Origin of the sequence: Curtobacterium sp. P97 (genome assembly GCF_023712445.1) — a bacterium.
GTDB lineage: Bacteria > Actinomycetota > Actinomycetes > Actinomycetales > Microbacteriaceae > Curtobacterium.
On sequence record NZ_JAMAYF010000002.1, the window covers coordinates 229,384 to 287,054 of the forward strand.

The following is a 57,671-nucleotide window of genomic DNA, read 5'->3' on the forward strand; positions in this document are numbered from 1 at the left end:
TGGTCACGGAGGAGGACCGCACGGCCCGCCAGATCGCCGAGAAGCGTGAAGCGGCCGAGCGCAACGCCCAGCTGGCCAAGGCCCGCAAGCGCATCTCGCTCGAGGACTTCACCCGTGCGCTCGAGGAGGGCAAGGTCGACTCGCTCAACCTCATCATCAAGGGTGACGTCTCCGGTGCCGTCGAGGCACTCGAGCAGTCGCTCCTGGACATCGAGGTCGACGACAGCGTCCAGCTCCGCATCCTGCACCGCGGTGTGGGTGCGATCACGGAGTCGGACATCGACCTGGCCACGATCGACAACGCGATCGTCGTCGGCTTCAACGTCCGCCCGGACGTCAAGGCCCGCGAGCGTGCGGCGCGCGAAGGCATCGACGTGCGCTTCTACTCGGTCATCTACAACGCACTCGAGGACATCGAGCAGTCCCTCAAGGGCATGCTCAAGCCCGAGTACGAAGAGGTCCAGTCGGGTGTCGCCGAGATCCGCGAGGTGTTCCGCTCCTCGAAGTTCGGCAACATCGCCGGTGTCATCGTCCGCTCCGGCACGATCACGCGCAACGCCAAGGCGCGCGTCATCCGTGACGGTGTGGTGCTCGCCGACGGCCTGGCCATCGAGTCGCTGCGTCGCTTCAAGGACGACGTCACCGAGGTCCGCACGGACTTCGAGGCCGGTATCGGTCTGGGCAAGTACAACGACATCCAGATCGGCGACGAGATCGAGACCACCGAGCTCGTCGAGAAGCCGCGCGACTGACGCCTGGCTATCCTGGACCCCGCTCCTCCCTCGGGAGGGGCGGGGTCCGTCCCGTTCCACCAGTAGATTCCCTGCCCCAGGAGGCACCCATGGCCGATCCGCAGCGCGCTCGCAAGATGGCGGACCGCATCAAGGAAGTCGTCGCACGGCGGCTCGACAGGGGGCTGCGCGACCCGCGCCTCGGATTCGTCACGATCACCGACGTCCGCGTGACGGGCGACCTGCAGCACGCGTCGGTGTTCTACACGGTCTACGGCACCGACGAGGAGCGTGCCGACTCGGCCGCCGCGCTCAAGGCCGCGACCGGGATGCTCCGCAGCGAGGTCGGCAAGAACATCACGGCGCGGCTCACCCCGTCGCTGGAGTTCATCGCGGACGCCCTGCCCGAGACGTCGGCGCACATGGAGGACCTGCTCGTCCAGGCGCAGCAGCGGGACGCGCAGGTGCGCGCCGCGTCGGCCGGCGCACAGTACGCCGGTGATGCCGACCCGTACAAGCACGACGAGGACGAGGACGAGGACGAGGAGCGCGACGAGCGCGCCTGACCTGCCGCAGCACCACGACGGCCGCCGGACACCCCGTCCGGCGGCCGTCGTCGTGCGACGGGCGGCCGATCGGCCACGGGGCAGGCGGGGGCGTCAGACGGCGGGCCCGACGGCCGTCAAGCGTCGGGCAGTCGGTACCCGGACGCGTCGTCGCCGGTCACGAGTCCGTCGCGCAGCAGGGACGCGAGCGCCCGGGCTCGCTGCTCGGCGTCCGGCCACACCAGGTCGACCTCGTCGCGCGTGACGGGCACGTCGCTGGCCCGCAGCTCGGCCATCACCAGACCGCGCACCTGGCGGTCGCTGCCGGCGAAGCGCGCCTGCTTCGGCGCCCGTGGCCCGTCGTGCTCCGGGTACCCGGCAGCCCGCCAGGCACACCGGTCGGCGATCGGGCACGCGTCGCACGCGGGGGAACGGGCGGTGCAGACGAGCGCGCCGAGCTCCATCACCGCGGCGTTCGTGGCCGCTGCGGTGTCGCGGTCCTCGGGGAGCACCGAGTCCATGAGCGGCAGGTCCCGCTTCGCGTTCGCCGGTCCGGGCTCGCCCTCACCGAGGACCGCACGGGCGAGCACACGGCGGACGTTCACGTCGACCACGGGGTGCCGGTCGCCGTACGCGAACACCGCCACGGCGCGGGCGGTGTAGTCACCGATGCCGGGCAGGGCGAGGAGCGCGTCGACGTCGCGCGGGACCACGTTGTCGTGCTGCTCGGCGATCACGGTCGCCGCCGCGTGCAGTGCGAGCGCCCGTCTCGGGTAGCCGAGCCGGTCCCACGCGCGGACCGCGTCGCCGGGGGGTGACGCCGCGAGGTCCGCAGGCGTCGGCCACCGGGTGAGCCACGCCTCCAGACGGGGGACGACCCGCGCGACCTGCGTCTGCTGCAGCATGATCTCGCTGACCAGCGTGCCCCAGGCGGGGAACCCCGGCCGCCGCCACGGCAGGTCGCGGGCCTCGGTGCGGAACCAGGCCACCAGCGGGGACGCCATGTCGGGACGGCTCCGGTCCGTCGGGTTCTCCACAGCCGGTCGGGAGGCTCCGCTCGCGTTCACCACGACAGCCTACGGTGGGTGCATGGCACGCTGGGCACCGCAGGAGACCGACACGATGGCCGCGATCGCGAGCGAGGTGATCGCGCAGGTCGGGACGAACCGGACCGTCGTCGGCATCGACGGGCAGGACGGCACCGACCTCGAACGGGTCGCCGCGGCGCTCGTCGGGGCCTTCCAGCAGCAGGGGGTGTCCGCGATGGCTGCCGCTGCGCCGTCCGCCGACCTCGACGTCCTCCGCGCCGACGTCGTGACGCCGTTCCGCACGACCGGGGCGGGGGAGGGCGTGCTCGTCGTGCACGGGCAGGGACTGCTCGCACCGGGTCCGCGGGGGCTCTGGCGCTGGTCGCTGTGGGTGGAGCAGGAGGACGGCCGCCTCGAGCGTCGCGCGGACGTCAAGATCGCCGCCTCGGCCGTGCTCGACGTGACGGACCCGGACCACCCCCGTCGCGAGTGGAACGACGCCTGCTGACCACACCGGGCCGGTCGGGCTGACGCACGTCGCTGGTACCCTCGTCCGGTGCTCGCTACCCCGCCTGACGGCATCCTCCTCGTCGACAAGCCGCAGGGCATCTCCAGTCACCGGGTGGTATCGATCGCACGTCGGCGCCTCGGCCTGAAGAAGATCGGCCACGCGGGCACCCTCGACCCGATGGCGACCGGTCTGCTGCTGCTCGGCGCCGGACCGTCCACCCGGCTCCTCACGCACCTGGTCGGACTCGGGAAGACCTACACGGCGACGATCCGACTGGGCGTCGGGACGGACTCGGACGACGCGGACGGCACGCCGACGTCAGCCGTCGGGGTCGCGGACGCCGACGTGTCCGACGACGCCATCGAGCGTGCGGTCGCCGCGCAGCGCGGGGTGATCGACCAGGTGCCCTCGACGGTCAGTGCGATCAAGGTCGACGGGCGACGGGCCTACGACCTCGCCCGGAAGGGCGAGGAGGTCGTGCTGCGCTCCCGCACCGTCACGGTGTCCCGCTTCGAGGTCACCGGCCGCGACGACCACACCGTCACCGTCGACGGTGCAGCGGTCCCCGTCGTGGACCTCGACGTCGTGGTCGAATGCTCCTCGGGCACCTACGTCCGGGCGCTCGCGCGTGACGTCGGGGCGGTCCTCGGCACCGGCGCCCACCTCACGGCGCTCCGCCGCACCGCCGTCGGCCCCTTCGCCGTCGCGGACGCGGTGGACCTCGAGGACGAATCGGTCGACGTCGCGGCGGCCCTGGCACGCCCGGCGGACGTCGCGCGTCGACTGTTCGACGTCGTCACGCTCGACGCGGTCGCGGCGAAGGACCTCACGGACGGCAAGCGGGTCGCGGTCGAGCACCCCGACCACGACGGCCCGGTCGCTGCGGTCGCGCAGGACGACGACCGGCTGGTCGGCCTCGTCTCGGTGCGGCGCGGTCGGTTGCGGGTCATCACCAACTTCCCGGCCCCGGCGACCGTCGGGACGACGACGGACGGAGCGCGCGCGTGATCGAGTGGTTCATGTGGGTGCAGCTGGCGGTGGCCGTGGTCGCCGGGCTGTTCGCCGTGGTCGTCGGGTTCCTCGGCTGGAAGCCCAACGACTACACCGTCGGCTCCCTCGCCCTCATCGAGCTGCTGCTCCTGGCGCAGGGCGTGGTCTCGCTCGTCCTCCCCGCCGTCGGCAGTCCGCCGCAGGGCAACGCGCTCGAGTTCGGGGTGTACGCCGTGTCGGTGCTGCTCGTACCGCCGGCAGCGATCCTGTGGGCCCTGATCGACCGGACGAAGTGGAGCACGGTCGTGCTCGGCGCCGGGGCGTTCACCGTCGCGGTGATGATCTACCGCATGTACCAGATCTGGTTCGCGCTGAACTGAGCCCGCCGTCGTCGCCGGTGCCCGCTCGTCCGCGCGCGTCACCCGTCGTCGGTAGACTCGTCGCCGTGGCGAACAGATCCTCCCTCGCGACCGGCATCGGCCGCGTCCTCATCGCCGTGTACGGCATCCTCGCCCTCGCGGCGACCGGGCGCAGCGTCGTCCAGATCATCGAGAAGTTCTCCTTCGCACCGTTCGCCTACACGCTGAGCGCCGTCGCCGCCGTCGTCTACATCGTGGCGATGATCGCGCTCATCGCCCCCGGCCGTGCCTGGTACCGCGTCGCCTGCGTGACCATCGGGTTCGAGATGGCCGGCGTGCTGGTCGTCGGCACCCTGTCGCTCCTCGACCGTCAGCTCTTCCCGGACGACACCGTGTGGTCGTACTACGGCCTCGGCTACCTCTTCGCACCGCTCGTGCTCCCGATCGCCGGGCTCTGGTGGCTCCGCAAGCACCACCGCACCGCCGTCGCCGGACCCGCTGCCGCGTCGGCGACGGTCGGCGAGTAGGGATCGACGTGCAGTACTACGACGACGTCGCCGACGTGGCGCAGGGCTTCGGACCGAGTGCGGTCACCATCGGCAAGTTCGACGGCGTCCACGTCGGACACCGGGCGGTGATCGCGCACCTCGAACGCGCCGCCCGTGAGCGCGGGCTGGTGTCCACCGTGGTGACCTTCGACCGCCACCCGCTCAGCGTCATCGACCCCGAACGGGTTCCGCCGGCGCTGACGAGCACCCCGCAGCGACGCGAGCTCCTCGAGGGCATCGGGGTCGACGCCATGCTCCTGCTGCGCTTCGACCAGGACCTGCAGTCGCAGGCCCCCGAGGCGTTCGTCTCCGAGATCCTCGTCGGCACCCTGCACGCCGAGCTCGTGTTCGTCGGCAGCGACTTCCGGTTCGGCGCCCGCGGTGCCGGCGACGTCGCGCTCCTGCGTCGACTGGGGGAGCAGCACGGCTTCCGCGTCGAGCTCATCGACGACGTCGACCTGCGCGACGACGTGCGCCCCGCTGACGAGCGACGCGTCTCGTCCACCTGGATCCGCGAGCTGCTCGGTGACGGACGTGTGGCCGAGGCTGCCCGTCTGCTCGGGCGCGAGCACGCGGTCCGGAGCACGGTGGTGCACGGGAACCAGCGTGGTCGGGCCATGGGGTACCCGACGGCGAACCTCGACCCTGCGTGCGAGGGCTTCGTCCCGGCCGACGGCGTCTACGCGGCTCGCGTGCTGCACGAGGGCACGGTGTACCCGGCGGCGGTGTCCGTCGGCAACAACCCGACGTTCGAGGGCGTCCCGGCGAAGCAGATCGAGGCGCACCTGCTCGACGTCGACATCGACCTGTACGGGGACACCATCTCGGTGCTGTTCGTGTCGTTCGTCCGCGGCATGGTCGCGTTCTCGTCGATGGACGAGCTCGCGGCCCAGATGCGGCAGGACGACCTCGACATCCGGCTGTTGCTCGGACTGCCCGCGCCGGTCTGACGCCGGGCCGGGCCCGCCCTGCGCGAGTCTCGGCCAGCCCCGCGCGAGTCTCGGCCGGCCAGGGGCGAGTCTCGGCCAACCGAGGGCGAGTCTCGGCCTGAGCGACACGTCTCGCGCGTCCGAGCACGAGCACCGTCGCTCAGCCCGAGACTCGGCTCGCAGCTCGCAGCTCGCAGCTCGCAGCTCGCAGGTCGCAGCTCGCTGCTCGCTGCTCGCTGCTCGCAGCGACGCAGGACGCCCCGCGACCGATCAACGGTCACGGGGCGTCCTGCGCGGTGCTGATCAGCTCCCGAGGGCGTCGAGCCAGATCTTGCGGGCGTCGAGGGCCTCTTGCGCCGCCGTGATCTTGCGGGCGTCCCCGGAGGCCTGTGCGGCCTCGAGCTCGGCCTGGAGCTTGCCGATGGCGTCCTCGAGCTGACTGGCGAGGCCGGACTGTCGCGCCTTGCGCTCCGGGTCCGAGGCCTTCCAGTGCTCGTCCTCGAGGCTCCGGACGTGGTCCTCGACCGCGCGCAGGCGGTCCTCGATCCGGCGGACGTCGCCGCGGGGGACCTTGCCGATCTCGTCCCACCGGCGCTGGATGTCCGTCAGGGTCCGGCGTGCGGCGACGCGGTCGGTCTGCTGCAGCAGCGGCTCGGCCTCGGTCAGCAGGGCCTGCTTCGCGACGAGGTTCGCGCTGAACTCCTCGTTCTCGACGGCGGCCTCGGCGTGGCGCTGCTCGAACAGCACGTCGCCGGCTGCCTTGAACCGTGCCCAGAGTGCGTCGTCGTGGCGCTTGCCGGCGCGCCCGGCCCGCTTCCAGTCGTCGAGCAGCTCGCGGTAGGCCGGGATGCCGTCCGTCCCGCGGGTCGCGAGCGCCTCGGCCTGCTGCACGAGCTCCTGCTTGCGGTTCCGCGCGTCGCGGTGCTGCGCGTCGAGCTCCGAGTAGAAGGCACGGCGGTGCTGGTCGACCGTCGAGCGGGCGGCACGGAAGCGCTTCCAGAGGTCGTTCGCGTCGTTCTTCGGCAGGCGCGGACCGTCGTGCTGGTGCTGCTGCCAGCGGGCGAACACGTCGTCGAGCTGCGCGGTGATCTGCTTCCACTGCGCGCGGGCCGGGTCGACGGCGGCGAGCGACTCGGCCTCCTCGACCAGGGACGCGCGGTACGCGAGCGCGTCCGTGAGCGCCTGCTGCGCCTGTGCCTGCTGCTCCTTGGTGAGCGACCCCACCTGCTCCGACAGGCTCGCGACACGGTTCTCGAGCGACTTCAGGTCGCCGACGACCCTGGCCTCGGCGACCTGCGTGCGCAGGTGCTCGACGGTCCGGGCGACGTCGTTCGCCGAGGCGCCACGCTGGACGCGCTGCTCGGCGATCTTCACCTGCCCCTCGAGGTCGGCGTACTTGCGCGCGAAGTACGCGAGGGCCTCGTCCGGGGTGGCGTCCGGGTACTCGCCGACAGCCTTCTCGCTGTCGTCGTACCGGACGTACACCGTCCCGTTCTCGTCGACCCGGCCCCAGGTCGTTGCTTCGTCAGGTCCCACAGGTCTCGCCTCGATCGTGGTCGTGCATCACCGACGTCCCCGTCGGCACGGTCAGGTCGTCAGCCTATTGCACCGGAGGGGCGCGGGGGCCAGCGGGACGTGCGGGCTGTGGACGACCGCGGACCCGGGTCCGTGGCGACCCGGTCCGGTCAGCCGTCCTTCCGGATGGTCGCGCCGGTGATCGTCGTGGCGACCTCCGGCTCGCCGGTGCCGTCGGACCCCGTCGACGCGATGCCCTTCGAGGTGATCTCGCGCTCCAGGTCGCCGAGCCCGCTCGTGACCTTGCCGACCACGGTGTAGCCGCCCGTCGAGCCGTCGAGCGTCGTGTCGCCGTAGACGATGAAGAACTGCGTGGACTGCGAGTACGGCGACGCGCCGCGCGCGATCGCCAGCGTGCCCTCGGCGTAGCGGCCGTCGCTCGGGACGTTCTCGAGCGGGCCGTACTGGAACCCGGCGTCACCCGTGCCGTCGCCGTTCGCCGAGCCGCACTGCAGGAACCGGAAGTCGGCGCTGTCGGCCAACCGGTGGCAGGTGGTGCCCTCGTAGAACTGCTTCCGGATGAGGTCGATCTCCACGCTCGCCGCCTGCGGAGCGGCCGCGCCGTCGAGCTCGATGCCGAGCTCGACGTCCTTGTTCAGCGTCAGCGTGCCGGTCCAGGTCGCCCCGTCCGCGATGCCCTTGCTCGGCACCTTCCCGGTGTTGCCGGCCGTCGCACTCGCCGACGGGGTCGGGGTGGACGTGGCACTCGCGCTCGCGTCCGGTGCATCGCCGGCCCGCGATCCTGCGAAGGCGAGCTGCGACCCGGTGGCGAGCGCCGCCACGAGCACGAGCACACCCGCGCCGACGACGTTGTCCCGCACCCTCCGGCGTCGCTGCCGGTCGTGCAGGCCCTGTCGGGCCTGGTACAGACGGAGCCGCTCACGCGCCTCGCGGTTGTCGCGCGCCTGGTTCTTCGGTGCCACGGTGCTGATCGGACCTCTCGTCGACTGTGCCGACGAGCGTAGCGGACCGAGGGGGACGCCCGGCCTGGAGGCACGCAGCACGTCGGCGGTCCGGCCTACCATCGGAGCATGGCAGCGGATCGATCGGGCATGCGCGCGCCCACGACGGGTGGTCGCGCCGGGTTGGCTCAGGGGTCCGTCCCGCTGGCGGTGCGGATGCGTCCGACGAGCCTGGACGAGGTCGCGGGGCAGCAGCACCTGCTCGGGCGGGGCAGTCCGCTGGTGCAGCTCGCCACCGGGACGCGTGAGAACCCCGGCGGGGTGTCGGTGATCCTCTGGGGTCCGCCCGGCACCGGCAAGACGACCCTGGCACAGGCGATCGCGCGGCAGTCCGGTCGCGAGTTCGTGGAGCTCTCGGCCGTGACGGCCGGCGTGAAGGACGTGCGCGAGGTCATGGAGAAGGCCCTCACGCACCGCGACCTGTACGGCTCGACCACCGTGCTGTTCCTCGACGAGATCCACCGCTTCAGCAAGGCCCAGCAGGACGCGCTGCTGCCCGGTGTCGAGAACGGGTGGGTCATCCTCATCGCCGCGACGACCGAGAACCCCTCGTTCTCCGTGATCTCCCCGCTGCTCTCCCGTTCCCTGTTGCTCACCCTCAAGCCGCTCACGGACGAGGACCTCGGCATGCTCGTGGACCGGGCGGTCGAGGACCCGAGGGGCCTGGGCGGCTCGGTCGTCCTCGGGGACGACGCTCGTTCGGCGATCGTCCGGCTGTCATCCGGCGACGCGCGTCGGGCCCTCACCGCGCTCGAGGCCGCCGCGTCCTCCGCGATCGCGGCGCGCACCGGCGATGCGGACGACGACGAGGACGAACCGCGCGACGACGTCGCCCTCGACGACGTCGAGAGGGTGCCGCTGGTCGACGCCGACACGGTGGCCGCCGCGGTGGACCGTGCCCTGCTGCGGTACGACCGACAGGGCGACGAGCACTACGACGTCATCAGCGCATTCATCAAGTCGGTCCGGGGGAGCGACGTCGACGCCGCGCTGCACTACCTCGCACGGATGATCGAGGCCGGCGAGGATCCGCGGTTCATCGCACGGCGCATCATCATCTCGGCGTCCGAGGACATCGGCATGGCGGACCCGCAGGCCCTGCCGATCGCCGTCGCGGCCGCGCAGGCGGTGCAGCTCATCGGGATGCCCGAGGGGCGCATCCCGCTGGCCGAGGCCGTGGTCTACCTGGCGACGGCCCCGAAGTCGAACGCGTCCTACAACGGCGTGAACGCGGCGGTGGCGGACGTCAAGGCCGGGCGGATGGGCGTCGTCCCGGCGCACCTGCGCGACGCGCACTACCCCGGCGCGAAGCGGCTCGGGCACGGCAAGGGCTACGTCTACTCGCACGACGCCGAGCACGGGGTCGCCCGGCAGCAGTACCTGCCCGACGCCCTCGAGGGCACGGAGTACTACACGCCGACCGGCAACGGGTACGAGCGTGAGGTCGGGCCCCGGCTCGAGCGACTCCGCAAGATCACCCGCGGCGAGTGACACCCGGTGCTTCTCCGGGCCTCTCGATGCTGCTATCGTTGACGGGCCTACGTCCTGGTCCTCGCGTGCGGCTGCGCCGAGGACAGAGTCCCGCTCCGGCGGGACGGGGACAGAGGTTCGGACTGTAGCCGTCCGATCCCACAGGCTCATCCCTCTGGATCCCGTCGCCGGGACCGCGCGCACGAGTGCGTGCCGTGTCCGGCGAGTCATTCAGTTCAGACAGAGAAAAGGACCCTGTGTCTACCAAGTCACGCACCCGCAGCAAGACCCGCCTCTCGCGCGCGCTCGGCATCCCGCTGACGCCGAAGGCGGCCCGCTACCTCGAGAAGCGCCCCTACGGCCCCGGTGAGCACGGCCGTACCCGCCGTCGTGCGGACAGCGACTACGCCGTCCGCCTCCGTGAGAAGCAGCGTCTGCGCGCCCAGTACGGCATCCGCGAGAAGCAGCTCCGCATCGTCTTCGAAGAGGCCCGCAAGACGAAGGGCCTGACCGGTGAGAACCTGGTCGAGCTCCTCGAGCAGCGCCTCGACGCCCTCGTGCTGCGTGCCGGCTTCGCCCGCACCACCGCGCAGGCGCGCCAGCTGATCGTGCACCGTCACATCCTGGTCGACGGCAAGCTCGTCGACCGTCCCTCCTTCCGTGTGAAGGAGGGCCAGATGATCCACGTCAAGCAGCGCTCCGAGTCCCTCGAGCCCCTCCAGGTCGCCGCTGCCGGTGGTCACCTCGAGGTCCTGCCGAAGGTCCCGGGCTACCTCGAGGTCGAGATCGAGAAGCTCCAGGCCCGCCTGGTCCGTCGCCCGAAGCGCGCCGAGGTCCCCGTGACCTGTGAAGTGCAGCTCGTCGTCGAGTACTACGCAGCTCGCTGATCCACGGATCACGCCCGAACGGCGGGTCGTCCTCTCAGGAGGACGGCCCGCCGTTCGGCGTCCCGGCCGTCCCACGCCACTACACTCGTTCGGGCACGCACCGCTCGCGTGCGCGAGAGGGAGAGGGAGAGGCACCGTGAAGCAGCTGTTCTTCGTCGCCGTCGGCGTCGTCATCGGCTTCGCCGCCGCGCACCGGATCGCGAACACACCCGGCGGCGCCCGCCTCTTCGCGGACGTGAACGCCAGGACGAAGGCGTTCACCGACGCCGTCGCCGACGGGTACCGCTCCCGCGAGGCCGAACTCCGCACCGACGCCTGAGCGTCACCGCGCCCCAGCTCCCACGCACCCTCCGCCGACCTGAATCAGGAAGCACCATGCAGACCGCAGAGATCCGCCGCCGTTGGCTCCAGTTCTTCGGCGACCGCGGACACACCGTCGTCCCGTCCGCGTCGCTCGTCTCGGACGACCCGTCGCTGCTCTTCACGGTCGCCGGCATGGTCCCGTTCATCCCGTACCTGACCGGGCTGGTCCCCGCACCGTACCCGCGCGCGACGAGCGTGCAGAAGTGCATCCGGACCAACGACATCGAGGAGGTCGGCAAGACCCCTCGGCACGGCACGTTCTTCCAGATGAACGGCAACTTCTCCTTCGGGGACTACTTCAAGGAGCAGGCGATCCAGTACGCCTGGCAGTTCCTGACGACGCCGGAGTCGGACGGCGGCCTCGGGTTCTCGGCCGACGACCTGTGGGTCACGGTCTACGAGGACGACGACGAGGCGATCGCCTTCTGGAAGCAGCACTCGTCGCTGCCGGACGACCGGATCCAGCGCCTCGGCAAGGACACCAACTACTGGTCGACCGGGCAGCCCGGACCCGCCGGCCCGTGCTCCGAGATCTTCTTCGACCGCGGCCCGGAGTACGGCGTCGACGGCGGCCCGGCGACCGACGACGACCGCTACGTCGAGATCTGGAACCTGGTGTTCATGCAGTACCAGATCGCCGACGTCCGGTCGAAGTACGACTTCACGATCACCGGCGAACTGCCGAACAAGAACATCGACACGGGCATGGGGCTCGAGCGCGTCGCCTTCATCAAGCAGGGCGTCGACAACATGTACGAGATCGACCAGGTGCGTCCGGTGCTGGACCGCGCCGCAGCGATCTCGGGCCGTCAGTACGGCGCCGTGCACGAGGACGACGTCCGGATGCGGGTCATCGCCGACCACGTCCGATCGTCGCTCATGCTCATCGCGGACGGCGTCACCCCGTCGAACGAGGGCCGCGGGTACATCCTCCGCCGTCTGCTCCGCCGCACGGTGCGCGCCATGCGCCTGCTCGGCGTCGAGGGTGCGACCTTCCCGCAGCTCTTCCCGGCGTCGCGCGACGCCATGCGCGAGGCCTACCCGGAGGTCGCCGGTGATTACGACCGGATCGCCCGGATCGCCTACGCGGAGGAGGAGACGTTCCTCCGCACGCTGGCGCAGGGCACCACGATCCTCGACGTCGCGGTCGAGCGCGCGAAGCAGGACGGTGCCCCCTCGATCGGCGGCGACACCGCGTTCCTCCTCCACGACACGTTCGGCTTCCCGATCGACCTGACGATGGAGATGGCGGACGAGGCCGGCGTCCGGGTCGACCGCGGGGCGTTCGAGACCCTGATGTCGGAGCAGCGTGCCCGCGCCAAGGCCGACGCGAAGAGCAAGAAGACCGCCCTCGCCGACCTCAGTGTCTACAGCGCCTTCCGCGCGAAGGGCGAGACGGTCTTCCTGGGCTACGACGCGCTCGAGGCCGAGTCCGCCGTGCTCGGCATCATCGTGGGCGGCGTCAGCGTCGACCGCGCCGTCGCCGGTGACATCGCCGAGGTGATCCTCGGTGAGACGTCCCTGTACGCCGAGTCCGGCGGTCAGGACGCCGACCAGGGGTCGATCGTCGGCAACGGCTTCGACCTCGAGGTGCTCGACGTGCAGCGCCCGGTCGCCGGGCTCTGGAGCCACACCGTGCAGGTCCGCTCCGGCGAGGTCGGCGTCGGTGACGCCGCCACGACGGTCGTCGACGGCGAGTACCGCCGCGGCGCGACCCAGGCGCACTCGGCGACGCACCTGGTCAACGCGGCGCTGCGCGACGTGCTCGGACCGGAGGCCCTGCAGGCCGGCTCGTACAACAAGTCGGGCTACATGCGCCTCGACTTCTCCTGGTCGCAGCCGGTCTCCGGTGCCACCCGCTCGGAGATCGAGGAGGTAGTGAACGCGGCGATCCGCTCGGACCTCGCGGTGCAGACGCGCGTGCTGCCGCTCGACGAGGCCAAGGCGCTCGGTGCGCAGGCGCTGTTCGGCGAGAAGTACGGCGCCGAGGTCCGCATGGTCGACATCGGTGGTCCGTGGTCGCGCGAGCTCTGCGGTGGCACCCACGTCGCCTCCAGCGCGCAGGTCGGCCTCGTCAACCTGGTCGGGGAGTCGAGCGTCGGCTCGACCAACCGTCGCGTCGAGGCCCTCGTCGGACTCGAGGGCTTCCGCGACCTGGCCGTCGAGCGGACGATCGTGTCGCAGCTCTCGAGTGCGCTGAAGGCTCCCCGTGAGGACCTGCCGACCCGCGTGCAGGGCCTGATGGAGGACCTGCGCACCGCCCAGAAGCGGATCGCCGAGTTCGAGTCCGCCAACCTGCAGCAGCGGGTGCCGTCGATCGCACGCCGGGCCGAGACGGTCGGCGCGGTCACCGTGGTCGCCGAGACGGTCGACGGCCTGCAGTCCGGGGACGACCTGCGTGCCCTCGCGACGGGCGTGCGCGGTCAGCTCGGGGACGGTGCCGCGGTCGTGGTGCTCGGTGCCGTGATCAGCGGCAAGCCCGTGGTGATCGTCGCGACGAACGACGCGGCGCGGTCGGCCGGCATGCAGGCGGGTCCCCTCGCCAAGGAGGCAGCCGGTGTCCTCGGCGGCGGTGGCGGCGGCAAGCCCGACCTCGCCCAGGGCGGTGGCACCGATGCGGCGGCGCTGCCCGCGGCGCTGCGCGCCGTGACCGCACGACTGGCGGGCTGATCGTGCCGGTGCGTCCGGGCCGCCGGCTCGGCGTCGACGTCGGCAAGGCCCGCATCGGCGTCGCGGTCTGCGACCGCGACGGCCTGCTGGCCACCCCGGTCGAGACGGTGCCCCGGGCCCAGGCGACCGACGTGCGCCGGATCGTCGAACTGGCCGACGAGTACGACGTGCTCGAGATCGTCGTGGGGCTGCCGCTCTCGATGTCGGGTGACGACACCCCGTCGACCGCCGATGCCAGGGGCTTCGCGGAGCGGCTGGCCGAGCACCGGACCGTACGGCTCGTCGACGAACGGCTCTCGACGGTGACGGCGCAGCGCGGTCTGCACCAGGCCGGGAAGAACACCAAGAAGTCCCGCGCCGTGATCGACCAAGCGGCCGCTGTTATCATCCTGCAACACGCGCTCGACCACGAGCGTGCGTCCAGCGCCGCTCCCGGCGCAACGCTCCCCTGACCGACCGGCCCCGGGACGGGTCGGGAGACCGTCGTTCCCGGACCGACGGGGCCCAGGTGGAGCCCCCGACCCGAGAGACCGAGGATCCCTTGGCAGACGACCTGGACTGGGACGCGATCATCGCGCCCGGTGACGACGCAGGGCGGCGACGTCGCCCCACCGACCCCGACGCCGAGCCCGACCGACCGATGTCCCGTCGTGAGGCGCGTGCGGCCGAGGCAGCCGAGTCCGAGCGGGCGCGGCGGGCGCCGGCGGAGGACACCGACGGTCGTCGTCCGGCGGACCAGGACCCGGCGTCGCAGCCCTCGACGGCGGCGACGCGACCGGCATCGCCGGCGGACGCCCCGGTCGCGCGGTCGGACGACGAGCTCCACCCGGACGTCCGGGCACTCCTGACCGGGGAGCTCCGGGCGCCCGATGCGCAGGCGGTGCGTGCGGCGCGGGCCGAGGCCGGCCCGGGCCGGGCCGGGCGTGACGCGGGCGTCGTCGACGGTTCCGCTGCCGCCGCGGGCGGGCCTGCCCGAGCCGACCGGGGAACCGGCGGTACCGGAGGCGGACGTGGGCGTGGAGCCGGAGGCGGGGGAGCCTCCCGGCCGCCACGCGAACCGCGGCCGAAGCGGCGACGTGGCCCGCTCGTGGCGGGCATCGTGATCGTCGCCCTCGTCCTGGGCGGCGGCGTCGGCGCGTACGCCTTCGCCGCACCCAAGGTGCAGCAGGTGCTCAGTGCGATCGGCGGGTCCAGTGAGCCCGACGACTACACCGGCGACGGGACGAGCAAGGTCACCGTGACCATCAAGCAGGGCGACATCGGCGAGGACGTCGCGAAGACCCTGCAACGCAGCGGTGTCGTGAAGAGCTCGAAGGTGTTCTACAAGCTGCTGTTGACCTCACCGGACGTCTCGTTCCAGCCGGGCTCGTACGAGCTCAAGAAGGAGATGAGCTCGAAGGCCGCGCTCGACGCACTCAAGGACTCCGACAACCGCGTCCAGGCCTCGATCGTGATCCCCGAGGGGACCGCGCTGCAGGACATCGAGGCGGGGATGGTCTCGAAGGCGGGGCTGACCGAGGCCGAGGTCAGTGCAGCGGCGAAGGACGTGCAGGCGTACGGGCTCCCGTCCGGCGTGACGACGCTCGAGGGATGGCTCTTCCCGGCGACGTACCCGATCAACCCCGGGTGGACCGCGAAGCAGTACTTCCAGTCGATGGTCGACACGATGAAGGAGCACCTGGCCGCCGCCGGCGTGGCCGAGGGTGACCAGGAGCGGGTCGTCGTCTTCGCCTCGCTCGTGCAGAAGGAGGCCGGCCTCGCTGCCGACTACCCGAAGGTCGCGCGGGTGTTCCAGAACCGGCTCGACATCGACATGGCGCTGCAGTCGGACGCGACCGTCGCCTACGGGACGGGCAACACGCACAAGGTGACCACGACCGACGAGGAGCGAGCGGACGCGGGCAACGCGTACAACACCTACGTGCACAAGGGTCTGCCCCCGGCACCGATCTCGAACCCCGGCGACCTGGCCATCAAGGCCGTCACGAACATGGCCGACGGGAAGTGGCTCTACTTCGTGACGGTCGACCTCGACACGGGTGAGACCGTCTTCTCGGACACGTACGCGGAGCACCAGGTGGCCGTGAAGCAGTTCCAGGCCTGGCTCCGCGCACACCCCGAGTACCAGTAGGCGCGCGGCGGTCCGGTCGCGTCGCACGACCGGACCCTGTGGGAGGATGGTCGACATGCTTCGTTGGTTGACCGCTGGTGAGTCCCACGGACCCGAACTCATCGCGATGCTCGAGGGCCTGCCCGCGGGCGTCCCGGTGTCGTTCGAGTCCATCCGCGCCGACCTCGCGCGTCGGAAGCTCGGCTACGGGCGCGGGTCGCGGATGAAGTTCGAGCAGGACGAGCTCCACGTCTCGGGCGGCGTCCGCCACGGGTACTCGCTCGGCAGCCCGATCGCCATCCGCATCGGCAACACCGAGTGGCCCAAGTGGGTCGAGGTCATGAGCCCCGAGCCGGTCGAGTCGACCGAGATGTCCCGTGGTCGCAGCGCGCCCCTGACCCGACCGCGTCCCGGACACGCCGACCTGGTCGGCATGCAGAAGTACGGGTTCGACGAGGCCCGACCGATCCTCGAACGCGCGTCCGCTCGCGAGACGGCGGCGCGGGTCGCCCTCGGCGCGGTCGCGAAGTCCTTCCTGGCCGAGCTCGGCATCCGCTCGATCGCGCACACCCTGCAGGTCGGCACCGTCCGCGTGCCCGACGGCACGCCGCTGCCCCTGCCCGACGACGTCGACCGCCTGGACGAGGACCAGCTCCGCTGTGCCGACCCGGAGACCTCCGCGCGGATGGTCACCGAGGTCGAGGCGGCGAAGAAGGACGGCGACACCCTCGGCGGGGTCGTCGAGGTCCTGTTCTACGGCGTCCCGCCGGGGCTCGGCTCCCACGTGCACTGGGACCGTCGTCTCGACGCACGACTCGCCGCGGCGATCATGGGCATCCAGGCGATCAAGGGCGTCGAGGTCGGCGACGGGTTCGCCACCGCGGGACGCCGTGGGTCCGAGGCGCACGACGAGCTGTACCGCGAGGACGGCGAGATCGTCCGGACGAGCGACCGCGCCGGCGGGACCGAGGGCGGCATGTCCACCGGGACGGTGCTCCGTGTCCGCGCGGGCATGAAGCCCATCGCGACCGTGCCGCACGCCCTGCACACCATCGACGTCGCCACCGGCGAGGACGCGGCCGCCCACCACCAGCGGAGCGACGTCTGCGCGGTACCGGCATCGGGCGTCGTCGCCGAGGCCATGGTCGCGCTCGTGCTCGCCGATGCCGTGCTCGAGAAGTTCGGCGGCGACAGCCTGACCGAGACGAAGCGCAACCTCGACGCGTACCTGGCGGCCCTGCCGGAGACCCTGCGCACCCGCCGGACGGACGGCGCTGAGTCGCGCTCGGCCGAGCCCACGACCGTCCGGTGAGCGGCGCCGACGCGTCGACCACCGGCGGTCTCGCGGGCACCGGTGCGCCGGTCGTCGTGATCGGGCCGATGGGGGCCGGCAAGTCGAGCGTCGGCAAGCGCGTCGCCAAGGCCCTGGGCGTGCCGTTCACGGACACCGATCGCGTGATCGCGCGGGAGCACGGCCCGATCCCGGGGATCTTCGCCGACCGCGGTGAGCCGGCGTTCCGCGCGCTCGAGGCCGAGGCCGTGCGCGCAGCCGTCGCGACCGGCGGTGTGGTCTCCGTCGGTGGGGGAGCCGTGACGCACCCGGACACCCGTGCTGCGTTGCGTGGCGCCCGGGTCGTGCTGCTCACCGTGTCACCCGAGGCCGTCGCAGCCCGGATCGCGGGGACCGACCGGCCGCTCCTCGCGCAGGGCGGGATCGACGCGTGGCAGACCATCGCCGACGAGCGGGCGGCGACCTACGCCGAGCTCGCACACGCGACGTTCGACACGTCGCGCCGCCCGATGTCGCACGTCGTCCGGGACGTCGTCGCGTGGGTGACCGAGCAGCAGACCGGCTCCGGCGAGGAGCGCACCGGCTCCGGCGAGGAGCGCACCGGCTCCGCCGAGGAGCGCACCGGCTCCGCCGAGGAGCGCACCGACTCCGCTGAGGAGCACATCGGCTCCGACCAGGAGCACACCACCGGAGGGACACCGTGACCGCGTCGAACCTGCCCGAGGGCACCACCGAGATCCGGGTCGGCGGCGAGGGCGGGTCCCTCGTCGTGGTCGGCAACGACCTGTCCGGCTCGGTCCCGTCGCTGCTCGGACCCCGCGTTGCGAAGGTGCTCATCGTGCACGCACCGACCCTGGGAGCGCGGGCGAACGAGCTGCGTGCCGTCCTCGTCGAAGCCGGTCTCGACGCACTGATCGCCGAGGTCCCGGACGCCGAGGCCGCCAAGCGCGTCGAGGTCGCCGCGTTCTGCTGGCAGGTCATGGGACAGGCGGACTTCACCCGGACCGACGCCGTCATCGGGCTCGGCGGGGGAGCCGTCACCGACCTCGCCGGGTTCGTCGCGGCGACGTGGCTGCGCGGGGTGCCGTTCCTGGCGATGCCGACGAGCGTGCTCGGGCTGGTCGACGCGAGCGTCGGCGGCAAGACCGGCATCAACACCAACGAGGGCAAGAACCTGGTCGGGGCGTTCCACCACCCGCGCGCGGTGGTCGCCGACCTCGACCTCGTCCGGACGCTGCCGAGGAACGACGTGCTCACCGGGTTCGCCGAGATCGTGAAGGCCGGCTTCATCGCCGTCCCCGAGATCCTGGACGTCATCGAGGCCGACGTCGCCCGCGTCACCGACCCGACGACGCCCGAGTTCCGCCGCGTGGTCGAGCTCGCGATCGCGCTGAAGGCCGAAGTGGTGTCGGAGGACTTCACCGAGCAGGGTCGACGGGAGATCCTCAACTACGGGCACACCCTCGGGCACGCGATCGAGCACGCCGAGCGCTACCAGTGGCGACACGGCGCGGCGGTGTCCGTCGGCATGGTGTTCGCCGCGGAGCTCGCCCGGTTGACGGGCCACCTGGACGACGCCACCGTCGACCGGCACCGCTCGATCCTCGAGTCGCTGGAGCTGCCGACGACCTACGGACTCGGTCGCTGGGAGGGCCTGCTCGCCACGATGCGGCGCGACAAGAAGGCACGTGCGGGCATGCTGCGCTTCATCATCCTCGACGGGGTCGGCAAGCCCGCCACCCTCGAGGGTCCGGAGGACCACCTGCTGTTCACCGCGTACCAGGAGGTCGGCGTCTAGCGGGTCCGCCCGCCCGATCAGCGGAGCGTCGGACGAGTCCGACGCCACCACCACCTGAGCCGCATGGAGAGGGTGAGCACACCGGTCCGCTCCCATTCGCGGAACTCGTCGAGTGTGGCGCCGTTCTCCCACGCCCAGTACTCGTCGTCGTCGCGGTCAGGGTCGAGCGCGTCGGGGAGTGGCTTGAAGATCCGCATCATCCGAGGTCCTCTCCTGTGGGTGTGCTTGCTCGGTAGCCGCTCTGCGACTGTCGGCGCAGTGCCCGGTGCGCCAGCCGGCGGTCGGCCTTCGACCACCACGCTACGGTCGCGAGGTGCCGGAGCACAGCGATCGAGATGTCGTGTGCACGGTCACCGGGACGCTGCTCGAGCGCCCATGTGAACCGTTCCCAGGCGTGGTGGCGTACCGCGGTGCGTCGCGCCTGGAACGCGCCGAACCAACTGACGACGGCAGCGGCGATCGGCGCCGTCGCAGCGATCGCGGCGGTGGTGAGCGCAGTGTCCATGCCACGAGGGTCGTGCAGTGGACCTGACCTGACGCGTCCGGTCAGCCGACCTGTGGGCGGTGAACCGTCCCTCCCGGCTGTGCAGGAACGGGGCAGGCCCGCAGGCCCGGGGAGCAGACTGGGGCGGTGCCCACCCCGCCCCGCCTGAGCGACCTCGGCCAGCAGGACGTCGCCGCCGGCAGCCTGCGTACCCGTGCCCGACGCTTCGCCGCACTCCTGTCGATCGCCCGGCGCCACGAACTGGTGCCGTTCCGACGGCTCGACTTCTCACGCGACCCGGGGACGTCGGACCTGCGGCGGCGGCAGGCCGAGCACCTGCGTCGCGCCCTCGAGGAGGCGGGCGGCGGGTTCGTGAAGATGGGACAGCTCCTGTCGACGCGCGACGACCTGCTGCCGGACGAGTGGACCGAGGGGCTCGCGCACCTGCAGCGCAGCGTCCGCCCCGCCGACGCGGTCGAGGTCGCGGCGCTCCTCGCGGAGGAGCTGGGCGCGCCCGTCGACGAGGTGTTCGCGTCCTTCCACACCGAACCGGTCGCCGCTGCGTCCATCGCGCAGGTGCACCGGGCCACCCTCCGTGACGGCAGCGTCGTCGCCGTGAAGGTCCAGCGACCCGGGATCGACGCCGCGGTCCGGCGCGACGTCGACATCGCGCTGCGGGTCGTCAGGTTCCTGGCCCGGACGAGCACCGAGGCACGACAGGTCGGCGTCGCGGACGTCGCGCAGCAGTACGCCGACGACCTCGTGCGGCAGGTGGACTTCACGTCGGAGATGCGGAACCTCACCGCACTGCGTGCGGCGCAGGCGCGGAGCGCCCGACCGGACGCGGTCGCCTACCCCGAGCCGTACCGCGACCTCTCCGGGCGTCGGGTGATGGTGATGGAGTTCCTCGAGGGCGAGACGCTCAGCGCGGTCCGGGCCGCCGGGGGCGGTCAGGACCTCGACGCCCCGATGCGGGCCGTCCTCGACGCCTTCCTCCGGCAGATCGTCTTCGACGGGATCTACCACGCTGACCTGCACCCGGGCAACGTCGTGCTGCTGCCCGACGGCCGCCCGGCCCTGATCGACTTCGGGTCCGTCGGCCGGCTCGACCCGGGCCTGCGGAGCACCGTGCAGGACCTGCTCGCCGGGTACATCCAGGACGACACCGAGCGGATCGCGGACGCGGTGATGCGCATGGCCCCGGTGCGTGACGTCGAGGACGAGCCGGACTTCCGCCGGGACATCGCCGCGTTCGTCGCGGACGAGCTCGGGCCCGGTGCGCGGATCGGCGTCGAGACGGTGGACGACGCCGTCGCCGTGTTCGGGCGCTACCGGCTCAAGCCGCCGCCGGACTTCGTCGCCGCGGCCCGCGCGCTGGCGATCTTCGAGGGCACCCTGCGCAGCCTCGCGCCGTCGTTCGACCTGCTCGAGGAGTCCCGCGACCTGGCGAGGCGGCAGATCCGCGACCAGCTCCGACCGCGAGCGGTCCGGGACCTCGCGGTCCGTGAGCTCTTCGGCGTGGTGTCGGCCGCGCGCAAGCTGCCCCGACGGGTCGACCGGATCACCGAGGCGCTCGAGACCGGCAGGTTCGCGGTGAACATCCGGCTGTTCTCGGACCGGCGGGACCGCGAGGTGGTCTCCGGTCTGGTCCGGCGCGTCCTGCTCGTCCTGCTCGGAGCGGGTGCCGGCGTGCTGGCGATCGTGTACCTCGCCTCGCCGGCGCGGCCGACGGCGGTGCTCTCCACCGGTGCCGCGGGCGGGATCCTGGGCGGTACCGCCGTGGTGCTGCTGGTGTGGGCCGCGATCGACGCGTGGCGGGCTCGACGCCGGCGGTGACCCACGGGTGGTCGGCCGGGCAGCCGCGCCGCCGCCCGCACTGCGCCCCGCCCCGGCCGGTCCGTGCCCGTCCGCTACACTCGACGGGGCGTCGGCGCGGGCACACCCCGCCGTCGCCGGGACCGGACGCACGTCCGGGAGACCTTCACAACACCATCGAACGGAAGACCCATGGCGAGTACCACTGACATCAAGAACGGCGCCGTTCTCATCATCGACGGGCAGCTCTGGTCGGTCGTCGAGTTCCAGCACGTGAAGCCGGGCAAGGGCGGCGCCTTCGTCCGCACCAAGCTCAAGAACGTCGTCTCGGGCAAGGTCGTCGACCGCACGTTCAACGCCGGCGCGAAGATCGACACCGCGACCGTGGACCGCCGCGACTACCAGTACCTGTACCAGGACGGCGAGTCCTACGTCTTCATGGACACCGACACGTACGACCAGGTCCCCGTGTCGGAGACCGTCGTCGGCGACGCCAAGAACTACCTGCTCGAGTCCGCCATGGTCACCATCGCGATGAACGAGGGCAACCCGCTGTACATCGAGCTCCCGACGTCGATCGTCACCGAGGTCGAGACCGAGCCGGGCCTGCAGGGCGACCGTTCCTCCGGTGGCACGAAGGACGCGACCATCATCGCGACCGGTCACCGCATCCAGGTGCCGCTGTACCTCGAGAACGGCACCACCGTGAAGATCGACACGCGCGACGGCAGCTTCCTCGGCCGCGTCAACAACTAGGCGCCGACCACATGAGTGCTCGTTCGAAGGCCCGCAAGCGCGCCCTCGACATGCTCTACGTCGCCGAGGTGCGTGAGCTCCCGATCGCGGACGTCCTGGCGACCGAGACGGTCCGGCACCTCGACCAGCCCGAGCGCGCCTCGAGCTGGGACTACGCCCGGCAGATCGTCACCGGCATCGACGACGACCGCGCTGCGATCGACAAGGTGATCGTCGAGCACGCGCAGGGGTGGTCCGTCGCCCGCATGCCCGTCCTCGACCGCTGCATCCTCCGGATGGGCGTCTGGGAGCTCCGGTACAACCCGGAGGTCCCGGACGCGGTCGCGATCGCCGAGGCGGTCGAGCTCGCGCAGTCGCTCTCGACGGAGGACTCGGCCGGCTTCGTGAACGGCGTCCTCGGCGCCGTCGCGGGCGGCCGTGCACCGTCCGGTCGGAGCGCCGACGAGGCCGCCGCACCGTCCGGTCGGACTGTCGCGGGGGACCAGGAGTCCGAGTAGGGTTGTCCACGTCAGCATCCTTTAAGTCCGTCCGGTGAGGCGGGGAAGGAGGTCGGCGTGGGTACCAGAACGGTCCTGCAACACCCCGACATCACGCGTGCTCTGACACGCATCGCGCACGAGATCCTCGAGGCCAACCACGGCGCCTCGGACCTCGTGCTCCTGGGCATCCCGACACGGGGTGCCGTCCTGGCCGAGCGGCTCGACCGCGTCCTGGCCGTCATCGAACCCGAGTGGGCAGCGGACCGCGACCAGCGGCTCGGCACGCTCGACGTCACGATGCACCGGGACGACCTCGGCCACGGCATCGGTCGTGCGCCGCACCGCACGACGATCCCGACGAGCGGCATCGACGGCAAGGTCGTCGTGCTGGTCGACGACGTGCTCTACTCGGGTCGCACCGTGCGGGCAGCGCTCGACGCCCTGCAGGGCATCGGCCGGCCCCGGGCGGTGCGGCTCGCGGTGCTCGTCGACCGCGGCCACCGCGAACTGCCCATCCGGGCGGACCACGTCGGCAAGAACCTGCCGACGGCCGCCGACGAGCGGGTCACGCTGCGCCTGACCGAGACGGACGGCACCGACGAGGTCGTCATCGAGCAGCACGAGACGCCGCAGCACACGCCGCAGCACGAGCAGGGGGTCGCCCCGTGAAGCACCTGCTCTCCACCGCCGACCTGTCGCGCGCCGAGGCCGTCCGGATCCTCGACGTCGCCGAGGAGATGGCCGAGGTCAACACCCGCGAGGTCCGGAAGCTCCCGGCCCTCCGCGGCAAGACCGTCGTGAACCTGTTCTTCGAGGACTCGACCCGGACCCGCATCTCGTTCGAGGCAGCCGCCAAGCGGCTCTCCGCCGACGTCATCAACTTCGCGGCGAAGGGCTCCAGCGTCTCGAAGGGCGAGTCGCTGAAGGACACCGTGCAGACCCTCGGTGCGATGGGCATCGACGGCATCGTCATGCGCCACCCGGCGTCGGGAGCCCCGCGGGTCCTCGCCGAGGCCGACTGGATCGACGTCCCGGTCGTGAACGCCGGTGACGGGACGCACGAGCACCCGACGCAGGCCCTGCTCGACGCCTTCACGATGCGCCGACGGATCCACGGCACCGACAGCCGCGGCCGGGCGCTCGACGGCGTCCGCGTGGCGATCGTCGGCGACGTCCTGCACAGCCGTGTCGCCCGGAGCAACGCCTGGCTGCTGCGCACGCTCGGTGCCGAGGTGACCTTCGCCGCGCCGCCCACGCTGCTGCCCGCGGTCGACCGTCCGTTCGGCGCCGCCGTGCACCACGACCTGGACGCCGCCCTCGGGGAGGACCCGGACGTCGTGATGCTGCTCCGCATCCAGCAGGAGCGGATGAACGACGCGTTCTTCCCGAACCCGCGCGAGTACACGCGGCACTTCGGCCTGACGGCGGCACGGGCGGCGGCCCTCTCGGAGCGCACGCTGATCATGCACCCGGGCCCGATGAACCGCGGCCTGGAGATCGCCGGCGTCGCCGCCGACGACCCGCGCTCGACCGTCGTCGAGCAGGTCGCCAACGGCGTGTCGGTCCGCATGGCCGTCCTGTACCTCGCCCTGACCGGCGAGCACGAACCGAAGGAGCCCGTCGCATGACCGCCCACCTCATCCGCGGCGCCCAGCTGGTCGACGGCTCGCGTGCCGACATCCGCCTGGAGGGACGACGCATCACCGCGGTCGGCTCCGGTCTCGACACGGTCGGCGCGACGGTCGTGGACGCGGACGGTCTGCTCGCCCTGCCCGGGCTCGTGGACCTCCACACGCACCTCCGTGAGCCCGGCTCCGAGGAGTCGGAGACCGTCCTGACCGGCTCGCGGGCCGCGGCAGCCGGCGGCTTCACCGCGGTGAACGCGATGGCGAACTCGTCGCCGGTCGCCGACACCGCCGGTGTGGTCGAGCAGGTGCAGGCGCTCGGCGACGACGCCGGGTACGTGACGGTCCGCCCGATCGGCGCGGTGTCCCAGGGGCTGCAGGGCACGCACCTGTCCGAGATCGGCGCGATGGCGACCTCGCGCGCCCGGGTCCGGGTGTTCTCGGACGACGGCTCCTGCGTGTCGGACCCGCTCCTCATGCGCCGGGCGCTCGAGTACGTCAAGGGCTTCGGCGGTGTGCTCGCACAGCACGCGCAGGAGCCCCGGCTGACGATCGGCGCGCAGATGAACGAGGGCCGGCTCTCGTCGGAGCTCGGGCTCGCCGGGTGGCCGGCCGTCGCCGAGGAGGCGATCATCGCCCGCGACGTCCTGCTCGCCGACCACGTGGGCGCACGGCTGCACGTCTGCCACGTCTCGACCGCCGGCAGCGTCGAGGTGATCCGCTGGGCGAAGTCCCGCGGCATCGACGTCACCGCCGAGGTCACACCGCACCACCTGACCCTGACCGAGGACCTCATCGCGGGGATCGACGGCGCACCCGGGTACGACGCCCGGTACAAGGTGAACCCACCGTTGCGCTCCCGCGAGGACGTCGACGCGCTGCGCGGAGCACTGGCCGACGGCACGATCGACATCGTCGCGACCGACCACGCGCCGCACACCGCCGAGGCGAAGTGCTGCGAGTGGCCGGCCGCGGCGAACGGCATGGTCGGGCTCGAGTCCGCGCTGAGCGTCGTGCACGCCGCCGTGGTCGAGGACGGCCGGCTCGACTGGGCCGACGTCGCCCGCGTGCTGTCCGAGGCACCGGCGCGCATCGGCCAGGTCGAGGGGCACGGTCAGCGCATCACCGAGGGTGCCCCCGCCGAGCTGACGCTGTACGACCCCGCGGCGGTGCGGGAGTTCTCGGTCGACGACCTGCACGGCCAGTCGCAGAACTCGCCGTACCTCGGCATGCGGCTGCCCGGCAGGGTGGTCGCGACCTTCCACCACGGCTACCCGACGCTGCTCGACGGCGTGCTCGTCGACACCGAGACCGTCGCCGCGGCCGCAGCCGCGACCCCGTCGGCGCGGTCGACGAAGGCGGCGTCCGCGTGAGCCGGGCGGTGACACGGTGAGCGGCGACGCGCTGCGCTGGCTGACCGGAGCGGCGATCCTGCTCCTGGTGGCCGCGCTGTTCGTCGCGATGGCGCGCACCTGGCGGACCCGGACCCGCGCGCAGACGGCAGCCGTGCCTCCGGTCCCGGTCCCGACCGGGCTGGGACCGGCGGTCGGGTCGTGGGACGGGTTCACGGTCGCGACGACCCGCGCCGACGCGCCGCTCGAGCGGATCACGGCAGGCGGTCTCGGGTTCCGGGGCCGCGGCGGCGTGACCGTGCACGACACCGGCGTGGTCCTGCACCACGCCGGAGCCGAGGACCGGTGGATCGCCGCGACCGCCGTCCGCGGCGCCGACCGGGCCACCGCGGCCATCGACCGCGTGGTCGAACCCGGGGGACTGGTCCGTCTGCGATGGACGGCGACCGGCGCCGCAGCAGCGACGGACCTCGACACCTACTTCCGGTTCCCGGAGGGCGGCGCAGCAGCACTCGCCGCCCTGCAGGGACTGACGACGACGCACGAACACCCGCACACCGCGGGCGAAGGGACGAACTGATGACACGCGAACGGGCCGTACTGGTCCTCGAGGACGGCACCCGCTACGACGGACGGGCGTACGGCGCCCGAGGCCGATCCCTGGGAGAGGTCGTCTTCGCCACCGGCATGACCGGCTACCAGGAGACGCTGACCGACCCGTCCTACGCCGGACAGATCGTGGTGCAGACCGCGCCGCACATCGGCAACACCGGTGTCAACGACGAGGACCCCGAGTCCCGTCGCATCTGGGTCGCCGGGTACGTGGTGCGCGACCCCAGCCGCGTCGTGTCGAACCACCGCGCGAACGCGACGCTGGACGACCACCTGGTGCGCGACGGCATCGTCGGCATCTCCGGGATCGACACGCGCGCGCTCACCCGCCGGATCCGCGACGCCGGCGCCATGAAGGGCGGCGTGTTCAGCGGCGCCGACGCGGACCTGTCCGCCGAGGAGCAGCTCCGGGCCGTGCGCGAGCAGGCCGCGATGACCGGCGCGAGCTTCTCGTCGATCGTGTCGACCCCGGAGACCTACGTGGTCCCCGCCGTCGGCGAGCAGATCGGCCGGCTCGCCGTGCTCGACCTCGGTGTCAAGGCCTCGACCACCCGCTACCTCGCCGAGCGCGGGTTCGAGGTGCACGTCGTGCCGCAGGACATCACGTCCGAGGCGCTGCAGCAGCTCGACCCGGACGCGCTGTTCTACTCGAACGGCCCGGGTGACCCCGCCGCGAGCGACGCGCAGGTGTCCCTGCTGCAGGAGTCCCTGCGGACCGGCCGCCCGTTCTTCGGCATCTGCTTCGGCAACCAGCTCCTCGGTCGCGCGCTCGGCTTCGGCACGTACAAGCTGCCGTTCGGCCACCGCGGCATCAACCAGCCCGTGCTCGACACCGCCACCGGCAAGGTCGAGATCACGAGCCAGAACCACGGCTTCGCGGTCGACGCGCCCCTGGGCGAGGTGCTCGAGTCGCCGGCCGGGTTCGGGCGGGTCGAGGTCTCGCACTACTCCCTGAACGACGACGTGGTCGAGGGCCTCCGCGCGCTCGACGTGCCCGCGTTCAGCGTGCAGTACCACCCCGAGGCGGCGGCCGGCCCGCACGACTCCATGTACCTGTTCGACCGGTTCGCGGACCTGGTCCGTGCGCGACGCGACGGGGAGCCGCTCGACGCGGCGACCGCCACCGCCACGACCCCCGCAGCCGACCCGACGACCGACGCCGGCGCGTCGGCCGCGCAGAACGAAAGCAGCAACTGATGCCGAAGCGCGCAGACATCAACTCCGTCCTCGTCATCGGCTCGGGCCCGATCGTCATCGGTCAGGCCGCCGAGTTCGACTACTCCGGCACCCAGGCGTGCCGCGTCCTCCGCGCCGAGGGCGTCCGGGTCATCCTCGTCAACCCGAACCCGGCGACGATCATGACCGACCCCGACTTCGCCGACGCGACGTACATCGAGCCGATCACGAGCGCCTCGCTCGAGGAGATCATCAAGATCGAGCGCCCGGACGCGGTCCTGCCGACGCTCGGCGGGCAGACGGCGCTCAACGCGGCGATCAAGCTCGACTCCGAGGGCATCCTCGACAAGTACGACGTCGAGCTCATCGGCGCCAAGGTCGACGCCATCCAGCGCGGCGAGGACCGCCAGCTCTTCAAGGAGCTCGTGCTCGAGTCCGGTGCCGACGTCGCCCGCAGCCACATCGCGCACACGCTGGACGAGGCGAAGGCGTTCGCGCAGGACCTCGGCTACCCGCTCGTCGTCCGGCCGTCCTTCACGATGGGTGGTCTCGGCTCCGGCTTCGCGTACAACGAGGAGGAGCTCGTCCGCTTCGTCGGCGACGGCCTGCAGTCCAGCCCGACCACCGAGGTGCTCCTCGAGGAGTCGATCCTCGGCTGGAAGGAGTACGAGCTCGAGCTCATGCGGGACAACTTCGACAACACGGTCGTGATCTGCTCGATCGAGAACGTCGACCCCGTGGGCGTGCACACGGGCGACTCGATCACCGTCGCCCCGGCGCTGACGCTGACCGACCGCGAGTACCAGAACATGCGGAACATCGGCATCGACATCATCCGTCGCGTCGGTGTCGACACCGGCGGCTGCAACATCCAGTTCGCCGTGGACCCGTCGAACGGGCGCCTGATCGTCATCGAGATGAACCCCCGCGTGTCGCGCTCGTCCGCGCTCGCGTCGAAGGCGACCGGCTTCCCGATCGCGAAGATCGCCGCGAAGCTCGCGATCGGGTACCGCCTCGACGAGATCGAGAACGACATCACCCGTGTGACGCCGGCGAGCTTCGAGCCGACGCTCGACTACGTGGTCGTGAAGACCCCGCGGTTCGCGTTCGAGAAGTTCCCGGCGGCCGACGCCACCCTGACCACCACCATGAAGAGCGTCGGCGAGGCGATGGCCATCGGCCGCAACTACGCAACGGCGCTGCAGAAGTCCCTGCGGAGCCTCGAGAAGCGCGGGTCGAGCTTCCACTGGGACACCCCGGCGGCCGAGCTCGACAAGGACGCGCTGCTGTCGAAGGCCCAGGTGCCGACCGACGGCCGCATCGTGACCGTGCAGCAGGCCCTGGTCGCCGGCGCCACCGCGGACGAGGTGTTCGAGGCCACGAAGATCGACCCGTGGTTCATCGACCAGATCGTCCTCATCAACGAGGTCGCCGACGAGGTGCGTGCGGCGGAGACGCTCGACGCGGACACCCTGCGCTGGGCGAAGGAGCACGGCTTCAGCGACGCCCAGATCGCGTCCCTGCGCGGCATCTCCGAGCAGGAGGCACGCGACGCCCGTCACGCGCTCGGCATCCGCCCGGTCTTCAAGACGGTGGACACCTGCGCCGGTGAGTTCCCGGCCCTCACGCCGTACCACTACTCGTCGTACGACGCGGAGACCGAGGTCGCCCCGAGCGACCGGAAGAAGGTCGTCATCCTCGGCTCCGGCCCGAACCGCATCGGTCAGGGCGTCGAGTTCGACTACTCGTGCGTGCACGCCTCGTTCGCACTGAGCGACGCCGGCTACGAGACGATCATGATCAACTGCAACCCCGAGACGGTCTCCACCGACTACGACACCTCGGACCGGCTCTACTTCGAGCCGCTCACCACCGAGGACGTCCTCGAGGTCATCGAGGCCGAGGCGGCCTCCGGTGAGCTCGTCGGCGTCGTCGTCCAGCTCGGCGGGCAGACCGCCCTCGGCCTGGCGAAGCCCCTCGAGGCCGCCGGCATCCCGATCCTCGGCACGACCCCGAGCGCGATCGACTCCGCCGAGGAGCGTGGCCAGTTCGCCGCGATCCTCGAGCAGGCCGGGCTGCTCGCACCGCGGAACGGCACGGCCCACGACCTCGCGAGCGCGACCGCGGTCGCCGAGGAGATCGGCTACCCGGTCCTCGTCCGCCCGTCCTTCGTGCTCGGCGGACGCGGCATGGAGATCGTCTACGACCCGGCCGCCCTGGCGGACTACTTCGACCGGATGGCCGACCAGGCGATCATCGGTCCGGACCTGCCGCTGCTGGTCGACCGGTTCCTCGACGACGCGGTGGAGATCGACGTCGACGCGCTCTTCGACGGCGAGCGGCTCTACGTCGGCGGCATCATGGAGCACATCGAGGAGGCCGGCATCCACTCCGGCGACTCGGCCTGCACCCTGCCGCCGGTCGGACTCGGCAAGGCGGAGATCCGCGGCGTGGTCGAGGCCACCGAGAAGATCGCCCGCGGCATCGGCGTGCAGGGCCTGCTGAACGTGCAGTTCGCGATCGGTGCGGGCGTGCTCTACGTCCTCGAGGCGAACCCGCGCGCCAGCCGCACGGTCCCGTTCGTGTCGAAGGCACTCGGCATCCCGCTCGCCAAGGCGGCCTCCCGCGTGATGACCGGCACCTCGATCGACGCGCTCGTCGCCGAGGGGATGCTGCCGGAGCGGGACGGCTCCTCGGTGCCGCCGCAGGCACCGGTCGCCGTCAAGGAGGCCGTGCTGCCCTTCCGCCGCTTCCGCACCCACGACGGCCAGGTCGTCGACTCGGTGCTCAGCCCCGAGATGCGCTCCACGGGCGAGGTGATGGGCATCGACCGCGACTTCCCGCGGGCGTTCCTCAAGTCGCAGGACGCCGCGTACGGCGGCCTGCCGACGAGCGGCACGGTCTTCGTGAGCGTCGCGGACACCGACAAGCGCCAGGTCGTCCTGCCCGTGCACCGCCTGCAGCAGCTCGGCTTCACGATCACCGCGACCGAGGGGACCGCCGAGGTCCTGCGCCGCAACGGCATCGAGGTCACCCTGGTCGGCAAGTACAGCGAGGGCGGTGAGAGCGTGGTCGACCTGCTCGCCCGCGACGCGGTCGACATCGTCATCAACACGCCCTCCGGCGCCGCCGGTCGTGCGGACGGCTACGAGATCCGTGCGGCCACGGTCGCCGCGGACAAGCCGCTCTTCACGACGATCGCGCAGCTCGGTGCGGCCGTCGCCGCGATCGAGACGATCGGCACCCCGCTCAGCGCCCGCAGCCTGCAGGACTACGCGCTCGAGCGCGCGACCTGGTGAGCGACGGACGGACGGGAGGCCCGGCCTCCTTCGGTGTCCGCCTCGCCGCCGCCGTGGGGGAGCGTTCCCCCCTGTGCGTCGGCATCGACCCCCACGCCGCCACCCTGGCGGCGTGGGGGCTCGGCCGCGACGAGCAGGGCCTCACCGCCTTCGGCGCGACCCTGGTCGACGCGGCCGCCGGCCGCGCCGCGATCGTGAAGCCGCAGATCGCCTTCTTCGAGGCGGCCGGGGTCCCCGGCTACCGCGCGCTCGACGCGACCCTGCGTCGGGCACGCGATGCGGGCCTCCTGGTCGTCGCCGACGTGAAGCGGGGCGACATCGGCTCGACCGGCGACGACTACGCGCTCGCGTGGCTCGACCGCGACGGGCCGTTCCGGGCGGACGCGATGACGGTCTCGCCGTACCTCGGGTACGGGTCCCTCGCCGGCACGGTCGACGTCGCCCGACGGAACGGTGCGGGCGTCTTCGTGCTCGCGGCGACGAGCAACCCGGAGGCGCGCGTGCTCCAGACGGCCGTGCTCGCCGAGGGGCCGCGTGCCGGACGGTCCGTCGCTGCCGGTATCGTCCTTGCTGTGGCAGACGACAACCGGACCGGCGGCGAGCAGCCGCTCGGGGACGTCGGGCTCGTGCTCGGCGCCACCCTCGACCTCGACGACTTCGGCATCGACGCGGGCGCCATCGGCAACGCGCCGGTGCTCGCCCCGGGCTTCGGTGCCCAGGGTGCCCGGATCGAGGACCTGCGCGCCCGGTACGGTGCGCGGGCCGAGCAGGTCCTGGTGAACGAGTCGCGCGGGTTGCTGACCGACGGCCCGGACGGGGTCGCCGCGCTGGTGCAGGACCGCGTGGACCGCATCCACGCCGCACTCGGGGCCGCCGCGTGACGGACCAGACGCCCACGGACCAGACGCCCGGCTCCGGGACCCCGGACCGCAGCGACCTGCCCGCGCACCGCAACCCGCCGGAGGTCGACCGCGTCGCCGCCGCCCGCGCGGCGGTCGCCGCTCGGCGCGCCCGTGCTGCCGTCAAGGCGCAGGTGGCGTCGGGGGAGCGCAGCGCCCTCGAGGTCGCTCGCGCCGCGTGGTCCGACGCGGACCTGCCCGCCGAGAAGTCGCTGCGCGTGCGCGACCTGCTCACGAGCATGTCCGGGATCGGCCCGGCGCGTGCCGAGGCCGTGATGGGGGAGCTCCGCATCGCCCCGTCGAAGCGGCTCGGCGGGCTCGGCACCCGGCAGCGCTCCGCCCTGGCCGACTGGCTCGCCGCCCGCGGCCGGAAGCGCGGTGCGTCGAAGCTCGTCGTGCTGGCCGGACCGACCGCCGTCGGCAAGGGCACCGTGAGCGCGCACATCCGCGAGCACTTCCCCGACGTGGACCTCAGCGTGTCGGCGACGACCCGGAAGCCCCGCCCGGGCGAGGTCGACGGCGTGCACTACTACTTCGTGGACGACGCCGAGTTCGACCGGATGATCCGGGACCGCGAGCTGCTCGAGTGGGCCGTGGTGCACAACTCCTACCGGTACGGCACGCCACGGCCGCCGATCGACCGCGCGCTCGACGCCGGCGACAAGGTGCTGCTCGAGATCGACCTGCAGGGTGCTCGGCAGGTCCGCGACGCCATGCCCGAGGCCGTGCTCGTGTTCCTGCTGCCGCCGACGTGGGAGGAACTCGTCCGGCGGCTCATCGGTCGCGGGACCGAGTCCGCCGAGGAACAGGCACGCCGACTCGAGACCGCGAAGGTCGAACTGGCCGCGCAGGACGAGTTCGACGTGCGCATCGTGAACTCGGATGTCGGCACCGCGGCACGCGAGGTCGTAGACTTGTTCTCTGCGCCCTGACACGGCGCACCCGCGCGCGCCTCCTCGGCGTCGCGCCCGCGCAGCCCGACCGCGGTCGGGCGGTCCGATCCGGTCGGACCCGCGCCCCACGCACCCGCAGCCGACAGGAGACACCATGGCCAACCCCCAGGGCATCATCGACCCGCCCATCGACGACCTGCTCGCCAAGGTGGAGTCGAAGTACGCGCTCGTCATCTTCGCCTCGAAGCGCGCCCGTCAGATCAACGACTACTACGCCGACCTGCACGAGGGGTCGCTGTTCGACAACGTCGGTCCGCTCGTCGACTCGACGATCGACGACAAGCCGCTGTCCGTTGCTCTGCACGAGATCAACGAGGACAAGCTGACCGTCACCAAGCAGCAGCAGCCCACCGACTGACCCCGGTGAGCGGCACCAACCTGCGCCTCTTCACGTCCGAGTCGGTGACGGAGGGGCACCCCGACAAGATCTGCGACCAGATCTCGGACACGATCCTCGACGCGCTGCTCGCGGTCGACCCGCACGCGCGCGTCGCCGTGGAGACGATGGTCACCACCGGGCTCGTGCACGTCGCGGGCGAGGTCACCACGTCCGGCTACGTCGAGATCCCGAAGCTGGTCCGCGACGTCATCACGGGCATCGGGTACAACTCGTCCGAGGTCTCCTTCGACGGCCGCACCTGCGGTGTCGAGGTGTCGATCGGTGCGCAGTCGCCGGACATCGCCCAGGGCGTCGACGAGTCGCTCGACAGCCGGTCCGGCGCGGGCATCGACGAGCTCGACCGCCAGGGCGCCGGCGACCAGGGCATCATGTTCGGCTTCGCGACGAACGAGACGCCCGAGTACATGCCCGTCGCGATCTGGCTCGCGCACCGCCTGGCGGAGCGGCTGGCCGAGGTCCGCAAGAGCGGGCAGCTCGACTTCCTCCGCCCGGACGGCAAGACCCAGGTCACCGTCGGCTACGACGGCGTCGTGCCGAAGACCGTCGAGACGGTGGTGCTCTCCACGCAGCACTCGCCCGCGGTCACGCTCGACGAGCTCACCGCGCAGATCACGGAGCACGTCATCCGTCCGGTGCTCGACCTGGTCGACCTCGACTCGTCGCACGTCGACGTGATCGTGAACCCGACCGGTCGCTTCGAGATCGGCGGCCCGCAGGGCGACGCCGGACTCACCGGACGCAAGGTCATCGTCGACACGTACGGCGGGGCCTCCCGCCACGGTGGCGGCGCGTTCAGCGGCAAGGACCCGTCGAAGGTCGACCGCTCGGCCGCCTACGCGCTCCGCTGGGTCGCGAAGAACGCCGTCGCCGCGGGGCTCGCGGACCGGCTCGAGGTCCAGGTCGCCTACGCGATCGGCCGCGCGAAGCCCGTCGGTCTGTACGTCGAGTCGTTCGGCACCGGACACGTCGACGACGCCACGATCGAGGCCGCCATCACCGAGGTGTTCGACCTGCGTCCCGCCGCGATCATCCGCGACCTCGACCTGCTCAAGCCCCGGTACGCCCAGACCGCGGCGTACGGCCACTTCGGCCGCGAGCTGCCGGGCTTCACCTGGGAGCAGCTCGACCGCGTCGAGGAGCTCCGCGCCGCAGCAGGACTCGTCACCGCCGCCGTCTAGGCGCCGTGTGACCACCGTCGCGCGCGTCGTCCTCGACTCGCCGCTCCCGCAGTTGGACCGTCTGTTCGACTACCGGGTGCCGGCCGAGCTCGAGGACGACTGCGTGCCGGGGGTCCGGGTCAAGGTGCCGCTGCGCACCGGCGCCCGGATGTCCGACGCGTACGTCGTCGAGGTCGTCTCCGAGGGAGACTGGCCGGGGGAGCTCAGTCCCGTCGAACAGGTCGTGTCAGCGGTGCCCGTGCTGGCCCCGGAGATCTGGACGCTCGCGCGTGCCGTCGCCGACCGCGCCGCCGGTGTCGCCTCCGACGTGCTCCGGCTCGCCGTGCCGACCCGTCAGGTCCGTGCCGAGAAGGCCTGGCTCGCCCGCGACACCTCGTGGTCACCGCCGGCAGTCGAACCGACCCCGGTGACGGGCTACGCCGAGGGCGTCCTGGAGGCCCTGCTCGCCGACCACGGACGGGCTGCGGTCGACGCCGTGCCCCACCCGGTCGACCTCGGGACCGTCGACGACCCCGTGTGGGTGCCCGGTTGGGCCGCGACGCTCGCACAGGCGGCGTCGCACGTCGTCGCCCGCGAGCAGTCGGCCGTGCTCGCGGTCCCGGACTTCCGCGACGTCACGGACCTCGAACGCGCGCTCCTCGCCGTGCTCCCGCCGGAGCGCGTCGTCCGCTTCGACGCCAAGCAGACGAACGGGCAGCGTGCGAAGGCGCTGCTGCAGGCGCGGACGCACGCCGTCGTGGCGATCGGCAACCGGACCGCGGCGTTCGCACCGGCGTCCGAGCTCGGGCTCGTGGCGATGTGGGACGACGGCGACGCGTCCTTCGTCGAGCCCCGGGCCCCGTACGTGCACACGCGCGACGTCGCCCTCGTGCGGACCGCGCAGTCCGGCGCCGCACTCCTCTTCGTCGCGCACGCCAGGTCGACCGACGTCCAGCGGCTCGTCGAGCTGCACTGGCTCCAGGAGCTCGCGCCGTACCGGGTACCGACGCCGAAGGTGATCCCGACCGCGCAGCAGGCGGGTGCCGAGGGCTTCGCGGCCCAGGCCCGCATCCCCAGCACGGCGTGGCGCGCCGCGCGGGAGGCAAGCCAGCACGGGCCCGTCCTCGTGCAGGTCGCCAACCCGGGCTTCGGCACCGGGCTGGTCTGCGCCGACTGCGGGGAACGCGCGCACTGCCGGGTGTGCGGCGGCCCCCTGGGGAGCCCGCACCGGAACGCGACCCCGCAGTGCCGGTTCTGCGGTGCCCTCGCCGTGGGGTTCCGGTGCCCGACGTGCGGCGGCGGGCGGCTCAAGCCCGTCGGGCAGGGGGCCCAGCGGACCGCCGACGAGCTCGGCCGGGCGTTCCCCGGCACCCGGATCGTGGTGGCGGACGGTTCCCGACCGCTCGACGAGGTCCCCGCCCGCCCCGCGGTCGTCGTCGCCACACGCGGCGCGGAGCCGAGCGCGCCGGGCGGGTACGCGTGCGTACTGCTGCTCGACGGCGAACGGCTCCTGGCCCGCGAGGGCCTCCGGGTGCAGGAGGACGTGCTCCGCTTCTGGACGAACGCCGCTGCCAAGGGCGCACCCGGCGCCGAGGTGTACCTCGTCGGCATCGGCGGCAAGCTCGCCACGGCGATGGCCCTCTGGCGGCTCGACGGGCCGGCGCACGACGAGCTCGTCGACCGACGGGCCCTGCACTTCCCGCCGGCCGTCCGGGTGGCGACGCTCACCGGTACGGACGAGGCGGTGACCGAGGCGGTCGAGGCCCTCGGTGACGCGGTGGTCGGGGCGGTGCTCGGGCCGGTTCCGGTACCCGACGACCCGGTGCCCGGGACGGTCCGTGCGATCGTGCGCTTCGCCTACGCGCACGGGGCCGAGGTCGCGGCGACGCTCAAGGCCGAGGTCATCCGCCGTTCGTCGACGCGCCGGGTTCTCCCGGGCGGCAACCGACGTCGCGCGGCGCCGACCCTGCGCGTGCGACTCGACGACGCCGAGCCGTTCACCGAGGTCTGACCCGCCGCGGACGCGCCCACGCGGACGAGGTGCCACGACGCGCCGGGCGCGCACCGAGCCTCCCGTCCGTCCGGACGGTGTGCCAGGCTGGTCGGTGGTGGCCACGAGCCGCCGACGACCACACCACACGCACGACGGAGTGACGAGGTGACGCCGATGCGGGCGCTCTGGAAGCCGGACGCCGGTCCGGGACTGATCATGACCGACCGGCCGGTGCCGGTCCCGACCGAGGACGAGGTCCTCGTCCGCGTGCTGCGGACCGGGATCTGCGGGACCGACCTGCACATCGAGCGGTGGGACGACTGGGCCGCATCGGCCGTGACCGCGCCGCTCGTGCCCGGCCACGAGTTCTCCGGCGAGGTCGTCGAGGTCGGCGCCGCCGTGCGCGACGTCGCCGTCGGCGACCTCGTGTCCGGCGAGGGGCACGTCGTCTGCGGCACCTGCCGGAACTGTCGCGCCGGGCGTCGGCAGATGTGCATCCGCACGAAGGGCCTCGGCGTGCAGCGCGACGGCGCGTTCGCGGAGTACCTGACGCTGCCGGGCACGAACGTGTGGGTCCACCACGGTCCCGTCGAACCCGAGGTGGGCGCACTCTTCGACCCGCTCGGCAACGCGGTGCACACCGCGCTCGCGTTCCCCCTGGTCGGCGAGGACGTGCTGGTCACCGGGTGCGGACCGATCGGCCTCATGGCGATCGCGGTGGCCCGACACGCCGGTGCGCGGTTCGTCGTCGGGACGGACGTCAGCACGGAGCGGCTGCGCCTCGCGGAGGGCATGGGCGCCGACCTCGGGGTGGACGTGCGTCACGACGGGGCGGCCACGGTCCGTGCGGCTCAGGAGCGGCTCGGCATGCGCGAGGGCTTCGACGTCGGCTTCGAGATGTCCGGCGCCCCGACCGCACTGCCCGCGATGGTCGAGAACATGAACCACGGGGGGCGGATCGCGATGCTCGGGCTGCCGAGCGGCCCGATCGCGGTGGACTGGGCCAAGGTCGTCACGCACATGCTCACGGTGAAGGGCATCTACGGCCGTGAGATGTACGAGACGTGGCAGGCGATGAGCTCGATGCTCGCCACGAGTGCGGTCCTGCGCGAGCGCATCGGCTCGATCGTGTCGGCGTGCCACCCGGCGCGCGACTGGGAGGCAGCGTTCGCCGCGGCGGCGAGCGCGGACGGCGGCAAGGTCGTCATCGACTGGACGGAGACCTGATGTACGGCGCGATCAAGGACCACCTGGCGACGGAGCTCGCCGGGATCGAGGCCGCGGGGCTGACGAAGCGCGAGCGCGGCATCGCCGGTCCGCAGCGGGCGGCGATCGCGGCGGACGGCACCGACCTGCTCAACTTCTGTGCGAACAACTACCTCGGGCTCGCGGACTCGACCGACCTCGTCGACGCGGCGAAGGACGCCCTCGACCGCTGGGGCTACGGGGTGGCGAGCGTGCGGTTCATCTGCGGCACGCAGGACCTGCACCTCGACCTCGAGCGTCGGGTCGCCGGCTTCCTCGGCACCGAGGCCGCGATCCTGTACTCGTCGTGCTTCGACGCGAACGGTGGGCTGTTCGAGGTGCTGCTCGGCCCGGAGGACGCGATCATCTCCGACGAGCTCAACCACGCGTCGATCATCGACGGCATCCGGCTCTCGAAGGCGCAGCGGTTCCGGTACCGCAACCGCGACACGGCCGACCTGGAGGCGCAGCTCGCCGCCGCCTCGTCCGCCCGGTTCCGCGCGGTGGTCACCGACGGCGTCTTCTCCATGGACGGCTCGATCGCGCCGCTCGCCGAGATCTGCGACCTCGCCGAGCGGTACGACGCACTCGTCATCGTCGACGACTCGCACGCCGTCGGGTTCGTCGGCGAGCACGGGCGGGGCACCCCCGAGCTGTGCGGCGTCGCGGACCGCGTCGACGTCTACACCGGCACGTTCGGCAAGGCGCTCGGCGGGGCGTCCGGGGGGTACGTGGCCTCGCGCCGGGAGATCGTCGACCTGCTGCGGCAGCGCTCACGCCCGTACCTGTTCTCGAACTCGCTCGCGCCGGTGATCGCGGCGGGGACCGTCGCGGCGCTCGACCTCGTCGAACGGTCGGACGACGCCCGCGCCCGGCTCGCAGCCAACGCCAGGACGTTCCGGACGCTCATGTCGGACGCGGGCTTCGAGCTGCTGCCGGGGGAGCACCCGATCGTGCCCGTGATGTTCCACGAGGCCGGCCGTACCGCGCGGATCGCGGACGAGATGCAGGCGCGGGGCGTCTACGTGACGGCGTTCAGCTACCCGGTGGTGCCGCAGGGGAGAGCCCGGATCCGGGTGCAGCTCTCCGCGGCGCACACCGAGGAGCAGGTGCGCCGCTGCGTGGACGCCTTCGTCGGGGCCCGCGCCGCCGTCGACGCCTGACGACCTCCCGCGGAACGCAACGACGGCGGCCGCTCGCAGGGGAGTACCGCTGCGAGGAGCCGCCGACGTTGCGTCCAGCGGGTTCGGCCCCGGGTCAGGCGCCGACCGGACGGCGGCGCTCCCGCGGGAAGACGACGCCGAGCGCGACCATGCCGATCGCGAGCACCAGGTGCAGCCAGTTGTCCGCCCAGTTGAGCGGGACGAAGTTCGCGCCGGACATCGTGCCCGCCGTGAACAGGCCGTAGACCCACAGCACGAAGTAGACGACGCCGCCGATCACGAGGTACATCCGCGACCCCGTCGCCCGGTTCGCCGCGAGGAGGCCGACGACGCCGAACAGCAGGTGCACGATGTTGTGCAGGACCGACACCTGGAAGATCCCGAGCAGCATCGCCATCGAGTGGTGCCCGGCACCGCCGAGGTCGCCGGAGGTCAGCCCCGGCACGAACCCGGCGATCCCGACGAGCAGGAACACGATGCCGACGACGAGCGCGACCTTCTGGATCGACGAGCCGGCGTAGCGGTTGGTGGAGGTGGTGACGTCACTCATGGTCCGGACGTTACCCAGCCCGCTCGCAGTCCGTTCCCGGCCGGCAGCGTCCCGCGCGCGTCGGACACCGTCGGCCGTGGGACGATGGACCCCATGCGTCTCGTCGTCGCCGGCAGCCCCGCTGCGGCCGTCCCCACCCTCCGACGTCTCGCCGCCTCCGACCACGAGATCGCGGCCGTCCTCACCCGACCCCCGACACCCCAGGGTCGGAAGCGTGTCCTCACGCCGACCCCGGTGGCGCAGGTCGCCGAGGAGCTCGGACTGCCCGTCATCGAGGCCACCCGGGTGGACGACGCCGTCACCGCGCAGCTGGTCGAACTGCAGGCCGACCTCGGCGTCATCGTCGCGTACGGTGCGCTCCTCCGTCGTCCCGCCCTGGACGCTCCACGTCTCGGCTGGGTCAACCTGCACTTCTCCGAGCTGCCGGCGTACCGCGGCGCCGCACCCGTCCAGCGTGCCGTGATGGCGGGCGACACCCGGACCGCCGCGACCGTCTTCCAGCTCGTCGAGGCGCTCGACGCCGGTCCCGTGTACGCCGCCGACCCGTTCACGATCGACCCGGACGCCACCAGCGGCGACGTCCTCGCCGCGATGGCCGAGACCGGAGCGGACACCGTCCTGCGGGTGGTCGACGCCCTGGCCGACGGCAGCGCGGTCGCCACCGAGCAGTCCGGGACGGTGACCCTCGCCCCGAAGCCGACCGCCGACGACGCGCACGTCGCCTTCACGGAGCCGGCCGTGGCCGTCCGTGCCCGCGTCCGCGGTGTGACGCCCGAGCCCGGCGCGTTCGCCCACCTCGGCGAGACGCGGGTGAAGCTGCTCCGCAGCGCGCTCCTGCCGGGAGGCGCGGCCTCCTCCGCCCCGCACCTCGCGCCCGGTGCGCTCGCACTGGTCGACGGACGACTCCTCGTCGGCACGGCCGACGTCCCGCTCGTGCTCACCGAGGTCCAGCCCGCCGGCAAGAAGGCGATGGACGGCGCCGCGTGGGCACGCGGCCTCGGCTCGCTCGAGGGCGTGGTGCTCTCGTGAGCGCGGCGCAGCAGTCCTCCCGGCAGTCGCGCGGCGACCGACGCCCCCGTCCGACCAGCGCCAGGCGGGTCGCGTTCGACGTGCTCCGCGCGGTGCAGGTCGACGACGCCTACGCCAACCTGCTCCTGCCCACGCGCATCCGTCGCGCCGGTCTGTCCGCCCGCGACGCCGCCTTCGCCACCGAGCTCACCTACGGGTCGATCCGCATGCTCGGCCGCTACGACGCGATCGTCGGGGTCGCATCCGGTCGCCGGGTCGACAACATCGAGTCCGACGTGCTCGACGTGATGCGCCTCGGCGTGCACCAGCTGCTCGGCATGCGCACACCAACGCACGCGGCGGTCTCGGCGACCGTGGAGCTCGCACGCGAGGTCGGCGCCCGCCGGGCCACCGGCTTCGTCAACGCGGTCCTGCGCAAGGTCGCCGCGAAGACCGACGACGAGTGGGACGCCCTGGTCACCGAGGGTCGGAGCGGCGACGCGCTGCTGGCCACCCGCTGGTCGCACCCGTCGTGGGTGGTCGCCGCACTCCGTGACGCCCTGGCGGCCGAGCGGTCGCGGGACGAGCTCGCCGCCCTGCTCGCGGCCGACAACGTCGCGCCCCGCGTGCAGCTCGTCGCGCTGCCCGGGCTCGCCACCGACGAGGACGTCCGCACCGCGACGGCGACCGCTGCCGAGGACGGATCCGGAGCGGACGGCGGGGCCGAAGCCGACGGCGGGGACGGAGCCGACGGCGGGTACGGAGCCGACGAGCAGCCCCGCACCGACGACGGAGCCGGAGCCGACGACGAGACCGGCACCGCGCCTCCCGGCCGGGTCGCCGGGGCCGACGCCGGCCCGGTGTCCCCGGTCGGCATCCGCGGGACGACCGGCGACCCCGCACGGGTCCCCGGTGTCGCCGCCGGTCGGCTCCGGGTGCAGGACGAGGGGTCGCAGCTCGCGGCCCTCGCCCTCACGCGGTCGTCCGCCGTCCGTCCGGGGGAGCGGTGGCTCGACATGTGCGCCGGGCCCGGGGGCAAGGCCGCGCTCCTCGCCGCCGAGGCCGCCCAGGGCGGAGCGTCCCTGGTCGCCAACGAGCTCGTGCCCGCCCGCGCCGGACTCGTGCGCAAGGCCCTGTCCACCGTGGCGGGTGACGACACCGTCACGGTCGTCGAGGGCGACGGACGGCGCTTCGGCAAGCCGGGCGACGAGCTGTTCGACCGGATCCTGCTCGATGCTCCGTGCACGGGCCTCGGCGCGCTCCGTCGGCGTCCCGAGGCGCGGTGGCGCAAGCAGCCCGAGGACGTCCCCGAGCTCGCGGCGCTGCAGGCCGAGCTGCTCGACGCGGCGGTCCGTGCACTCGCACCGGGTGGCACGCTCGCGTACGTCACGTGCTCGCCGCACCTGGCCGAGACGCGCGGGCAGGTCGACGCGCTGCTCGAGCGGCACGGCGACGTGCTCGAGCAGCTCGACACCGCCGGCGTGGTCCGGTCGGTGGCGGCCCGGGACCCGCAGGTCGCCGACGGTCCGACGGCGCAGCTCTGGCCGCACCGGACCGGAACCGACGCGATGTTCGTCGCGCTCTTCCGCCGTCGCCCCTGACCCCTTCCGCAACACGCAACGTCGGCGTCTGCTCGCGGGTTGTCGGCCCAGGAACGATCTGATATGTTGGAGGAACACGACCGGTTCCGCCTGCGAGAGCAGGTCCAGGGCCGGTCCTCTTCGTTCTCGGCCCGGGGGAGGCCTGCTGTGGAACCCAAGCCGTTCCGGCCGTACCGAGAGCAGGTGGCACTCCTGCGAGGACGTGGGATGCACGTGCCCGACGAGGACGCCGCCGTCCGCGAACTGCGCCTCGTCAACTACTACCGGCTGAGTGGCTACTGGTACGCGTTCCGCGAGACCACGGGCGGTGCGCGGGGTGATCGCTTCCGCCCGGGGACCCACCTCGAGGACGTCCTCGCGCTCCACCGTTTCGACGAGCGTCTGCGGACGACGGTGTTCGACGCCCTCGCTCCGGTCGAGCTCGCACTGAGAGCCGCGCTGGGGCACGCACTCGGGCGGCTCCACCCGAGCGCCCATCTGCGTCCCGATCTGCTCGGTCCGCTGGCACGCGCCGGCGACGGCCACCGCAACTGGCTGGAGCGGCACCGCGGTGAGGTCGCCAGGAGCCGGGAGGAGTTCGTCGAGCACCACCGGTCCGGGTACGGGGGAGTCCTGCCGGTGTGGGCCGCGGTCGAGGTGATGGACTGGGGGACGGTCTCGAGGCTGCTCGGCTTCGCGCCGCCGAGCGTCCAGACCGAGGTGAGCGGACGGTTCGGTCTCCGAGCACCGCAGCTGACCTCGTGGTTGCGCGCGCTCAACGTGGTGCGCAACGCATGTGCCCACCACGGACGCCTGTTCAACCGCGCGTACGCCATCCGACCGAAGCTGCCCCCGGTCGGCGCCGACCCTTCGTTGGACACCGCACGCGCATCGATGAACCGCACGTACGGGCAGCTCACCCTGGTGCAGTACCTCCGTGTCCGGAGCGGACTGGGGACCGCGACGCAGCTCACCGGTGTCCTGCGCGAGTTCCCGACCGTGCCGCTCGTCCCGTTCTCCGACACGGGAGCCCCGCTGGAGTGGGAGACCGCCGTCTGGACGGGCAGCGGCGCTCGGTAGGGTTGCCGGGTGACGATCCGCATCTCGCCGAGCATCCTGTCCGCCGACTTCGCCAACCTCGAGCGGGAGCTGCACCGCATCGAGAGCGCCGACATGGTGCACGTCGACGTGATGGACAACCACTTCGTGCCGAACCTCACCCTGGGCCTGCCGATCGTGCAGCGCCTGCAGGACGTCTCGCCGGTGCCGCTCGACGTGCACCTCATGATCACCGACGCCGACACCCAGGCGCCGAAGTACGCCGAGACCGGCGCCTCGAGCGTCACGTTCCACCTCGAGGCCGCCGACGACCCGGTGGCGACCGCCGCGGCGATCCGGTCGAACGGTGCCCGCGCCGCCGTCGCCGTGAAGCCCGGCACCCCGATCACGCAGGTGCTCCACCACCTCGACGCGTACGACATGATCCTGCTCATGACCGTCGAGCCCGGGTTCGGCGGGCAGTCGTTCATGCCCTCGGTCATGCCGAAGCTCGCCGACGCCCGTGCCGCGGTCGACGCCTCGGGGCTCGACGTCTGGCTCGAAGTCGACGGCGGCATCGCGGTCGACACCGTGCCCGAGGCGGTCCGCAGCGGCGCCGACACGCTCGTCGCCGGATCCGCCGTCTACGGCGGTGAGCCCGCGCAGCGCATCGCCGACCTGCGCGAGGCGGCTGCGGCGGCACGCGCGTGACCGCCCAGGTGGGCGGCGCGTCGGGGGCGACCGGCGCCTCCCGTCCGGACGGTGCGTCCGGCGCAGCCGCGCAGGACGGTAGCCTGGTCCCCGTGAAGACGTTCGACGACCTGTTCGCGGAGCTGACCGAGAAGGCGCGCACGCGCCCGGAGGGCTCCGGCACCGTCGCCGAACTGGACGCCGGCGTGCACCAGATCGGCAAGAAGATCGTGGAGGAGGCCGCCGAGGTCTGGATGGCGGCCGAGTACGAGGGCGACGAGCGCACCTCGGAGGAGATCTCGCAGCTGATCTACCACCTCCAGGTGCTCATGGTCGCGAAGGGCCTCACCCCGGCGGACGTCTGGCGACATCTGTAGGAACGCGTGTCGCGCTCACCGAGCGCCACCGCGACCCGCAGCCGTCCCGACCTCCAGCAGAAAGCAGACCACCTGATGCTCCGCATCGCCGTGCCCAACAAGGGTTCGCTGTCCGAGACCGCCTCCGAGATGCTCAAGGAGGCCGGGTACGCCGGTCGCCGCGACCCGAAGGCGCTCCACCTCCTCGACGAGCGCAACGGCGTCGAGTTCTTCTTCCTCCGCCCGCGCGACATCGCGACGTACGTCGGCTCCGGCGCACTCGACGTCGGCATCACCGGCCGCGACCTGTTGCTCGACTCCGGGTCGGCGGCGCACGAGGTCGACGCGCTCGGGTTCGCCGACTCGACCTTCCGGTTCGCCGGGACGCCCGGCCGGTTCACCGAACTGCAGGACCTCGACGGCGTCCGCGTCGCGACGAGCTACCCGGGACTCGTGGGCGAGTTCCTCGCCCGGCACGGGGTGACCGCGACCCTCGTGAAGCTCGACGGCGCCGTCGAGAGCGCCGTGCGCCTCGGTGTCGCGGACGCCGTGGCCGACGTCGTCTCGACCGGCAGCACGCTCCGTGCCGCCGGGCTCGAGATCTTCGGTCCGGTGATCCTCGAGTCGACCGCGCTGCTCATCTCGACCGACGAGCGCATCCCGGGCATCGACGTCCTGCGTCGCCGCCTGCAGGGCGTGCTCGTCGCCCGCGGTTACGTCATGCTCGACTACGACATCCCGACCGATCTGTTGGAGCAGGCCACCGCGGTGGCGTCGGGCATCGAGTCGCCGACGGTCTCCCCGCTGCACGACCGCGACTGGTCGGCCGTCCGCGTGATGATCCCGCGCGAGGACGCGAACCTCATCATGGACGCGCTGTACGACCTCGGTGCGCGCGCCATCCTGGTCAGCCCGATCCACGCCGCACGCCTGTGAACGACGCGGTGCGAGCCGACGTGACCGGACCCGACAGCGGCGCGGCCGGTGTCGCCGGTGGCGTCTCGGTCCGGGTCATCCCGTGCCTCGACGTGTCCGGCGGTCGCGTCGTCAAGGGCGTCAACTTCCTCGACCTGCAGGACGCCGGCGACCCGGTCGAGCTCGCGGCCCGCTACTACGAGCAGGGTGCCGACGAGCTGACCTTCCTCGACGTCGGTGCCACGGTCGAGAACCGCGCGACCATGTACGAGACGGTGACGCGCACGGCGGAGCAGGTCTTCATCCCGCTCACCGTCGGCGGTGGCGTCCGGAGCGTCGACGACGTCTCCCGCCTGCAGCAGTGCGGCGCGGACAAGATCGGCGTCAACAGCGCGGCGATCGCGCGGCCGGAGCTCGTGAGCGAGATCGCCGACCGCTTCGGCGCGCAGGCGGTGGTGCTGTCGCTCGACGTCAAGCGCTCGGACCGGATGCCCTCCGGTTTCGTCGTCACGACCCACGGCGGACGGACCGAGTCCGACCTCGACGCGATCGCGTGGGCACGCGAGGGCGTCGAGCGCGGCGCGGGCGAGCTGCTCGTCAACTCGATCGACGCGGACGGCACGAAGCACGGCTTCGACCTCGAGCTCATCGCCGCGGTGCGTGCGGTGTCGTCGGTCCCGGTCATCGGCTCGGGAGGCGCCGGTCGCCTCGAGCACTTCGCCCCGGCCGTCGAGGCGGGCGCGGACGCCGTGCTCGCTGCCAGCGTCTTCCACCGGGGCGAGATGACCATCGGGGACGTCAAGGCGGCGCTGCGCGCCGCCGGCCAGCCCGTCCGCTGACACCCCGTCCGCCGACACCCCGCCGTAGGCTAGGAGTCTCATGACCGACAGCACCAGCACCAGCACGGAAGCGGTCCTCGACCGCGCACGGTTCGGTGCGGACGGCCTGCTCCCCGCAGTCGTGCAGGAGGAGTCCTCGAAGGACGTCCTCATGCTCGGCTGGATGGACCGCGAAGCCCTCCGCCGCACCCTGACCGAGGGCCGCGTGACCTTCTGGTCGCGCTCCCGACAGGAGTACTGGCGCAAGGGCGACACGTCCGGGCACGCGCAGTACGTCCGGGCTGCCGCACTCGACTGCGACGACGACACGCTGCTCGTCACCGTGCAGCAGGTCGGGGCCGCCTGCCACACCGGTGCGCACAGCTGCTTCGAGGTCGACCCGCTCGAGCCCGTGACCGCGACCGCGCCGCTGCAGGCCGCGCCGGCGCAGGCCGGGACGGACGCGACTGGCCCGACGTCGGCGACCACGACCGCGGAGGCGATCCGATGACCGGCGCGAGCCGCGCGGAGGAGCCGCGCACGACCTCCCGGCAGGCCTTCGACGACCTGCTCGACGGCCACCGCGTCGTCCCCGTCGTCCGCGCGCTCTACGCCGACAGCGAGACGCCGGTCGGTGTGTACCGCAAGCTGGCGGACGGTCGCCCCGGTTCGTTCCTGCTCGAGTCCGCCGGCCAGGGCGGCCTGTGGTCGCGCTGGTCCTTCGTCGGCGTCCGGAGCTTCGGCGTCCTGACCCAGGACGGCGACCGGGCGTCCTGGATCGACACCGGCATCCCGGCGTCGCGGGCCGTCGGCTCGCTCGACGGCGCCCCCCTCGACGTCCTCGCCCGCCTGCACGACCGGTGGGCGACGCCCCGCGTTCCCGGCACCCCGCCCCTGGTCGGCGGCACGGTCGGGTTCATCGGGTGGGAGGCCGTGCGGCAGCTCGAGCACCTGCCGAACGTGCCCGCGGCCGACTTCGAGGTGCCCGGGCAGGCCCTCGCCTTCGTGTCCGAGCTCGCGGCGCTCGACCACCGCACCGGCCTCGTGCTCCTCGTCGCGAGCGTCCTCAACGACGGCACCGACGACCCGGACACGATGTGGTCCGACGCGCAGTCCCGGCTCGACCGGATGCAGGCGGACCTGGTGCAGCCGAGCGCGGCGACGGTCGCCGAGGCGTTCGAGATCGCCGAGCCGACCCCGCGCCACCGGACGTCGCCGGAGGACTACATGGCCGCGGTCGAGCGGTCCAAGGACTTCATCCGCGACGGTGACGTCTTCCAGGTCGTCGTCTCGCAGCGGTTCGACCACGACGTCACCGCCGACCCGCTCGACGTCTACCGGGTGCTCCGGACACTGAACCCGAGCCCGTACATGTACTTCCTTGCGCTGGCGGACAGCGCCGACGAGCGCTTCTGGATCGTCGGCGCCTCGCCCGAGGCCCTGGTCAAGGTGCAGGACGGGCGGGCGATCACCCACCCGATCGCCGGCTCGCGCCCACGCGGCGCGAGCCCGGTCGAGGACGTCCGCCTGGGTGACGAGCTGCTCGCCGACCCGAAGGAGCGCGCCGAGCACCTCATGCTGGTCGACCTCGCCCGGAACGACCTGCAGAAGGTGTGCGAGCCGGGGACCGTCGCGGTGACCGAGTTCATGACCGTCGAGCGCTTCAGCCACATCATGCACCTGGTGTCGAGCGTCGAGGGATCGGTCCGACCGGGAGCCTCGGCGATCGACGTCTTCCGCGCGACCTTCCCGGCCGGCACCCTGTCGGGGGCACCGAAGCCGCGTGCGCTCGAGATCATCGACGAGCTGGAACCGGCGAAGCGCGGGGCGTACGCGGGCGTGGTCGGCTACTTCGACTTCGCCGGTGACGCCGACCTGGCGATCGCCATCCGTACGGCGCTCATCAAGGACGGGGTCGCACGCGTGCAGGCCGGTGCCGGCCTGGTCGCCGACTCCGACCCGCGCACCGAGCACGAGGAGGCCGTGAACAAGGCGGCCGCCCCGCTGCGCGCGGTCGCGACCGCGAACCGGATGCGCGAGGTGCGCGCGTGACGGCCCGGCGCTCCCGCCCGCTCGTCGTCGTCGCCGGCCTCGCGGTCGCCGGTATCGTGATGCTGTCGTGGACCCAGACGTGGTTCACGGTGCACCTGCACGCCGGTACCGCGGTGGTGCCGCGCGTGGTGGCGGACGGTGCCGCGGTCGTCCCGCAGTACACGGCGCTCGCGATCGCGAGCCTGGCGCTGTTCCTCGCGCTGACGATCGCCGGCCGTGTGCTGCGCGTCGTGCTCGCGGCCGTCGAGGTGCTGCTCGGCATCGCCGTCGTGGCGACCGGCATCGGCGCCCTGGCGGACCCCGTCGCGGCGTCGAAGGGCGCGGTGGGCGAGGTCGCGGGCGTCAGCGACACCGGCGCGGTGCGCCAGGTCGTCGACCGGGTCGACGTCACCGCGTGGCCCGCCGTCGGCATCGCGGGTGGCGTGCTCGCCGTGGTGCTCGGGATCGTCGTGTTCGTGGTGCAGCGGCAGTGGCCCGGGCCGACCCGGAAGTACGCCGCGGCGACCGCCGGGGCCGCCGCCGACGCCCGTGCGGCCGCGCCGACCCAGCGCGACGCGATCACCGACTGGGACGACCTCAGCGCCGGTGACGACCCGACCGCCGGGGACGGTTCGGTGGGGGAACCGCCCACGACCGACACGGTAGGATCGGATCGGCGCCGATCGGACGACGGCGCCGGAGCAGAACGAGGAGCACCGTGAGCAACACTGAGCCCGCAGAACTCGGCGAAGGCCACTCGCCCGCCGCCTGGACCGCCGTCGTGATCATGCTGATCGGCTTCGCGGCAGGCACGCTGTTCTTCTGGTTCGACCTGGCGTGGGGCGTCTGGGCGTCCGCCGTCGTCGTGGTGATCGGGCTCGTCGTCGGCGCCGTGATGGCGAAGGCCGGCTACGGCGTCAACGGTCCGAAGTACGTCGCCAAGCACCACGCGGAGTAGTCCCGTGCCGAACGTGCTCGAGACCCTCGTCGCGGGCGCGCTCGAGGACGCCGCCGCCCGTCGTGTCGACCGTCCGCTCTCGGACGTCGAGCGCGACCTGGACCGGGTGGCGTCGCCGCTCGACGCCCTCGACTTCCTGTCGCCCGGCGACCGCGTGAAGATCCTCGCCGAGGTCAAGCGCGCGAGCCCGTCGCGCGGCTCCATGGCGCCCATCGAGGACCCGGCCGCCCTCGCCGCCGACTACGAGCGTGGCGGAGCGTCGACGATCAGCGTGCTCACCGAGGGGCGGAAGTTCCTCGGCAGCCTCGCCGACCTCGAGGCGGTGAAGGCGCGCGTGTCGCTGCCGGTGCTCCGCAAGGACTTCATCGCCGACCCGTACCAGGTGCTCGAGGCCCGTGCGGCCGGTGCCGACCTGGTGCTGCTGATCGTTGCAGCGCTGGAGCAGCGACAGCTCGTGGAGCTGCACGAGCTCGCCGAGCAGCTCGGCATGCGCGTGCTCGTCGAGGCCCACTCCGGTGACGAGGTCTCCCGTGGCCTCGACGCCGGCGCGCGGATCCTCGGCGTCAACGCCCGCGACCTCACCGACTTCTCGCTGGACCGCGACCTCTTCGGCTCCCTCGCCGATCGCATCCCCGACGGGGTCGTGCGCGTCGCCGAGTCGGCCGTCGCCGGGCCCGCCGACGTCGCCCACTACCGCGCAGCGGGTGCCGACGTCGTCCTGGTGGGGGAGGCGCTCGTCACGGGCGCGGACCCCGCCACCACCCTCGCGTCGTTCATCGCCGCGGCGGACGGCTCCGGCCGCCCGCGCGCCTGACCGACACCGTCCCACCGGTCGCCCCGCACACCGGGGCGTCCGAACACCCCGGGAGACCCACCGTGACCTCACTCCGTGACCTGCAGGGCCCGTACTTCGGCGACTTCGGCGGACGCTTCGTCCCCGAGTCGCTCGTGCTCGCGCTCGACGAGCTCGAGACCGCCTTCCGCGCGGCCTGGGCGGACCCGGCGTTCCGCGAGGAGCTCGACACGCTCCAGCGCGAGTACACCGGCCGCCCGTCGATCATCACCGAGGCGCCGCGGTTCGCGAAGCACGCCGGTGGTGCCCGGATCATCCTCAAGCGCGAGGACCTCAACCACACCGGTTCGCACAAGATCAACAACGTGCTCGGTCAGGCCCTCGTCGCGAAGCGGCTCGGCAAGACCCGGCTCATCGCCGAGACGGGAGCCGGGCAGCACGGTGTCGCGACGGCCACCGCCGCTGCGCTCTTCGGGATGGACTGCGTCGTGTACATGGGCGCCGTCGACACCGAGCGCCAGGCACTGAACGTGGCGCGGATGCGGCTGCTCGGTGCCGAGGTGATCCCGGTCGAGACGGGGTCGCGCACGCTGAAGGACGCCATCAACGACGCGCTGCGCGACTGGGTGGCGAACGTCGACTCGACGCACTACCTGCTCGGCACCGTCGCGGGGCCGCACCCGTTCCCGGAGATGGTCCGCGAGTTCCACAAGGTGATCGGCGAAGAGGCCCGACAGCAGGTCCTCGACCGCATCGGTCGCCTGCCGGACGCCGTCGCCGCGTGCGTCGGCGGCGGCTCGAACGCGATGGGCATCTTCGAGGCCTTCCTCGACGACGAGTCGGTCCGGTTGCACGGCTTCGAGGCCGGCGGCGACGGCATCGAGACGGGGCGGCACGCCGCGAGCATCTCGCTCGGGCGCACCGGTGTCCTCCAGGGCACGATGTCGTACCTCATGCAGGACGAGGACGGCCAGACCATCGAGAGCCACAGCATCTCGGCGGGCCTCGACTACCCGAGCGTCGGTCCCGAGCACGCCTACCTGGCCTCGATCGGCCGCGCGCAGTACTCGCCGATCACCGACGCCGAGGCGATGGAGGCCTTCCGCCTGCTCGGCCGGACCGAGGGCATCCTGCCGGCCATCGAGTCGGCGCACGCGCTCGCAGGGGCGATCAAGCTGGGCAAGGAGCTCGGCCCCGACGGCGTCGTGCTGGTGTCCCTGTCCGGACGTGGTGACAAGGACGTCGCGTCCGCCAGTCGCTACTTCGGCATCCTCGACGAGAACGCGGTGCAGCTGTGACGAACCCCGGTCCCTCCACCTCGGTCGCGACGACGATCGACACCGCCAACGCCGAGCGCGCCGGAGCCGTCGTCGGGTACCTGCCCGCCGGCTTCCCCGACCTGCAGACGAGCGTGGACGCGGCGGTCGCCCTCGCCGAGAACGGCGTCGACGTCATCGAGCTCGGCCTGCCGTACTCCGACCCGGTGATGGACGGTCCGGTGATCCAGCGCGCTGCGGAGGAGAGCCTGGCGAACGGCTTCCGTGTCGCGCAGGTCTTCGACGCCGTCGACCAGATCACGAGCCGTGTCGACGTGCCCGTGCTCGTCATGACCTACTGGAACCCGGTGCTCCGGTACGGGGTCGACCGGTTCGCCGACGACCTCGTCGCGGCCGGGGCGTCCGGGCTCATCACCCCGGACCTCATCCCGGACGAGGGTCGCGCCTGGATCGACGCCTCCGAGCGCACCGGGCTCGACCGGGTCTTCCTCGCGGCGCCGTCCTCGACGGACACCCGCATGGAGCAGGCGGTCCGCTCCAGCCGCGGCTTCGTCTACGCCGTGTCGACGATGGGCGTCACCGGCGCCCGCGTCGGCGTCGACACCGCCGCCCGCACCGTCGTGTCGCGACTGCGCGAGGCCGGTGTGGAGCGCACGTGCGTCGGCCTCGGCATCTCGACGGCAGACCAGGTGCGCGAGGTCCTCGAGTACGCCGACGGGGCGATCGTCGGGTCCGCCTTCGTGCGCGCCCTCGCCGACCTCGGCGTGCAGGGGGTCGCGGACCGCGCGGCCGACCTGACCAGCGGCGCCGCGCGCAGCTGAGGCGAGCACCGGTCCGGACGGGAGGCGCGGTGTCGGTGGGTCGACCGGCGCACCGGCCCCGCGCCTCCCGTGCACCGTGCTCCCAGTTCCCACAGGTCGACCCACCCCGTTCCTGGTCGGCGCGGTTCCCGCGCTACAGTGAGCGGGGCCGACCCTCCAGCGGCACCGCGGCCGTCCAGCACCGAAAGGCGACAGCACCTCCATGCCCCTCCTGAGCATCCCGAGCCCGAGCACCGCGTGGCAGTACTTCGACCTGACCGCCTGGCTGCGCGACGTCTTCGGGTGGTCGCTGCCGCTCGACTTCCGCATCCACGCGTACGCGATCTGCATCCTGCTGGGCATCGTCGCGGCCGTCGTGCTCGCGAACCGGCGGCTCAACGCCCGCGGGGTCGAGCGCTGGATCATCATCGACATCGCGATCTGGGCGGTGCCCGCCGGCATCATCGGCGGTCGGTTGTTCCATGTGTTCAGCCACGTCAGCGACTACTTCGGGCCGGGGCGTGACCCGCTCTCGTTCCTCTACATCTGGGAGGGCGGGCTGGCCATCTTCGGCGCGCTCATCCTCGGGTCGGTCGGTGCGTACATCGGGTGCCGTCAGGTGGGCCTGCGCTTCTCGACCCTGATCGACGCGATCGCTCCCGGCGTCCTGCTCGCCCAGGCGTTCGGTCGCCTCGGCAACTACTTCAACCACGAGCTCTTCGGCATGCCGACGAGCCTGCCGTGGGGGCTCGAGATCGAGTCGTCGAACGCGGCGTTCCCGAAGGGGCTGCCCGAGGGCACCCTGTTCCACCCGACCTTCCTCTACGAGATCATCTGGAACGTCGTGGGCGTCGTCGTGATCCTGCTGCTCGACAAGCGGTTCCGGCTGCAGTGGGGCAAGGTCATGGCGCTCTACCTGATCTGGTACGGCACCGGTCGCTCGGTCCTCGAGTCCATCCGCGTCGACACGAGCGAGACCTTCGCCGGGATCCGCACGAACGTCTGGATGTCCTTCGCCGCGATCCTGCTCGGCATCGTGATCTTCCTCGTACAGACCCGTCGGCACACCGGCAACGAGCCCAGCCCGTACCTGCCGGGTCGCGAGCCGCGTCGGTCCTCCGATGTAGACTCGGACGACACCTGGTCGGAACACGCCGACGACGCTCCGGCTGTCGCCGACGACGCCGATCCGGTCCCAGCAGCAGGCCGCGCGCGGTAACTCCGCGACCGGCAGCACCGGCTCCTCGGACGGCACCCGCCGGCCGCGGGGCACCATCCGAACGGTCGGGTCGCCACGAGCGGCCCCGCCACCTCGCGCGTCGTCTGCGCACCCTCCACGGCGACGCGCACGGGCACCAGGTCCGCCCGCTCGGGCGGAACGCACCACCGGGCCACCGACGTCCCTGTTCCACTCCCTCGTGAGGACGGTTCCCCATGGCGCTCCAGCCAGACCCTGCCCCCCGTTCGACGCGCTCCCTGCAGCCGGCGCACCGACGATTCTCGGCCGTGCCCGAGGCGACCGGTGCGTACGACCCGGCGAACGAGAAGGACGCCTGCGGCCTCGCGATGGTCGCGACGCTCCGCGGTACCGCGGGGCACGACATCGTCGACGCCGCGCTGGGTGCACTCCGGAACCTCGAGCACCGCGGTGCCGTCGGTTCCGACGCGGGCACCGGTGACGGCGCGGGCATCCTGTGCCAGGTGCCGGACGCGTTCCTGCGCGACGAGGTGCCGTTCGACCTGCCCGCCGCGGGGGAGTACGCCGTCGGGACGGCCTACCTGCCCGTCGACGAGGACGAGCGCCACGCGGTGAAGGGTGCGGTCGAGCGCCTGGCCCGCGAGGAGGGCCTGAAGGTCCTCGGGTGGCGTGCGGTCCCGGTTCGGCCGGAGGTCCTCGGGACGCTCGCGCGCGCCGCGATGCCGGCGTTCGAGCAGCTGTTCGTCGCCTCCACCCGTCACGACGTGCACGGCGCCGCCTGGAGCGGCATCGCCCTCGACCGGCAGGCCTTCCGACTGCGCAAGCGCGCGGAGCACGGCGTCGAGGTCTACTTCATGTCGCTGTCCAGCCGCACCATGGTCTACAAGGGCATGGTCACGACGCTCCAGCTCGAGCCGTTCTACCCGGACCTCAGCGACGAGCGCTTCGCCTCGAAGCTCGCGATCGTGCACTCGCGCTACTCGACGAACACCTTCCCGTCGTGGCCGCTGGCGCAACCGTTCCGGACGCTCGCCCACAACGGCGAGATCAACACCGTCCGCGGCAACCGGAACTGGATGCGGGCGCGCCAGTCGCAGCTCGAGAGCGAGCTGCTCGGCGACCTCGCACCGCTGCTGCCGATCGTCAGCCCGGGCGCGAGCGACTCGGCGTCGTTCGACGAGACCCTCGAGCTGCTCACGCTGACCGGCCGCAGCCTGCCGCACGCGGTGTCGATGATGGTGCCGGAGGCCTGGGAGAACCAGGTCGGGATGGACCCCGACCTGCGGGCGTTCTACGAGTACCACTCGATGCTCATGGAGCCGTGGGACGGCCCGGCGGCCATCACGTTCACCGACGGCGCGGTCGTCGGCGCGACGCTCGACCGCAACGGCCTGCGTCCCGGGCGATTCCTGGTGACCGACGACGGCCTCATCGTGATGGGCTCGGAGACGGGCGTCATCGACGTGCCGCCGGGCAAGGTCGTCCGCAAGGGCCGCCTGCGTCCGGGTCGGATGTTCGTCGTGGACACCGAGGCCGGGCGGATCATCGAGGACGACGAGGTCAAGCGCGAGCTGGCGACCGCGGGGCCGTGGGCGCAGTGGCTCGACGAGGGGCGCATCAACCTGAGCGACCTGCCGGAGCGCGAGCACATCGTGCACACCCCGGCGTCGGTCACCCGGCGACAGCGCGCGTTCGGCTACACGGAGGAAGAGGTCCGCATCCTCCTCCGCCCGATGGCGCAGACGGGTGCGGAGCCCCTCGGCGCGATGGGCTCGGACACGCCGATCGCCGTGCTCTCCGAGCGCCCGCGCCTGCTGTTCGACTACTTCACGCAGCAGTTCGCGCAGGTGACGAACCCGCCGCTGGACTCGATCCGCGAGCAGGTCATCACCTCGATGGGCATGGGCCTCGGGCCGGAGCGCAACCTGCTGAGCGCCGGCCCCGAGCACGCGAAGCAGATCGTGCTCGACTTCCCGGTGATCGACAACGACGAGCTCGCGAAGATCCAGCACTTCGAGACGGAGTCCGGTCGGCACCTGACGGTGACGATCAAGGGCCTGTACCGCGTCGACGCGGGCAAGAAGGCGATGCAGAAGCGCATCGCCGCGGTCTGCGACGAGGTCGACCAGGCGATCGAGTCGGGCAAGCAGTTCATCGTGCTGTCCGACCGTGACGGCAACGCCGAGCAGGCACCCGTGCCGAGCCTGCTGCTGCTCGCTGCGGTGCACCACCACCTCATCCGCACCGAGCAGCGCATGAAGGTCGGACTCATCGTCGAGGCCGGCGACGTGCGCGAGGTCCACCACGTCGCGACCCTGATCGGCTACGGCGCCTCGGCGATCAACCCGTACCTGGCCATGGAGACCTGCGAGAACCTCGTGCGCTCGGGGATGATCACCGGGATCACCCCGGAGCAGGCCGTCCGGAACGTCATCAAGGCGCTCGGCAAGGGCGTGCTCAAGATCATGTCGAAGATGGGCATCTCGACGGTGTCCAGCTACGCCGGCGCCCAGGCGTTCGAGGCGGTCGGGCTCAGCCAGGAGTTCGTCGACCGGTACTTCACCGGGACGTCGTCCATCCTCGGTGGCGTCGGGATCGAGGTCATCGCCAAGGAGAACGCCGAGCGGCACGCCCAGGCGTACCCGCAGGACGGCGCCGTGCTGTCGCACGAGCGGCTGCAGACCGGCGGCGAGTACCAGTGGCGCCGTGAGGGTCCGCCGCACCTGTTCAACCCGGACACGGTGTTCCGGCTCCAGCACGCCACCCGTGCCCGTCGGTACGACATCTTCCGCGAGTACTCGCAGGCGGTCGACGACCAGTCCGAGGAGCTCATGACGCTCCGCGGTCTGTTCCGGTTCCGTCACGGCGTCCGGAAGCCGATCGCGTTGGACGAGGTCGAGCCGATCGAGTCGATCGTGCAGCGGTTCAACACCGGCGCGATGTCCTACGGGTCGATCTCACAAGAGGCCCACGAGACCCTCGCGATCGCGATGAACCGCCTCGGTGCGCGCTCGAACACGGGCGAGGGCGGCGAGGACGTCGAGCGTCTGCTCGACCCCGAGCGTCGCAGTGCGATCAAGCAGGTCGCCTCCGGTCGGTTCGGCGTCACGAGCATGTACCTGACGCACGCGACCGACATCCAGCTGAAGATGGCGCAGGGCGCGAAGCCGGGCGAGGGCGGGCAGCTGCCGCCGACGAAGGTGTACCCGTGGGTCGCCCGCACGCGGCACGCCACCGCCGGCGTCGGACTCATCTCGCCGCCGCCGCACCACGACATCTACTCGATCGAGGACCTCAAGCAGCTGATCTTCGACGTCAAGCGGGCGAACCCGGCCGCGCGCGTCCACGTGAAGCTCGTGAGCCAGTCCGGCATCGGCGCGGTCGCAGCGGGCGTGACGAAGGCGCTGGCCGACGTCGTGCTCGTGTCGGGCCACGACGGTGGCACCGGCGCGTCCCCGCTCAACTCGCTGAAGCACGCGGGCACCCCGTGGGAGATCGGTCTCGCCGAGACCCAGCAGACCCTGATGCTGAACGGCATGCGCGACCGGGTGGTCGTGCAGGTGGACGGGCAGATGAAGACCGGCCGTGACGTCGTCGTGGCGGCGCTGCTCGGCGCCGAGGAGTACGGCTTCGCGACGGCTCCGCTCGTCGTCGAGGGCTGCATCCTCATGCGCGTCTGCCACCTGGACACGTGCCCGGTCGGCGTCGCGACGCAGAACCCGGAGCTCCGGAAGCGCTTCACGGGCAAGCCGGAGTTCGTCGTCAACTTCTTCGAGTTCATCGCGCAGGAGGTCCGGGAGCTCCTCGCCGAGCTCGGCTTCCGCACGCTGGACGAGGCGATCGGGCAGGTCGACGCGCTCGACACCGACCGTGCCGTCGAGCACTGGAAGGCCTCCGGTCTCGACCTCGCGCCGGTGCTGCACGGACCGGAGTTCGGCCGCGACGAGCCCCGACGCCACCTGCGTGAGCAGGACCACGAGCTCGACGAGCACTTCGACGTGCAGCTCGTCCAGCAGACGGCGGACGTGCTGGAGCACGGTGGTTCCGTTGCGCTCGACCTGCCGATCCGCAACACGGAGCGCGCGGTCGGCACCATGCTCGGCCACGAGGTCACGCTGCGGCACGGCGAGCACGGCCTGCCCGCCGGGTCGATCGACATCACGCTGCGCGGCTCGGCCGGGCAGTCCCTCGGTGCGTTCCTGCCCGCCGGCATCACGCTCCGCCTGGTCGGGGACAGCAACGACTACGTCGGCAAGGGCCTGTCCGGCGGCGCCATCGTCGTCCGTCCGGACACCGAGTCGGCGTTCGAACCGTCGGAGAACGTCATCGCCGGCAACGTCATCGGCTACGGCGCGACCCAGGGCAGCATGTTCATCCGCGGCATCGTGGGCGAGCGCTTCCTCGTCCGCAACTCCGGCGCGACCGCGGTCGTCGAGGGCGTCGGCGACCACGCACTCGAGTACATGACCGGCGGGCTCGCACTGATCCTGGGCGAGACCGGACGCAACCTCGGCGCCGGTATGTCCGGCGGCACCGCGTACGTGCGCGGCCTCCGTCGGGAACACGTGAACGCCGACGCGCTGGCGACCGGTGAGCTGCGGCTCGAGGAACTGGACAGCGCCGACGTCGAGATCGTCACCGACCTGCTCCGGCAGCACCTCGCCGAGACCGGGTCGACCGTGGCCGGCGACCTGCTCGACTCCGGCGACCTCGGCGACTTCGTCAAGGTGCTCCCGCGGGACTACGCCGCCGTGCTCGCGACCCGCCAGCAGGCGGTCGACGAGGGCCTCGACCCCGACGGCACCGTCGTCTGGAACCGCATCCTGGAGGTCACCGGTGGCTGACACGACCCGGGCCGCCGTGCGGACGCGCATCCCGACCGATGCGGACACGCAGACCCACACCCCCGTCCAGACCCAGACCGAGCAGGAGGCGAACCATGGCTGACCCGAAGGGCTTCCTCAAGGTGCAGGAGCGCGAGCTCCCGCCCCGCCGTCCCGTGCCCGTGCGCCTCATGGACTGGAAGGAGGTATACGAGCAGCAGGAGTCCGGTGCCCTGAAGCGACAGGCCGGTCGCTGCATGGACTGCGGCGTCCCCTTCTGCCACCAGGGCTGCCCGCTCGGGAACCTCATCCCGGAGTGGAACGACCTGACCTGGCGCGGTGAGGGTCGACAGGCCATCGAGCGTCTGCACGCGACCAACAACTTCCCGGAGTTCACCGGGAAGCTCTGCCCGGCCCCGTGCGAGGCGTCCTGCGTGCTCGGCATCAACCAGCCGCCGGTCACGATCAAGCAGGTCGAGGTCTCGATCATCGACGAGGCGTACAAGAACGGCTGGGTCACCCCGCACCCGCCGGAGCGCCTGACCGGCAAGACCGTCGCGGTGGTCGGGTCCGGCCCCGCCGGTCTCGCTGCCGCACAGCAGCTCACGCGCGCCGGGCACACGGTCGCCGTGTACGAGCGCGACGACCGCATCGGCGGCCT

Annotated in this window: 55 protein-coding genes (2 of these 55 only partly in view); 49 read left to right on the forward strand and 6 right to left on the reverse strand. The window is 72.2% G+C overall.

Annotated elements, in window-relative coordinates; translation table 11 throughout:
• Both infB and rbfA read left to right on the forward strand, forming a co-directional pair.
• Window positions 1-752 carry the 3' end of a translation initiation factor IF-2 gene (gene infB, locus M3677_RS02920; protein WP_066654580.1) on the forward strand. It extends 2,110 nt beyond the left edge of the window, so only the last 752 of its 2,862 coding nucleotides appear in the window; its start codon lies off the left edge, out of view; it ends in the stop codon at window positions 750-752.
• Between the two features lie 89 nt (window positions 753-841).
• Entirely contained in the window at window positions 842-1,297 is a 456-nt protein-coding gene (rbfA, locus tag M3677_RS02925) for a 30S ribosome-binding factor RbfA (protein ID WP_251159757.1), read from the forward strand.
• A 116-nt stretch (window positions 1,298-1,413) separates the two neighbouring features.
• Here the strand turns inward: rbfA and M3677_RS02930 are convergent, their stop codons facing one another.
• Window positions 1,414-2,280, reverse strand: a complete 867-nt coding sequence (locus tag M3677_RS02930) for an A/G-specific adenine glycosylase (protein WP_251159791.1) — start codon at window positions 2,278-2,280, stop codon at window positions 1,414-1,416.
• A gap of 85 nt (window positions 2,281-2,365) precedes the next feature.
• Here M3677_RS02930 and M3677_RS02935 point away from each other — a divergent pair, with 85 nt between their 5' ends.
• The 5 genes from M3677_RS02935 (at window position 2,366) to M3677_RS02955 (ending at window position 5,662) form a co-directional block, all read left to right on the forward strand.
• Entirely contained in the window at window positions 2,366-2,812 is a 447-nt protein-coding gene (locus M3677_RS02935) for a hypothetical protein (RefSeq protein ID WP_144411305.1), read from the forward strand.
• A 48-nt stretch (window positions 2,813-2,860) separates the two neighbouring features.
• Window positions 2,861-3,823 carry a tRNA pseudouridine(55) synthase TruB gene (truB, locus tag M3677_RS02940; protein ID WP_251159758.1) on the forward strand — a complete coding sequence of 321 codons (963 nt, stop codon included), beginning with the start codon at window positions 2,861-2,863 and terminating at the stop codon, window positions 3,821-3,823.
• Complete coding sequence (locus M3677_RS02945) at window positions 3,820-4,185, forward strand: hypothetical protein (RefSeq protein WP_066654569.1); 366 nt, start codon at window positions 3,820-3,822, stop codon at window positions 4,183-4,185. The genes truB and M3677_RS02945 overlap by 4 nt, the downstream gene beginning before the upstream one ends.
• Before the next feature lie 65 nt (window positions 4,186-4,250).
• Window positions 4,251-4,691: a hypothetical protein gene (locus tag M3677_RS02950; RefSeq protein WP_066654565.1), complete on the forward strand. Its 441-nt coding sequence runs from the start codon at window positions 4,251-4,253 to the stop codon at window positions 4,689-4,691.
• A gap of 8 nt (window positions 4,692-4,699) precedes the next feature.
• Entirely contained in the window at window positions 4,700-5,662 is a 963-nt protein-coding gene (locus tag M3677_RS02955; protein ID WP_209682432.1) for a bifunctional riboflavin kinase/FAD synthetase, read from the forward strand.
• 282 nt (window positions 5,663-5,944) lie between these two features.
• Here the strand turns inward: M3677_RS02955 and M3677_RS02960 are convergent, their stop codons facing one another.
• Window positions 5,945-7,177 (reverse strand): DUF349 domain-containing protein, encoded by a 1,233-nt coding sequence (locus M3677_RS02960; RefSeq protein WP_200884092.1) that lies wholly within the window; start codon window positions 7,175-7,177, stop codon window positions 5,945-5,947.
• A gap of 149 nt (window positions 7,178-7,326) precedes the next feature.
• Window positions 7,327-8,139 carry a peptidylprolyl isomerase gene (locus M3677_RS02965; RefSeq protein ID WP_251159759.1) on the reverse strand — a complete coding sequence of 271 codons (813 nt, stop codon included), beginning with the start codon at window positions 8,137-8,139 and terminating at the stop codon, window positions 7,327-7,329.
• Between the two features lie 129 nt (window positions 8,140-8,268).
• On the opposite strand from M3677_RS02965, the gene M3677_RS02970 reads away from it, so the two are divergent.
• From M3677_RS02970 to aroB, 9 genes are all read left to right on the forward strand, one after another.
• Window positions 8,269-9,669, forward strand: a complete 1,401-nt coding sequence (locus M3677_RS02970; protein WP_251159792.1) for a replication-associated recombination protein A — start codon at window positions 8,269-8,271, stop codon at window positions 9,667-9,669.
• 236 nt (window positions 9,670-9,905) lie between these two features.
• Window positions 9,906-10,535 (forward strand): 30S ribosomal protein S4, encoded by a 630-nt coding sequence (rpsD, locus tag M3677_RS02975; RefSeq protein WP_066654559.1) that lies wholly within the window; start codon window positions 9,906-9,908, stop codon window positions 10,533-10,535.
• Between the two features lie 136 nt (window positions 10,536-10,671).
• Window positions 10,672-10,854 (forward strand): hypothetical protein, encoded by a 183-nt coding sequence (locus M3677_RS02980; protein ID WP_066654557.1) that lies wholly within the window; start codon window positions 10,672-10,674, stop codon window positions 10,852-10,854.
• Between the two features lie 56 nt (window positions 10,855-10,910).
• On the forward strand, window positions 10,911-13,568 hold the full coding sequence (alaS, locus tag M3677_RS02985) for an alanine--tRNA ligase (RefSeq protein ID WP_251159760.1): 2,658 nt from the start codon (window positions 10,911-10,913) through the stop codon (window positions 13,566-13,568).
• 8 nt (window positions 13,569-13,576) lie between these two features.
• Window positions 13,577-14,020: a Holliday junction resolvase RuvX gene (gene ruvX, locus M3677_RS02990; protein WP_066658313.1), complete on the forward strand. Its 444-nt coding sequence runs from the start codon at window positions 13,577-13,579 to the stop codon at window positions 14,018-14,020.
• Between the two features lie 89 nt (window positions 14,021-14,109).
• Window positions 14,110-15,699 (forward strand): endolytic transglycosylase MltG, encoded by a 1,590-nt coding sequence (gene mltG, locus M3677_RS02995; protein ID WP_251159761.1) that lies wholly within the window; start codon window positions 14,110-14,112, stop codon window positions 15,697-15,699.
• A 55-nt stretch (window positions 15,700-15,754) separates the two neighbouring features.
• Window positions 15,755-16,990, forward strand: coding sequence for a chorismate synthase (aroC, locus tag M3677_RS03000; protein ID WP_251159762.1), 1,236 nt, complete (start codon window positions 15,755-15,757; stop codon window positions 16,988-16,990).
• Window positions 16,987-17,673 carry a shikimate kinase gene (locus M3677_RS03005; RefSeq protein ID WP_308201960.1) on the forward strand — a complete coding sequence of 229 codons (687 nt, stop codon included), beginning with the start codon at window positions 16,987-16,989 and terminating at the stop codon, window positions 17,671-17,673. Before aroC ends, M3677_RS03005 begins: the two co-directional genes overlap by 4 nt.
• Window positions 17,674-17,738: 65 nt before the next feature.
• Window positions 17,739-18,767, forward strand: coding sequence for a 3-dehydroquinate synthase (gene aroB / locus M3677_RS03010; protein ID WP_235426639.1), 1,029 nt, complete (start codon window positions 17,739-17,741; stop codon window positions 18,765-18,767).
• A gap of 17 nt (window positions 18,768-18,784) precedes the next feature.
• On the opposite strand, the gene M3677_RS03015 is transcribed toward aroB, so the two are convergent.
• Window positions 18,785-18,967 carry a hypothetical protein gene (locus tag M3677_RS03015; RefSeq protein WP_209682440.1) on the reverse strand — a complete coding sequence of 61 codons (183 nt, stop codon included), beginning with the start codon at window positions 18,965-18,967 and terminating at the stop codon, window positions 18,785-18,787.
• A complete protein-coding gene (locus M3677_RS03020; RefSeq protein WP_251159763.1) occupies window positions 18,964-19,272 on the reverse strand; it encodes a hypothetical protein in 309 nt (102 codons plus the stop codon). Before M3677_RS03020 ends, M3677_RS03015 begins: the two co-directional genes overlap by 4 nt.
• A gap of 126 nt (window positions 19,273-19,398) precedes the next feature.
• Here M3677_RS03020 and M3677_RS03025 point away from each other — a divergent pair, with 126 nt between their 5' ends.
• The 16 genes from M3677_RS03025 to M3677_RS03100 all read left to right on the forward strand — a co-directional run bounded on the left by M3677_RS03025 (window position 19,399) and on the right by M3677_RS03100 (window position 38,175).
• Complete coding sequence (locus M3677_RS03025; protein ID WP_251159764.1) at window positions 19,399-21,087, forward strand: AarF/ABC1/UbiB kinase family protein; 1,689 nt, start codon at window positions 19,399-19,401, stop codon at window positions 21,085-21,087.
• Window positions 21,088-21,258: 171 nt separating this feature from the next.
• Complete coding sequence (efp, locus tag M3677_RS03030) at window positions 21,259-21,822, forward strand: elongation factor P (protein WP_058729119.1); 564 nt, start codon at window positions 21,259-21,261, stop codon at window positions 21,820-21,822.
• A gap of 11 nt (window positions 21,823-21,833) precedes the next feature.
• The gene (gene nusB / locus M3677_RS03035; RefSeq protein ID WP_066654543.1) at window positions 21,834-22,319 is read left to right on the forward strand and encodes a transcription antitermination factor NusB; all 486 of its coding nucleotides are present in this window, start codon (window positions 21,834-21,836) and stop codon (window positions 22,317-22,319) included.
• 57 nt (window positions 22,320-22,376) lie between these two features.
• A complete protein-coding gene (pyrR, locus tag M3677_RS03040; protein WP_251155038.1) occupies window positions 22,377-22,970 on the forward strand; it encodes a bifunctional pyr operon transcriptional regulator/uracil phosphoribosyltransferase PyrR in 594 nt (197 codons plus the stop codon).
• Window positions 22,967-23,929, forward strand: a complete 963-nt coding sequence (locus M3677_RS03045) for an aspartate carbamoyltransferase catalytic subunit (protein ID WP_066654539.1) — start codon at window positions 22,967-22,969, stop codon at window positions 23,927-23,929. Before pyrR ends, M3677_RS03045 begins: the two co-directional genes overlap by 4 nt.
• Window positions 23,926-25,299, forward strand: coding sequence for a dihydroorotase (locus M3677_RS03050; protein ID WP_209682454.1), 1,374 nt, complete (start codon window positions 23,926-23,928; stop codon window positions 25,297-25,299). The genes M3677_RS03045 and M3677_RS03050 overlap by 4 nt, the downstream gene beginning before the upstream one ends.
• Before the next feature lie 16 nt (window positions 25,300-25,315).
• Window positions 25,316-25,858, forward strand: coding sequence for a hypothetical protein (locus M3677_RS03055; protein WP_251155037.1), 543 nt, complete (start codon window positions 25,316-25,318; stop codon window positions 25,856-25,858).
• Window positions 25,858-27,087 (forward strand): glutamine-hydrolyzing carbamoyl-phosphate synthase small subunit, encoded by a 1,230-nt coding sequence (gene carA, locus M3677_RS03060; RefSeq protein ID WP_209682459.1) that lies wholly within the window; start codon window positions 25,858-25,860, stop codon window positions 27,085-27,087. The genes M3677_RS03055 and carA overlap by 1 nt, the downstream gene beginning before the upstream one ends.
• The gene (gene carB / locus M3677_RS03065; RefSeq protein WP_251155036.1) at window positions 27,087-30,365 is read left to right on the forward strand and encodes a carbamoyl-phosphate synthase large subunit; all 3,279 of its coding nucleotides are present in this window, start codon (window positions 27,087-27,089) and stop codon (window positions 30,363-30,365) included. Before carA ends, carB begins: the two co-directional genes overlap by 1 nt.
• A complete protein-coding gene (pyrF, locus tag M3677_RS03070; RefSeq protein ID WP_081984888.1) occupies window positions 30,362-31,246 on the forward strand; it encodes an orotidine-5'-phosphate decarboxylase in 885 nt (294 codons plus the stop codon). Before carB ends, pyrF begins: the two co-directional genes overlap by 4 nt.
• A 56-nt stretch (window positions 31,247-31,302) precedes the next feature.
• Window positions 31,303-32,196: a guanylate kinase gene (gene gmk, locus M3677_RS03075; RefSeq protein ID WP_066658295.1), complete on the forward strand. Its 894-nt coding sequence runs from the start codon at window positions 31,303-31,305 to the stop codon at window positions 32,194-32,196.
• 115 nt (window positions 32,197-32,311) lie between these two features.
• The gene (gene rpoZ, locus M3677_RS03080; protein ID WP_022906709.1) at window positions 32,312-32,575 is read left to right on the forward strand and encodes a DNA-directed RNA polymerase subunit omega; all 264 of its coding nucleotides are present in this window, start codon (window positions 32,312-32,314) and stop codon (window positions 32,573-32,575) included.
• A gap of 5 nt (window positions 32,576-32,580) precedes the next feature.
• Window positions 32,581-33,795: a methionine adenosyltransferase gene (metK, locus tag M3677_RS03085; RefSeq protein ID WP_066654523.1), complete on the forward strand. Its 1,215-nt coding sequence runs from the start codon at window positions 32,581-32,583 to the stop codon at window positions 33,793-33,795.
• A 7-nt stretch (window positions 33,796-33,802) separates the two neighbouring features.
• Window positions 33,803-35,785, forward strand: coding sequence for a primosomal protein N' (locus M3677_RS03090; RefSeq protein ID WP_251159765.1), 1,983 nt, complete (start codon window positions 33,803-33,805; stop codon window positions 35,783-35,785).
• Window positions 35,786-35,941: 156 nt separating this feature from the next.
• Window positions 35,942-36,994, forward strand: a complete 1,053-nt coding sequence (tdh, locus tag M3677_RS03095; RefSeq protein WP_251159766.1) for an L-threonine 3-dehydrogenase — start codon at window positions 35,942-35,944, stop codon at window positions 36,992-36,994.
• Entirely contained in the window at window positions 36,994-38,175 is a 1,182-nt protein-coding gene (locus M3677_RS03100) for a glycine C-acetyltransferase (protein WP_066654521.1), read from the forward strand. The genes tdh and M3677_RS03100 overlap by 1 nt, the downstream gene beginning before the upstream one ends.
• Before the next feature lie 94 nt (window positions 38,176-38,269).
• Here the strand turns inward: M3677_RS03100 and M3677_RS03105 are convergent, their stop codons facing one another.
• Window positions 38,270-38,725 carry a DUF4383 domain-containing protein gene (locus M3677_RS03105; RefSeq protein WP_174234689.1) on the reverse strand — a complete coding sequence of 152 codons (456 nt, stop codon included), beginning with the start codon at window positions 38,723-38,725 and terminating at the stop codon, window positions 38,270-38,272.
• A gap of 93 nt (window positions 38,726-38,818) precedes the next feature.
• Between M3677_RS03105 and M3677_RS03110 the strand changes: the two genes are divergently transcribed.
• The 17 genes from M3677_RS03110 to M3677_RS03190 form a co-directional block, all read left to right on the forward strand.
• Window positions 38,819-39,754, forward strand: coding sequence for a methionyl-tRNA formyltransferase (locus M3677_RS03110; RefSeq protein WP_251159767.1), 936 nt, complete (start codon window positions 38,819-38,821; stop codon window positions 39,752-39,754).
• Window positions 39,751-41,334: an RsmB/NOP family class I SAM-dependent RNA methyltransferase gene (locus tag M3677_RS03115; protein WP_251159768.1), complete on the forward strand. Its 1,584-nt coding sequence runs from the start codon at window positions 39,751-39,753 to the stop codon at window positions 41,332-41,334. Before M3677_RS03110 ends, M3677_RS03115 begins: the two co-directional genes overlap by 4 nt.
• 207 nt (window positions 41,335-41,541) lie before the next feature.
• Window positions 41,542-42,393, forward strand: coding sequence for an Abi family protein (locus tag M3677_RS03120; RefSeq protein ID WP_235426334.1), 852 nt, complete (start codon window positions 41,542-41,544; stop codon window positions 42,391-42,393).
• 9 nt (window positions 42,394-42,402) lie between these two features.
• A complete protein-coding gene (rpe, locus tag M3677_RS03125) occupies window positions 42,403-43,062 on the forward strand; it encodes a ribulose-phosphate 3-epimerase (protein WP_251155028.1) in 660 nt (219 codons plus the stop codon).
• A 92-nt stretch (window positions 43,063-43,154) separates the two neighbouring features.
• Entirely contained in the window at window positions 43,155-43,418 is a 264-nt protein-coding gene (locus M3677_RS03130) for a phosphoribosyl-ATP diphosphatase (RefSeq protein ID WP_058726551.1), read from the forward strand.
• A 75-nt stretch (window positions 43,419-43,493) separates the two neighbouring features.
• Window positions 43,494-44,333 carry an ATP phosphoribosyltransferase gene (hisG, locus tag M3677_RS03135; protein ID WP_251159793.1) on the forward strand — a complete coding sequence of 280 codons (840 nt, stop codon included), beginning with the start codon at window positions 43,494-43,496 and terminating at the stop codon, window positions 44,331-44,333.
• Window positions 44,334-44,353: 20 nt separating this feature from the next.
• Window positions 44,354-45,151 (forward strand): imidazole glycerol phosphate synthase subunit HisF, encoded by a 798-nt coding sequence (gene hisF / locus M3677_RS03140; RefSeq protein ID WP_251155027.1) that lies wholly within the window; start codon window positions 44,354-44,356, stop codon window positions 45,149-45,151.
• Between the two features lie 40 nt (window positions 45,152-45,191).
• Window positions 45,192-45,641 carry a phosphoribosyl-AMP cyclohydrolase gene (gene hisI / locus M3677_RS03145; protein ID WP_251159769.1) on the forward strand — a complete coding sequence of 150 codons (450 nt, stop codon included), beginning with the start codon at window positions 45,192-45,194 and terminating at the stop codon, window positions 45,639-45,641.
• Entirely contained in the window at window positions 45,638-47,182 is a 1,545-nt protein-coding gene (locus M3677_RS03150) for an anthranilate synthase component I (RefSeq protein WP_251155025.1), read from the forward strand. Before hisI ends, M3677_RS03150 begins: the two co-directional genes overlap by 4 nt.
• Entirely contained in the window at window positions 47,179-47,883 is a 705-nt protein-coding gene (locus tag M3677_RS03155; protein ID WP_251159770.1) for a Trp biosynthesis-associated membrane protein, read from the forward strand. The genes M3677_RS03150 and M3677_RS03155 overlap by 4 nt, the downstream gene beginning before the upstream one ends.
• Window positions 47,880-48,119 (forward strand): DUF6704 family protein, encoded by a 240-nt coding sequence (locus tag M3677_RS03160; protein ID WP_066654504.1) that lies wholly within the window; start codon window positions 47,880-47,882, stop codon window positions 48,117-48,119. The genes M3677_RS03155 and M3677_RS03160 overlap by 4 nt, the downstream gene beginning before the upstream one ends.
• Before the next feature lie 13 nt (window positions 48,120-48,132).
• Window positions 48,133-48,933: an indole-3-glycerol phosphate synthase TrpC gene (gene trpC / locus M3677_RS03165; protein WP_251159794.1), complete on the forward strand. Its 801-nt coding sequence runs from the start codon at window positions 48,133-48,135 to the stop codon at window positions 48,931-48,933.
• Between the two features lie 62 nt (window positions 48,934-48,995).
• Window positions 48,996-50,210, forward strand: a complete 1,215-nt coding sequence (gene trpB, locus M3677_RS03170; RefSeq protein WP_066654498.1) for a tryptophan synthase subunit beta — start codon at window positions 48,996-48,998, stop codon at window positions 50,208-50,210.
• A gap of 35 nt (window positions 50,211-50,245) precedes the next feature.
• On the forward strand, window positions 50,246-51,010 hold the full coding sequence (trpA, locus tag M3677_RS03175) for a tryptophan synthase subunit alpha (protein WP_251159795.1): 765 nt from the start codon (window positions 50,246-50,248) through the stop codon (window positions 51,008-51,010).
• 202 nt (window positions 51,011-51,212) lie between these two features.
• Complete coding sequence (lgt, locus tag M3677_RS03180; protein WP_251159771.1) at window positions 51,213-52,208, forward strand: prolipoprotein diacylglyceryl transferase; 996 nt, start codon at window positions 51,213-51,215, stop codon at window positions 52,206-52,208.
• A 215-nt stretch (window positions 52,209-52,423) separates the two neighbouring features.
• Entirely contained in the window at window positions 52,424-57,031 is a 4,608-nt protein-coding gene (gltB, locus tag M3677_RS03185; protein WP_285844427.1) for a glutamate synthase large subunit, read from the forward strand.
• A gap of 95 nt (window positions 57,032-57,126) precedes the next feature.
• Window positions 57,127-57,671, forward strand: the start of a protein-coding gene (locus M3677_RS03190; protein ID WP_066654496.1) for a glutamate synthase subunit beta. The gene runs 913 nt beyond the window's last position; 545 of the gene's 1,458 nt are visible here — the first part of the coding sequence; it begins with the start codon at window positions 57,127-57,129; its stop codon lies off the right edge, out of view.

Coding starts and splice junctions, on each gene's coding strand:
- rbfA (WP_251159757.1), top strand. CDS start 842: ATGGCCGATCCGCAGCGCGCTCGCAAGATGGCGGACCGCATCAAGGAA.
- M3677_RS02930 (WP_251159791.1), bottom strand. CDS start 2,280: ATGGCGTCCCCGCTGGTGGCCTGGTTCCGCACCGAGGCCCGCGACCTG.
- M3677_RS02935 (WP_144411305.1), top strand. CDS start 2,366: ATGGCACGCTGGGCACCGCAGGAGACCGACACGATGGCCGCGATCGCG.
- M3677_RS02970 (WP_251159792.1), top strand. CDS start 8,269: ATGCGCGCGCCCACGACGGGTGGTCGCGCCGGGTTGGCTCAGGGGTCC.
- alaS (WP_251159760.1), top strand. CDS start 10,911: ATGCAGACCGCAGAGATCCGCCGCCGTTGGCTCCAGTTCTTCGGCGAC.
- aroC (WP_251159762.1), top strand. CDS start 15,755: ATGCTTCGTTGGTTGACCGCTGGTGAGTCCCACGGACCCGAACTCATC.
- M3677_RS03015 (WP_209682440.1), bottom strand. CDS start 18,967: ATGATGCGGATCTTCAAGCCACTCCCCGACGCGCTCGACCCTGACCGC.
- M3677_RS03020 (WP_251159763.1), bottom strand. CDS start 19,272: ATGGACACTGCGCTCACCACCGCCGCGATCGCTGCGACGGCGCCGATC.
- efp (WP_058729119.1), top strand. CDS start 21,259: ATGGCGAGTACCACTGACATCAAGAACGGCGCCGTTCTCATCATCGAC.
- nusB (WP_066654543.1), top strand. CDS start 21,834: ATGAGTGCTCGTTCGAAGGCCCGCAAGCGCGCCCTCGACATGCTCTAC.
- M3677_RS03050 (WP_209682454.1), top strand. CDS start 23,926: ATGACCGCCCACCTCATCCGCGGCGCCCAGCTGGTCGACGGCTCGCGT.
- carA (WP_209682459.1), top strand. CDS start 25,858: ATGACACGCGAACGGGCCGTACTGGTCCTCGAGGACGGCACCCGCTAC.
- carB (WP_251155036.1), top strand. CDS start 27,087: ATGCCGAAGCGCGCAGACATCAACTCCGTCCTCGTCATCGGCTCGGGC.
- rpoZ (WP_022906709.1), top strand. CDS start 32,312: ATGGCCAACCCCCAGGGCATCATCGACCCGCCCATCGACGACCTGCTC.
- tdh (WP_251159766.1), top strand. CDS start 35,942: ATGCGGGCGCTCTGGAAGCCGGACGCCGGTCCGGGACTGATCATGACC.
- M3677_RS03100 (WP_066654521.1), top strand. CDS start 36,994: ATGTACGGCGCGATCAAGGACCACCTGGCGACGGAGCTCGCCGGGATC.
- M3677_RS03105 (WP_174234689.1), bottom strand. CDS start 38,725: ATGAGTGACGTCACCACCTCCACCAACCGCTACGCCGGCTCGTCGATC.
- M3677_RS03110 (WP_251159767.1), top strand. CDS start 38,819: ATGCGTCTCGTCGTCGCCGGCAGCCCCGCTGCGGCCGTCCCCACCCTC.
- M3677_RS03120 (WP_235426334.1), top strand. CDS start 41,542: ATGCACGTGCCCGACGAGGACGCCGCCGTCCGCGAACTGCGCCTCGTC.
- hisG (WP_251159793.1), top strand. CDS start 43,494: ATGCTCCGCATCGCCGTGCCCAACAAGGGTTCGCTGTCCGAGACCGCC.
- hisI (WP_251159769.1), top strand. CDS start 45,192: ATGACCGACAGCACCAGCACCAGCACGGAAGCGGTCCTCGACCGCGCA.
- M3677_RS03150 (WP_251155025.1), top strand. CDS start 45,638: ATGACCGGCGCGAGCCGCGCGGAGGAGCCGCGCACGACCTCCCGGCAG.
- lgt (WP_251159771.1), top strand. CDS start 51,213: ATGCCCCTCCTGAGCATCCCGAGCCCGAGCACCGCGTGGCAGTACTTC.
- gltB (WP_285844427.1), top strand. CDS start 52,424: ATGGCGCTCCAGCCAGACCCTGCCCCCCGTTCGACGCGCTCCCTGCAG.